The 56,497-nt window shown below is 66.0% G+C and carries 53 protein-coding genes (2 of these 53 only partly in view); 22 read left to right on the top strand and 31 right to left on the bottom strand.

The annotated features are described in order from the left end of the window. Both YH64_RS17285 and YH64_RS17280 read right to left on the bottom strand, forming a co-directional pair. Positions 1-140 carry the 5' portion of a hypothetical protein gene (locus YH64_RS17285; RefSeq protein ID WP_052946030.1) on the bottom strand. 241 nt of this gene lie to the left of the window's left edge, so 140 of the gene's 381 nt are visible here — the first part of the coding sequence; the start codon lies at positions 138-140; the stop codon falls past the left edge of the window. A 180-nt stretch (positions 141-320) separates the two neighbouring features. Further along, positions 321-677, bottom strand: coding sequence for a DUF4148 domain-containing protein (locus YH64_RS17280; RefSeq protein WP_046805157.1), 357 nt, complete (start codon positions 675-677; stop codon positions 321-323). Between the two features lie 223 nt (positions 678-900). Here YH64_RS17280 and YH64_RS17275 point away from each other — a divergent pair, with 223 nt between their 5' ends. Then, the gene (locus YH64_RS17275) at positions 901-1,716 is read left to right on the top strand and encodes a class I SAM-dependent methyltransferase (protein WP_046805158.1); all 816 of its coding nucleotides are present in this window, start codon (positions 901-903) and stop codon (positions 1,714-1,716) included. 74 nt (positions 1,717-1,790) lie between these two features. Here the strand turns inward: YH64_RS17275 and YH64_RS17270 are convergent, their stop codons facing one another. After that, a complete protein-coding gene (locus YH64_RS17270; RefSeq protein ID WP_046805159.1) occupies positions 1,791-2,006 on the bottom strand; it encodes a SlyX family protein in 216 nt (71 codons plus the stop codon). 199 nt (positions 2,007-2,205) lie between these two features. Between YH64_RS17270 and YH64_RS17265 the strand changes: the two genes are divergently transcribed. Then, entirely contained in the window at positions 2,206-4,281 is a 2,076-nt protein-coding gene (locus tag YH64_RS17265) for a TonB-dependent receptor (protein WP_255444545.1), read from the top strand. 26 nt (positions 4,282-4,307) lie between these two features. Here YH64_RS17265 and YH64_RS17260 read toward each other — a convergent pair whose 3' ends face one another. Continuing rightward, positions 4,308-4,937: a nitrogen fixation protein NifQ gene (locus YH64_RS17260; RefSeq protein ID WP_046805160.1), complete on the bottom strand. Its 630-nt coding sequence runs from the start codon at positions 4,935-4,937 to the stop codon at positions 4,308-4,310. Positions 4,938-5,165: 228 nt separating this feature from the next. On the opposite strand from YH64_RS17260, the gene YH64_RS17255 reads away from it, so the two are divergent. Then, positions 5,166-7,688, top strand: a complete 2,523-nt coding sequence (locus YH64_RS17255; protein WP_255444543.1) for an ankyrin repeat domain-containing protein — start codon at positions 5,166-5,168, stop codon at positions 7,686-7,688. Between the two features lie 145 nt (positions 7,689-7,833). Here YH64_RS17255 and cyoD read toward each other — a convergent pair whose 3' ends face one another. From cyoD to YH64_RS17210, 9 genes are all read right to left on the bottom strand, one after another. Next, positions 7,834-8,184, bottom strand: coding sequence for a cytochrome o ubiquinol oxidase subunit IV (gene cyoD / locus YH64_RS17250; protein WP_046805162.1), 351 nt, complete (start codon positions 8,182-8,184; stop codon positions 7,834-7,836). Next, positions 8,184-8,798, bottom strand: coding sequence for a cytochrome o ubiquinol oxidase subunit III (cyoC, locus tag YH64_RS17245; protein ID WP_006222595.1), 615 nt, complete (start codon positions 8,796-8,798; stop codon positions 8,184-8,186). Before cyoC ends, cyoD begins: the two co-directional genes overlap by 1 nt. A gap of 3 nt (positions 8,799-8,801) precedes the next feature. Beyond that, positions 8,802-10,778, bottom strand: coding sequence for a cytochrome o ubiquinol oxidase subunit I (gene cyoB, locus YH64_RS17240; RefSeq protein WP_046805163.1), 1,977 nt, complete (start codon positions 10,776-10,778; stop codon positions 8,802-8,804). A 2-nt stretch (positions 10,779-10,780) separates the two neighbouring features. Further along, entirely contained in the window at positions 10,781-11,689 is a 909-nt protein-coding gene (gene cyoA / locus YH64_RS17235; RefSeq protein WP_046805243.1) for a ubiquinol oxidase subunit II, read from the bottom strand. Between the two features lie 258 nt (positions 11,690-11,947). After that, a complete protein-coding gene (locus YH64_RS17230; protein WP_046805244.1) occupies positions 11,948-12,499 on the bottom strand; it encodes a response regulator transcription factor in 552 nt (183 codons plus the stop codon). Between the two features lie 4 nt (positions 12,500-12,503). Next, positions 12,504-13,706 (bottom strand): ATP-binding protein, encoded by a 1,203-nt coding sequence (locus YH64_RS17225; RefSeq protein ID WP_046805164.1) that lies wholly within the window; start codon positions 13,704-13,706, stop codon positions 12,504-12,506. A 252-nt stretch (positions 13,707-13,958) separates the two neighbouring features. Then, positions 13,959-14,510, bottom strand: coding sequence for a copper chaperone PCu(A)C (locus YH64_RS17220; protein WP_046805165.1), 552 nt, complete (start codon positions 14,508-14,510; stop codon positions 13,959-13,961). 75 nt (positions 14,511-14,585) lie between these two features. After that, positions 14,586-15,287: an SCO family protein gene (locus YH64_RS17215; protein ID WP_082134499.1), complete on the bottom strand. Its 702-nt coding sequence runs from the start codon at positions 15,285-15,287 to the stop codon at positions 14,586-14,588. Between the two features lie 64 nt (positions 15,288-15,351). After that, on the bottom strand, positions 15,352-15,780 hold the full coding sequence (locus YH64_RS17210) for a DUF2946 family protein (protein WP_046805166.1): 429 nt from the start codon (positions 15,778-15,780) through the stop codon (positions 15,352-15,354). A 321-nt stretch (positions 15,781-16,101) separates the two neighbouring features. On the opposite strand from YH64_RS17210, the gene YH64_RS17205 reads away from it, so the two are divergent. Further along, positions 16,102-16,782: a peptidoglycan DD-metalloendopeptidase family protein gene (locus YH64_RS17205; protein WP_046805167.1), complete on the top strand. Its 681-nt coding sequence runs from the start codon at positions 16,102-16,104 to the stop codon at positions 16,780-16,782. A 136-nt stretch (positions 16,783-16,918) separates the two neighbouring features. On the opposite strand, the gene YH64_RS17200 is transcribed toward YH64_RS17205, so the two are convergent. From YH64_RS17200 to YH64_RS17190, 3 genes are all read right to left on the bottom strand, one after another. Continuing rightward, the gene (locus YH64_RS17200) at positions 16,919-17,674 is read right to left on the bottom strand and encodes an amino acid ABC transporter ATP-binding protein (RefSeq protein ID WP_046805168.1); all 756 of its coding nucleotides are present in this window, start codon (positions 17,672-17,674) and stop codon (positions 16,919-16,921) included. Next, the gene (locus YH64_RS17195; protein ID WP_039884473.1) at positions 17,671-18,351 is read right to left on the bottom strand and encodes an ABC transporter permease subunit; all 681 of its coding nucleotides are present in this window, start codon (positions 18,349-18,351) and stop codon (positions 17,671-17,673) included. Before YH64_RS17195 ends, YH64_RS17200 begins: the two co-directional genes overlap by 4 nt. A gap of 84 nt (positions 18,352-18,435) precedes the next feature. Next, positions 18,436-19,218 carry an amino acid ABC transporter substrate-binding protein gene (locus YH64_RS17190; protein ID WP_046805169.1) on the bottom strand — a complete coding sequence of 261 codons (783 nt, stop codon included), beginning with the start codon at positions 19,216-19,218 and terminating at the stop codon, positions 18,436-18,438. Positions 19,219-19,421: 203 nt separating this feature from the next. Here YH64_RS17190 and YH64_RS17185 point away from each other — a divergent pair, with 203 nt between their 5' ends. Both YH64_RS17185 and YH64_RS17180 read left to right on the top strand, forming a co-directional pair. Continuing rightward, positions 19,422-20,498 (top strand): P1 family peptidase, encoded by a 1,077-nt coding sequence (locus YH64_RS17185; protein WP_255444542.1) that lies wholly within the window; start codon positions 19,422-19,424, stop codon positions 20,496-20,498. Between the two features lie 187 nt (positions 20,499-20,685). Beyond that, positions 20,686-21,315 carry a hemolysin III family protein gene (locus YH64_RS17180; protein ID WP_143215420.1) on the top strand — a complete coding sequence of 210 codons (630 nt, stop codon included), beginning with the start codon at positions 20,686-20,688 and terminating at the stop codon, positions 21,313-21,315. On the opposite strand, the gene YH64_RS17175 is transcribed toward YH64_RS17180, so the two are convergent. Further along, complete coding sequence (locus tag YH64_RS17175; protein WP_046805172.1) at positions 21,312-21,785, bottom strand: Lrp/AsnC family transcriptional regulator; 474 nt, start codon at positions 21,783-21,785, stop codon at positions 21,312-21,314. The genes YH64_RS17180 and YH64_RS17175 overlap by 4 nt on opposite strands. 138 nt (positions 21,786-21,923) lie before the next feature. Between YH64_RS17175 and kynU the strand changes: the two genes are divergently transcribed. Both kynU and YH64_RS17165 read left to right on the top strand, forming a co-directional pair. Further along, a complete protein-coding gene (kynU, locus tag YH64_RS17170; protein WP_046805173.1) occupies positions 21,924-23,174 on the top strand; it encodes a kynureninase in 1,251 nt (416 codons plus the stop codon). A gap of 96 nt (positions 23,175-23,270) precedes the next feature. After that, positions 23,271-24,677 carry an amino acid permease gene (locus tag YH64_RS17165; protein ID WP_046805174.1) on the top strand — a complete coding sequence of 469 codons (1,407 nt, stop codon included), beginning with the start codon at positions 23,271-23,273 and terminating at the stop codon, positions 24,675-24,677. A 33-nt stretch (positions 24,678-24,710) separates the two neighbouring features. Here the strand turns inward: YH64_RS17165 and YH64_RS17160 are convergent, their stop codons facing one another. From YH64_RS17160 to YH64_RS17145, 4 genes are all read right to left on the bottom strand, one after another. Next, positions 24,711-25,133 (bottom strand): VOC family protein, encoded by a 423-nt coding sequence (locus YH64_RS17160; protein ID WP_046805175.1) that lies wholly within the window; start codon positions 25,131-25,133, stop codon positions 24,711-24,713. A gap of 69 nt (positions 25,134-25,202) precedes the next feature. Further along, entirely contained in the window at positions 25,203-25,892 is a 690-nt protein-coding gene (locus tag YH64_RS17155) for a YafY family protein (protein ID WP_046805246.1), read from the bottom strand. A gap of 125 nt (positions 25,893-26,017) precedes the next feature. Continuing rightward, positions 26,018-26,890, bottom strand: coding sequence for a hypothetical protein (locus tag YH64_RS17150; RefSeq protein WP_046805176.1), 873 nt, complete (start codon positions 26,888-26,890; stop codon positions 26,018-26,020). A gap of 140 nt (positions 26,891-27,030) precedes the next feature. Continuing rightward, entirely contained in the window at positions 27,031-27,498 is a 468-nt protein-coding gene (locus tag YH64_RS17145; protein ID WP_046805177.1) for a CopD family protein, read from the bottom strand. Positions 27,499-27,654: 156 nt separating this feature from the next. Between YH64_RS17145 and YH64_RS17140 the strand changes: the two genes are divergently transcribed. From YH64_RS17140 to YH64_RS17100, 9 genes are all read left to right on the top strand, one after another. After that, positions 27,655-28,164: a sigma-70 family RNA polymerase sigma factor gene (locus tag YH64_RS17140; protein WP_046805178.1), complete on the top strand. Its 510-nt coding sequence runs from the start codon at positions 27,655-27,657 to the stop codon at positions 28,162-28,164. Further along, the gene (locus YH64_RS17135) at positions 28,143-29,135 is read left to right on the top strand and encodes a FecR domain-containing protein (RefSeq protein ID WP_046805179.1); all 993 of its coding nucleotides are present in this window, start codon (positions 28,143-28,145) and stop codon (positions 29,133-29,135) included. Before YH64_RS17140 ends, YH64_RS17135 begins: the two co-directional genes overlap by 22 nt. Positions 29,136-29,246: 111 nt before the next feature. Further along, entirely contained in the window at positions 29,247-31,895 is a 2,649-nt protein-coding gene (locus tag YH64_RS17130; protein ID WP_082134500.1) for a TonB-dependent receptor, read from the top strand. 74 nt (positions 31,896-31,969) lie between these two features. Further along, positions 31,970-33,016 carry a hemin-degrading factor gene (locus YH64_RS17125; RefSeq protein WP_046805181.1) on the top strand — a complete coding sequence of 349 codons (1,047 nt, stop codon included), beginning with the start codon at positions 31,970-31,972 and terminating at the stop codon, positions 33,014-33,016. A 123-nt stretch (positions 33,017-33,139) separates the two neighbouring features. Further along, positions 33,140-33,955, top strand: a complete 816-nt coding sequence (locus YH64_RS17120) for a hemin ABC transporter substrate-binding protein (protein ID WP_046805247.1) — start codon at positions 33,140-33,142, stop codon at positions 33,953-33,955. Then, entirely contained in the window at positions 33,939-34,937 is a 999-nt protein-coding gene (locus YH64_RS17115; protein WP_046805182.1) for an iron ABC transporter permease, read from the top strand. The genes YH64_RS17120 and YH64_RS17115 overlap by 17 nt, the downstream gene beginning before the upstream one ends. A 177-nt stretch (positions 34,938-35,114) precedes the next feature. Beyond that, a complete protein-coding gene (locus tag YH64_RS17110; protein ID WP_046805183.1) occupies positions 35,115-35,945 on the top strand; it encodes a heme ABC transporter ATP-binding protein in 831 nt (276 codons plus the stop codon). A gap of 336 nt (positions 35,946-36,281) precedes the next feature. Beyond that, a complete protein-coding gene (locus YH64_RS17105; RefSeq protein WP_046805184.1) occupies positions 36,282-36,764 on the top strand; it encodes a YajQ family cyclic di-GMP-binding protein in 483 nt (160 codons plus the stop codon). Between the two features lie 18 nt (positions 36,765-36,782). Then, entirely contained in the window at positions 36,783-37,688 is a 906-nt protein-coding gene (locus YH64_RS17100; RefSeq protein WP_046805185.1) for a LysR family transcriptional regulator, read from the top strand. A gap of 185 nt (positions 37,689-37,873) precedes the next feature. Here YH64_RS17100 and YH64_RS17095 read toward each other — a convergent pair whose 3' ends face one another. Beyond that, positions 37,874-39,322 carry an AlkA N-terminal domain-containing protein gene (locus tag YH64_RS17095; protein WP_143215419.1) on the bottom strand — a complete coding sequence of 483 codons (1,449 nt, stop codon included), beginning with the start codon at positions 39,320-39,322 and terminating at the stop codon, positions 37,874-37,876. Between the two features lie 276 nt (positions 39,323-39,598). Here YH64_RS17095 and YH64_RS17090 point away from each other — a divergent pair, with 276 nt between their 5' ends. From YH64_RS17090 to YH64_RS17080, 3 genes are all read left to right on the top strand, one after another. After that, complete coding sequence (locus YH64_RS17090; RefSeq protein ID WP_255444541.1) at positions 39,599-40,540, top strand: DUF3829 domain-containing protein; 942 nt, start codon at positions 39,599-39,601, stop codon at positions 40,538-40,540. 131 nt (positions 40,541-40,671) lie between these two features. After that, positions 40,672-41,757 carry a tartrate dehydrogenase gene (locus YH64_RS17085; protein ID WP_046805188.1) on the top strand — a complete coding sequence of 362 codons (1,086 nt, stop codon included), beginning with the start codon at positions 40,672-40,674 and terminating at the stop codon, positions 41,755-41,757. 129 nt (positions 41,758-41,886) lie between these two features. Further along, entirely contained in the window at positions 41,887-42,870 is a 984-nt protein-coding gene (locus YH64_RS17080) for a tripartite tricarboxylate transporter substrate binding protein (protein ID WP_046805189.1), read from the top strand. 75 nt (positions 42,871-42,945) lie between these two features. On the opposite strand, the gene YH64_RS17075 is transcribed toward YH64_RS17080, so the two are convergent. From YH64_RS17075 to urtA, 9 genes are all read right to left on the bottom strand, one after another. Next, positions 42,946-43,551 (bottom strand): phosphatase PAP2 family protein, encoded by a 606-nt coding sequence (locus tag YH64_RS17075; protein WP_046805190.1) that lies wholly within the window; start codon positions 43,549-43,551, stop codon positions 42,946-42,948. A gap of 137 nt (positions 43,552-43,688) precedes the next feature. Next, entirely contained in the window at positions 43,689-45,221 is a 1,533-nt protein-coding gene (locus YH64_RS17070; RefSeq protein ID WP_046805191.1) for a PepSY domain-containing protein, read from the bottom strand. Positions 45,222-45,245: 24 nt separating this feature from the next. Beyond that, on the bottom strand, positions 45,246-47,447 hold the full coding sequence (locus YH64_RS17065) for a TonB-dependent siderophore receptor (protein WP_046805192.1): 2,202 nt from the start codon (positions 47,445-47,447) through the stop codon (positions 45,246-45,248). A 266-nt stretch (positions 47,448-47,713) separates the two neighbouring features. Further along, positions 47,714-48,142 carry a DUF2946 family protein gene (locus YH64_RS17060; RefSeq protein ID WP_046805193.1) on the bottom strand — a complete coding sequence of 143 codons (429 nt, stop codon included), beginning with the start codon at positions 48,140-48,142 and terminating at the stop codon, positions 47,714-47,716. A gap of 146 nt (positions 48,143-48,288) precedes the next feature. Further along, entirely contained in the window at positions 48,289-48,987 is a 699-nt protein-coding gene (urtE, locus tag YH64_RS17055) for an urea ABC transporter ATP-binding subunit UrtE (protein WP_046805194.1), read from the bottom strand. Positions 48,988-48,989: 2 nt separating this feature from the next. Next, positions 48,990-49,829 carry an urea ABC transporter ATP-binding protein UrtD gene (gene urtD / locus YH64_RS17050; protein WP_046805195.1) on the bottom strand — a complete coding sequence of 280 codons (840 nt, stop codon included), beginning with the start codon at positions 49,827-49,829 and terminating at the stop codon, positions 48,990-48,992. Next, entirely contained in the window at positions 49,826-50,953 is a 1,128-nt protein-coding gene (gene urtC, locus YH64_RS17045) for an urea ABC transporter permease subunit UrtC (RefSeq protein WP_046805196.1), read from the bottom strand. The genes urtD and urtC overlap by 4 nt, the downstream gene beginning before the upstream one ends. Further along, the gene (gene urtB, locus YH64_RS17040; RefSeq protein WP_046805197.1) at positions 50,950-52,581 is read right to left on the bottom strand and encodes an urea ABC transporter permease subunit UrtB; all 1,632 of its coding nucleotides are present in this window, start codon (positions 52,579-52,581) and stop codon (positions 50,950-50,952) included. The genes urtC and urtB overlap by 4 nt, the downstream gene beginning before the upstream one ends. Positions 52,582-52,595: 14 nt before the next feature. After that, entirely contained in the window at positions 52,596-53,849 is a 1,254-nt protein-coding gene (urtA, locus tag YH64_RS17035) for an urea ABC transporter substrate-binding protein (RefSeq protein WP_046805198.1), read from the bottom strand. A gap of 372 nt (positions 53,850-54,221) precedes the next feature. Between urtA and atzF the strand changes: the two genes are divergently transcribed. Both atzF and uca read left to right on the top strand, forming a co-directional pair. Next, positions 54,222-56,066 (top strand): allophanate hydrolase, encoded by a 1,845-nt coding sequence (gene atzF, locus YH64_RS17030; protein ID WP_046805199.1) that lies wholly within the window; start codon positions 54,222-54,224, stop codon positions 56,064-56,066. Between the two features lie 27 nt (positions 56,067-56,093). Next, positions 56,094-56,497, top strand: partial view of an urea carboxylase gene (gene uca, locus YH64_RS17025; protein WP_046805200.1) — the beginning only. It continues 3,238 nt past the right edge of the window; only the first 404 of its 3,642 coding nucleotides appear in the window; it begins with the start codon at positions 56,094-56,096; its stop codon lies off the right edge, out of view.

Genomic DNA, 56,497 nt, shown 5'->3' with positions numbered 1-56,497 from the left:
GCTTCGTGGAACGAGGTGCGGTCGCCGTTGGGAATCTGCGTGATGAGAGAATTATTCAGCATCACCGGCGGTGCGGCGACGGCCGCTGCCGACATGCCGCTTGCGATGAGCAAGGCGGCGAGAACGCGGGTGTATCTCAAGATAGGCTCCCTGTCTGATGAGTCAGATTTTCTTGCTGGCACTGGAGCCGATAGTACGCGAACGCGTTGCGTTTGCCACGCACGTTGCCGCGCAAAAAAAGGCCGCCTGGTTCAAGGCGGCCAAGGTACAACAGGGAGGGGGTAATCGTGGTCAGGCGTGGTCAGGCGTTGTCAGCCAGATCAGTTGCCGTGGTAGACGCCGGCGAAGGGCATGTCGTTGGGCTCAACGTTGGAGACCAGGCCGGCAGCCTTGGCGGTAGCCAGTTCGGCTTGGACGTCGGCGCGGGTCTTGCCCGATTGCGGGGCACCGTAAACGCCCTGGAAGGGCACGTTGTTCGGTTCCACGTTGGTCACCAGGCCAGCGGACTTGGCGGCGGCCAGTTCGGCCTGCACTTGCGCGCGGGTCGGGCCTTCGTACTGCGTGCCGTAAACGCCTTGGAACGGCACGTTGTTGGGTTCGATGTTTTGCGATGCGTAGGCGCCGGCGCTCAGGGCGGCAAAGGACAACATCAATGCGGTAGCTAGGGTCTTCTTCATGGTAAATCTCCGATTTCAAGAGCCTTGGGTGCGAATCAGGCGGCCTATCCGTCGTGGTTCGTTGCTGTTTCCCGATGACTGAATTCTGCGCCGATCCCGGGTAGGGATAAACCCGGATATCCGTAAAAGATATTTCCATCAATGGAAGAATATCGTTCGATTTTCCGATTTATTCCATTTATGGAAGCCATAGCATCCCCCCAGGCGTCTTAGAGGAGCCCGCATGGAACAGGTCCGGCTTACCGGTGTACGAGCCACGCTCTTGATCACGCTGTACGCCAAGGCAGCGGAAAGCCGCCTGCCTGGATCGTTGTTGCAGGATCGGTACGCGGCCGAGGCCGTGGCGCGTATCGACCATGATTTCGCCGCGCTGCGCATGAGCCGCGACGCCATGATCGGGCTGTCCATGCGCGCGTACACGCTGGATGCCTGGGTGCGGGAATTCCTGGCCGCGCACCCCGACGCCACGGTGCTGCATCTGGGATGCGGGCTGGACAGCCGGGTATTTCGGGTGGACCCGTCACCCGGCGTGGGGTGGTTCGATGTGGACTACCCCGATGTGATCGCGCTGCGGCGCGCCGTCTATCCCGACCGGCCAGGCTGCGAATTGCTGGGTACGTCGTTGGCCGAACTGGACTGGCTGGCGTGCATTCCCACGGACAAGCCGACGCTGGTGGTGGCCGAAGGGCTGCTGCTGTATTTGCACGAAGCGCAGGTACTGAACTTGCTGCGGGTGATCACCACGCAGTTTCCCTCGGGCGAGATCGTGTTCGACGCTTACTCGCGGCTGGGGCTGGCGCTGGCCTCGCGCAACCCCATGTTCCGCGCGACCGGCGCGCCGATGCGGTGGAACCTGGAGGACGCGCAGGTGCTCGAAGCGCAGGTGCCGGGTCTGCGATTGCGCACCGAACAGTGGGTGTACGAAGAGGCCGGCGCGCAATGGGCGCGGTTCAGTGGGCCTGCACGCGTGGGCGTGTGGCTGATGCGGCGCGTGCCGCTGCTGCGCAAGCTGGGCAGGTTGCTGCGTTACGGTTACTGAGGCGTGCAGGGGCGTGCAGGGGGTGCAGGGCGTGCAGGGGCGCGAAGGCGCGCAAAGGCGTCCAGCAGTACCGGTCAGTAGTGCGGCGGTAGCTCGTCGCGCAGGCTGCGAAAGGGCGCGGCGCCTTCAGGGGCTTGTTGGCGCAGGTCGGCCACCTCGCGCTGCAGGCGGTCTATTTGCTGTTGTTGGCGGACGATAATCTGGTTCAGTTGTTCCAACAGATCATCCGCAAAGCTGGACTTGATTTCCAGCTCTTGCAGGCGGCGTTCTATGTCTTGCATGGGTTCCATGGCGGCTATTAGACCCTTTCCTGCCGCGGATTTCCAACGGAACACGGGATCTTTCAGGCTTTTATACAGGGAGACATCGGTGACGGACCAGGCGGGGCGTTGCACATGGCGGCAAGCAAAAGGAGCTACGCGCGGGCACGGGCAGCGCGGGCTGCGGCGGGGCTTGCAGTGGCTGATGCAGGGCTCGCTGGTGGCGGGCATGGTCAACACCGCGTGGGGACAGACGGTGGACGTGACCCTGGCGCCGGTGGTCGTGACAGGCACACGCCTGGGCACGTCCGTGCTGGACACGCCGGCGTCGGTGGATGTGGTCGACGGCGCGGTGATGCGCCAGCGCCAACCCGGCATCAACCTGTCGGAAGGGCTGGCGGGCGTGCCCGGTCTGCAAATCCAGAACCGCCAGAATTATGCCCAGGACTTGCAGATATCCAGTCGAGGCTTCGGCGCGCGGTCCACGTTTGGCGTGCGCGGCGTGCGCCTTTACGTAGACGGGATCCCGGCCACGATGCCCGATGGCCAAGGGCAGACGTCCAACATCGACATCGCGTCGCTGGCCCGTGTTGAAGTCATGCGCGGGCCGTTCTCGGCGTTGTACGGCAATTCGTCGGGCGGGGTGATCCAGGCGTACACCGAAGATGGCGCGGCGCCGCCGTCCCTGTCGGCCAATGGGTGGGGGGCCAGCTTTGGCACATGGCGTTATGGCGCATTGGCCAGCGGGGTCACTGGCGGGGGCGAGGGCGAGGGCGACGGCGTGGGCGCCGTGGACTACGTGGTGAGCGTCAGCCGCTTCACCACCGATGGCTATCGCGACCACAGCGCGGCGCGGAAAAACCTGGCCAACGCCAAGCTGGGCTTGCAGCTGGACGACGCCAGCCGGCTGACCATCGTGCTGAACAGCGTCGACCTGAAAGCACAGGACCCCTTGGGCCTGACCTGGCAGCAGTTTCAGGATGACCCGCGCGCCGCGCCCTTGGCCGAGCAGTACGACACCCGGAAAACGGTGCGCCAGACCCAGGGCGGCGTGGTCTACGAGCGGCAGGTGGATGGACGCAATACGTTGCGCGTGATGGCGTATTACGGCCAACGCGACACGAGGCAGTACCAGTCAATTCCCCCCGCCGTACAACTGGCGCCCACGCAGGCGGGCGGCGTCATCGACCTGGCTCGCGAATACGGCGGCGCGGACGTGCGCTGGACGTCCGAGCTTGATGTCGGCGGCCGGGCGCTGACCTTGGTTGGCGGCTTTGCCTACGATGCCATGCAGGAAGACCGCAAGGGCTATCAGAACTTCACTGGCTCGGTGGCCAACCCGACCCTGGGCGTGCAAGGCGCGTTGCGGCGCAACGAAACCAACACCGTGTACAACGCCGACCCCTATGTGCAGGCGTCGTGGAAGGTGGCGCCGCGCTGGACCTTGGACGCGGGCCTGCGCTACAGCACTGTCAGCTTCGACTCCAACGACCACTACCTTGCCCCCGGCAATGGCGACGACAGCGGCGACGCGCGCTATCGCAAGGCCCTGCCCATGGCGGCGGTGCGTTATGCAGCCAGTGACGATGTCAGCCTGTACGCGTCTTACGGGCGCGGATTTGAAACGCCCACGCTGAACGAAATCTCGTACCGCCCCGGTGGCCAGCCCGGCTTGAACTTCGGCTTGGCGCCGTCGCTTAGCACCAACCTGGAGGCGGGCGTGAAGGCGCGCGTGGCAGGCGGCCTGGCGACCGCCGCGGTGTTTCACACGGGCACGGAAGACGAGATCGTGTCCGCCGGCAGCAGCGGCGGGCGCACCAGCTATCAGAATGCCGGCCGCACACGGCGCGACGGCGTGGAACTGGGTTGGTCCGGCGAACATGCGCCGCACTGGCGCACGCAGCTAGCCTATACCTGGCTGAACGCGCGCTACGCCGACGACGGCACGGGCGGCATCCGCGCGGGCAACAAGATACCGGGCATCGCGCGGCAAGCCTTGTTTGCGTCCTTGGCGTGGGCGCCGCCGCAAGGCTGGCAGGCGTCGGTGGAAGGGCGCGTGTTAAGCAAGATCTACGTGAACGACGCCAATGATCAGGATGCGCCAGGCTATTTCGTTGCCGCCATCAGCGCGGGCTACGTGAAGAAAATCAACGCCTGGGAACTGAATGCCTACGCGCGTGTGGACAACCTGTTCGACAAAAAGTACGTCGGGTCGGTGATCGTCAACGAAAGCAATGGCCGCTATTACGAGCCGGCCGCCGGGCGCAGCGTGGGCATGGGGCTCGGCGCAACGTATCGCTTCTGACGATGCCGCGCAGCCTCGGCGCGGCGTCAGTCAGGCGCGCTTGAATAGCAGATGCCGTGGTCTTCACATTGCGGGCAGCCGGGCGCGGCCGACGGCGGCAGGCCCGCATGCTCGCAGGCCGAATAGGCCAGGAATTTTTTCCAGCGCAGGTTGCGCGTATTGCGCATCACCAGGCCCGGGTAATGGCGTGCCAGCAGAAAGGTGACATCTTCGCGGCCGGCCAGACCCAGGTCGCGCCACAGGTGGTCGGGCCGCAGGCAGGCGTGCGCCAGCACGCCGGTGACCCAGGCCGTGGTGCCCAGGTCGGGGGCGCGATAGGCCTCAAGCAACACGCGCATCAGCAGGGTGAAGCCGGGTTGCGGATCGCCCCGGCCGTGGACCGCGTACACGGCGTATTGCTCGACAAACGCGGCCAGCCGGGCGTCTTCGGATTGCAGCGCGCCCGGAAAAAGATGGTCCGTCAGGTCCGCGATCTCGTCCGGGCTCAGGCCGCTGCGCGCCAGATCTTGGTGCGCCAGGCTGGTACCGATGACGGTGGCGAAAAAGCCGGCGTCGGGATGGCCGGGTGGCGCGTGATGCAGGAGGGCGCGCGCGAACCGCTGCACCGACACGGAAATGTCGGCCTGGGCGGGGGAAGAAGTCAGCACAGCGTCCATGGCGGGGGTAGCGGTAATCGCTAAAGTAATTCTGATGTTAATGAAGTCGTTATGTTGCGAAATATATATCGAAAGCCATGACAGCCCGGCGATATTGTGGACAAAATGGTCTCAGGACATACCCGAACGGTGCAGACGCCAAGTGATCAATAAGACGCACTTGCCCAGAGGCAAAGTGGCACTCGCGAGTATCATCGGCGTCCTTGCACTTTCCGGGTTTCCCCTAGCATGCCGAGCCGCTTCCGTCCCGCTGTTTCCCGATTGTTTGGCGCCGTCCTGATCGCGCTGGCGGGCCTGTCGGCAGCGCCGCCACCGGCCGCCGCCTACGACATCGGCGCGGTCATCGACGCCGTGCGCCTGTCGCGCTATCCGCTGCGCGACCCGGAACGCCGCGTCTGGGGAACAGAAAACGTAAAGGACGCGGTACTGGTCGGGCAGATGGAAAACCGGCTCTATCTGTATCGGTATTTGCGGCCGGACGCCAAGACATTCAGCCTGGAATTTCGGTCCCAGCCGCTGGTGATCGATCCTTCCAGATGGAGCGCATCGCGACAGGAAAACGTGGTGGTCCGGTCACCGCGCAACGCGGAAACCCTGTACTGGGTAGGCGTGTCCTATAAGGGTGATGACGACTCGCAAGCCCAGGGCTTCCTGGTCGATGCAAGCGGCGTGGCCGCGTCGGTGCAGGCCGATGCCAGGCTGGCTGTGGTAACGGCCGACCGCCCCTGGACAGACGAACGCCGCGCCCAGGCCCTGGCCACGCTGCGGCCCGCCCTGACCGACTATCCCGTACGCATGAAGGCGTTTCCGGCCGACCTGCGGTTTGAATACCGCGCGCCGGTGGACGTGACCGCTACCTTCCGCACGCTGCATCAAGTGGCGCGCGCGATCCCGCGCGCCAAGACGGCGGAGTTCAACCGCGCGTTGGCCGACCTGCGCCGTTTTGTCATGGAACAGGACCCCCGCGAAATCGACCCCAACAATGAAGACGCCGAGATGCTGACGGCGCTGAACGACTACGGGTTCTGGCTGGCCGAATCCGGCGACACCGAACAGGCCGATCGCATTTTGTCCGAGGTCTTGCGGCGTGATCCGGCGCGCACGGCAGCCTATCTGAACCGTGCCGATGCGCGCTGGAAACAAAGCACCAAAGCGCGCGACAGGCGCGACTATTTCGAAGCGCTTGCGCGCGAGGACTACCGCCTGTATTGCTCGCGCCGGCTGGCGGCCAACGACGCCATTCCCGCCAACATCGCCACCCGCATCAGCGCGGCGCTGAAGGAAACGGCGCCGCTTGACGCAAAGAGCTGCCGGCCCCGCCTGGCGATCTTCAAGGCGATCCAGGCCGAAGATCTGGACGCGGTGCGCGCCGAATTGGCGGCCGGCCAGGACCCGAACGGCGAGAACGAACACGGCAGGACCGCGCTGGCGGTGGCCGTCTCGCAAAAGCAGCTGGACATTGTGCGGGCGCTGTTGGCGGCGGGGGCGCGTGCCGATGGGCCGAACAATGGCTATGTGCTGCTGGCGTCCGCGTTGCCCGACGCCCGCGACACCCGCCCGGCCGAGCAGCGCTATGCGCTGGCCGACGCGCTGATCGCGGCGGGCGCGCCGCTGGATGTGCCCGACTCCAGCGGCATGCCATTGCTGATGCGCCGTGTGTCGTATTCCAGCGAAGACAAGGAAACGCTTAGCTACCTGCTGGCCAAGGGCGCCAACCCGAACGCGCACGACAAAAGCGGCCGGTCGGTGCTGCACGCCGCGATGCAAAGCCCCAAGACCTTGTGGTTTGCGGAGGCGCTGCTGGCCAAGGGCGCCGACATCAACGCGGCCTATGTGCGCATGTACTACGGCAATCGCGGTATGTGGGAAACGCCCTTGCTGGAAGCGCTGCGCGACGCTATCAGCGGCGAGTTCACCCCGACGGTGGTGTATCCGATTCCTGAACGGTTGCGCTTTGCGCTGGCGCACGGGGCGGACCCGGCCGTGGGCGGCTACAGCGCCAACAAGACGCCGGATCGCAACGGCATGGACGAGGCGCTGGCGCTGGCCGCGCGCACGATGCAGCCGACGCTGGTCGACCAGCTGGCGCAAGCGGCCAAGCCGCCGTATCAAGCACTGACGCCGGAGCCGCTGTCGCGCCTGTTGGGCGTGTGGAATCAACTGGAGATCCGCGCGGCCATCAAGCAGAACAGCCCCGACTGGGACGGCCAGCGCGCCAAGCTGCGCGCCACCGCTGACCGCTTGCTGGCCGCCGGCGTGCCGTTGACGCGCCCCGATGACGCCACGGGCATCGCCAACAACAACATCGCGCCGCTTGGGCTGCCCTGGCTGCCTGACGACCTGTATCAACAATGGCTGGAAAAGGGCGCCAACGCGTCGGACAGAAGCGACCCGAACACGCGCATCGATGGCGTTGCGGATGCCGATGCGCTGCCGCTGGTCATCATGCTGCGCGCGGGCAACGAGGCCAAGGCGAGGATGCTGATGGACCACGACGCCGGCCTGTATCGCACCCAGTGGCGCTGCGGCATGGCGGTGGCCGATGTGCTGGCGTGGCAGCTGGGCAATAGCGGCCCGATCAGCCCGACGGGTGCACGCGCGGTGCGGCAGGTCTTGGAAGGGGCGCAAGGCGCGGCCAGTTGCGACTTGAACCAGACGTCGCGCGTACAGCCGTTCGTGGGAATCAGCGCCCGCGACCTGGCCGCGCGCGCCAACGTGACGCTGGCGGTAAAGGCGCCCCAACCCCGGTAGCCAGGGCGCCCGAGCCTCGGTAGCCAGGGCGCTGCCGCCGCCGGTCTGCATTTTCCACACCGCACTTTCAAAACAAAACAGGCGCCCGAAGGCGCCTGCTTTTTTTGCGTGAACGCTGACGGGCAGCGTCATCGGCAAACCGTCCTTACATGGCGTGGCCCATGTTGACGTTCATGTTGTACAGCACCCATGCCGACCCGCCGACGATGATGGCGATGATCATCACGGTGAAGACGAACGCGGCCAGGTTGTCGCGTGCCGACTTCGACGCGCCCATGTGCAGGAAGTACACCAGTTGCACCAGCAACTGGAGCACGCACAGGGCAACGACGCCGACGATGGTGATGGTGTGCGACAGCGCGCCGTGCATCACCAGGCCGAACGAGCCGAAGGTGAGCAGCAACGAAAGCACGAAACCGATGATGTAGGACTTCAGGCTGCCGTGGTCGGCGGCGTGATCGTCGTGGCCGTGTGCGGCCGCAGCGGAGTGCGACATCAGATGGCTCCCATGAGATAGACGAAGGTGAAGACGCAGATCCAGACGATGTCCAGGAAGTGCCAGAACAAGCTCAGGCACGCCAGACGACGCTTGTTGATCGAGTCCAGGCCATGGCGGCGGATCATGTCCAGCAGGACGATGATCCAGATCAGGCCGAAGGTGACGTGCAGGCCGTGCGTACCGATCAGCGTGAAGAACGCCGACAGGTAAGCGCTGCGGCCCGGGCCGGCGCCTTCCGTGATCAGGTGATGGAATTCCCAGACTTCCATCGCGATAAAGCCCGCGCCGAACAGGAACGTGACCATCAACCAGCCCATTGCGCGGGACTTGTTGTTGGCGTGCACGTTCAGGTTGGCCATGCCGAAGGTGAAGCTGGAGAACAACAGCAACAGCGTTTCGACCAGCACGAACTTCAGGTCGAACAATTCCTTGCCCGTGGGGCCGCCCGCGGTGGCGTTGGACAACACCGCGAACGTGGCGAACAGCACCGAAAAGATCAGCAAGTCGCTCATCAGATAGACCCAGAAACCGAAAACGGTCTTGGATCCATCGTCATGATGCGCGTGATCGTCGTGACCCGCGTGGGGGTGAGTGGCTACGGCTTGAATCATGGCTCAGGCGGCCTTTTGCATTTTGTCAAAGTGAGCGTTTTCGATGCGTTCGACTTCCGCGGCCGGGACCCAGTAATCGACGTCGCGGTCGTAGGCACGGGCGATGAACGAACCGATCATGCCGACGAAACCAGCGGCGGCGAGCCACCAGATGTGCCAGATCAGCGCAAAGCACATGACCAGACCGAACAAGCCGATGTAGACGCCAGCGCCGGTGTTCTTCGGCATGTGGATGTCTTCGTACTTGGCCGGGCGCTTGTAGGCCTTGCCGCTTTGCTTGTCTTCCCAGAACTGGTCCAGCTCATCAACGTGAGGAACGTGGGCAAAGTTGTAGAAAGGAGCGGGCGACGAAATCGACCATTCCAGGGTGCGGCCATCCCAGGGATCGCCAGTGACGTCCTGGTTTTGCTTGCGTTGACGTACCGACACGAACACTTGCTGCAACAGGAACCAGATGCCCAGCATGATCAGCGCGGCGCCAGCCAGCGCGACCAGCAGGTACGGCTGCCATTCCGGGTTGTCGTAGTGGTTCAGGCGACGCGTCATGCCCTTGAAGCCCAGGATGTACAGGGGCATGAAGGCCATGAAGAAACCGACGAACCAGCAGTAGAACGAGTAGCGGCCCAGGCGCTCGTTCAGCGTGAAGCCGAACGCCTTCGGGAACCAGTACGTCATGCCCGCGATACAACCGAACACCACGCCACCGATGATGGTGTTGTGGAAGTGGGCGATCAGGAACAAGCTGTTGTGCAGCACGAAGGACACGCCGGGGATGGCCAGCATCACGCCGGTCATGCCGCCGATGACGAAGACGATCATGAAGCCCAGCGTCCACAGCACCGGCGTCGTGATGCGCAGGCGGCCGCGGTAGATGGTGAACAGCCAGTTGAAAATCTTCGCGCCCGTCGGGATCGAGATAATCATTGTCGCAATGCCGAAGAAGGCATTGACGTTGGCCCCCGCACCCATGGTGAAGAAGTGGTGCAGCCAGACCAGGAACGACAGCACGCCGATGGCGGCCGTGGCGTAGACCATGGACTTGTAGCCGAACAGCGTCTTGCGGGCAAAGGTGGCAACCACTTCCGAATACACGCCAAACGCCGGCAGCACCAGGATGTAGACCTCGGGGTGACCCCAGATCCAGATCAGGTTCACGTACATCATGACGTTGCCGCCCATGTCGTTCGTGAAGAAGTGCGTGCCCAGGTAGCGGTCCATCGTCAAGAGCGCCAGCGTGGCGGCCAGGACGGGGAAGGCGGCGACGATCAGCACGTTGGTGACCAGCGAGGTCCACGTGAAAATCGGCATCTTCATCAGGCTCATGCCCGGTGCGCGCATGCGCAGGATGGTCACGATGAAGTTGATACCGCTAAGCGTGGTGCCCAACCCGGATATCTGGAGCGCCCAGATGTAGTAGTCCACCCCGACGCTTGGGCTGTAATCCAGCCCTGACAGCGGCGGATACGCAAGCCAGCCGGTCGCGGCGAATTCGCCCACGAACAGCGAGATCATCATCAGCGCGACGCCGGCGCCGAACAGCCAGAAGCTCAGCGAGTTCAGGAACGGGTAGGCCACGTCGCGGGCGCCGATCTGCAACGGCACCACGATGTTCATCAGCCCGGTAATGAAGGGCATCGCCATGAAGAAAATCATGATGACGCCGTGGGCGGTGAAAATCTGGTCGTAGTGGTGCGGTGGCAGGAAGCCGGCCGAGTCGGCGGAGGCTACCGCCAGCTGCGTACGCATCATGATGGCGTCGGCAAAGCCGCGCAACAACATGATCAGCGCGACGATGATGTACATCACGCCGATGCGCTTGTGGTCGACGGAGGTCAACCATTCCGTCCAGAGGTACTTCCACTTGCCGAAGTAAGTGATGGCGCCGAAGACCGCTAGGCCTCCCAGGCACACGGCGGCCAGCGTAACCATGACGATAGGTTCATGGTACGGAATGGCCTCGAGGGTGAGTTTCCCGAGCATTGTTAGTTAATTCCTGCGATCAGATTGTTCGACGTGGACGTGCACGTGGCGGAGTCCACACCGGCCATCTTGGACATCGTGCTGCCCAAGACGAAATCAAACATGGCGGGAGGCGCCGACGAATACTTGACCACCGGGTTGCGTTCGCTGCGCTTGGTCAGCTCTGCGTAGACCTCGGGGGTCAGGGCCGTGGGCGAAGCCTTGGCTTCCTTGACCCAGTTGTCGAACCCTTCTTGCGACGTGGCGATGGCCTTGAAGCGCATGCCGGAGAAACCGGCGCCGCTGTAGTTGGCCGAGATGCCGGCGTACGTACCGGCTTCGCGCGCGTTCAGGTGCAACTTCGTTTCCATGCCGGCCATCGAGTAGATCTGGCTACCCAGCTGGGGAATGAAGAACGAATTCATCACCGAGGCCGACGTGATGCGGAAGTTGACCGGAACGTCCACGGGGAACGCGATCTCGTTGACCGTGGCGATGTCGTAGTCGGGGTAGATGAACAGCCACTTCCAATCCAGCGACACCACCTCGATGGTGACGGGCTTGTGTTCGGATACGAGCGGCTTGTAAGGGTCCAGCGCGTGCGTGGAGCGCCAGGTGATCACGGCAAGAATCGCCACGATGATACAAGGAACGGTCCAGACTACGACTTCAATCGCCGTGGAATGGGCCCACTTGGGCTGGTAGTCGGCTTTGGTATTGGATGCGCGGTATTTCCAGGCAAAAGCCACAATCATGAACAGTACTGGAATCACAACGATGAGCATCAGCCCGGTCGCCGTGAACAGCAAAGTCTTTTCTTGGGCGCCAATATCTCCCTTGGGGGAGAGGATTTCCATGTTGCAGCCGCCAAGCAGCATGACCGCGCCGACGCCAAAAATGCGCGTAAGGGTCGCAAGGAGGGGGTGTTTCACGTACAGCCTTGGATGGAAGGTGGGAAATGCTGCAAAGCAGCAGACTGGAATGCTGCCAAGCAGCAACGTCCATCCTATCGGCTTGATATCCATCAAGCATGCGACACATGGTCGCATTGCCTGGGAGGAATCTGTCCTGAAGGGGCCAGATTCAGGGTTTTCCTAGGGGCGCAGTCGTCCCGGAGGAGATGCAGGGGGTGCGACGATATGTCGCACCCGCACATGAGGTGTTGTAAAGATGTGTCGCACTCGCACAAATCAGTCGACGGGGACTTCGCGTTCCGGCCCCGGTTTTTTTGCCAGCTTGCGCTGGAGCGATCGGCGGTGCATGCCCAAGAGGCGCGCCGCCGCCGAAACATTACCGCCGGTTTCGTGCAGGGCCTGATGGATGTGCTCCCATTCTAGGCGGTGCAACGGTGTCATGGTCGTTTCGATCGTAACGGATTCTGGCTTCACCAAACCCAGCGTGCGCAGGATCATCGGCGCGGTGGCGGGCTTGGGCAGGTAGTCGTCCGCGCCGCGCTTGATGGCCTCGACGGCGGTGGCCACGCTGGCGTAACCGGTGACCAGCAGGATGCGCATGTCGGGCCGCAGCGCGCGCAAGGGGCGGATCAGCGTCAGGCCGGAGTCCTCGCCCAGGCGCAGGTCCACCAGCGCGAAGGCCGGGCGGATTTCCTCGGCCACGCGCAGGGCTTCGGCGATGCCGGTGGCGGTTCGGGTTTCCAGGCCGCGACGCGACAGGCTGCGCTGCAAGGTGCGCACGTACAACTCGTCGTCGTCGATCAGAAGGCCAAGGTCGGTAGGGTTCATCACTTCAAGTTCCGGGGTTGCCCAGGGGCAGGTAAAAGCGGATGCGGGTGCCTCCCCCAACGGCGGCGGTCATGGTCATTTCGCCACCCAACTGTTCCACGGTGGCATGCGACAGGGCCAGGCCGACGCCCAACCCTCCCGGCTTGCCGCTGTTGAACAGGCTGGTTGCGGGCAGCAGGGTCTGGTCGGGGTCGAAGCCCCGGCCGTAATCCCGCACTTCGCCACGCAGGGCGCCATAGCCATATTCCAGATGCAAATCCACGCGCGGCGTGTCGGCCGCCTCGCCGGCGTCCGCCGCGTTGTTCAACAGCGCCTGCAACAGGTGCGCAATCGCCGGGTCCACCCGCAGGCTGCGGGGCAACGAGCCCGAACGGTTCAGGTCGATCGTCGGGCGGATCAGCCGCCATTGACCTACCACGCGCACCAGGTCCACGGCGGTTGGGACAGCCAGATTGCGGATGCGTTCCCGGCAAAGGGCCAGTAATTGACTCAGGGTGGACACGTCTTCGCGCAGGTCGTCGTCCTTGACCTCGGCGGCGATTTCGTCGGCCAGCAGGGTCATGGTGGCCAGCGGAGTGTTCAGTTCGTGGGCCATGGCGGCGGCGTGGGTGGCCAGGGCCACAATGCCTTCGTTGCGCGTGAAGCGTTCACGCAGGCGGGCCAGCTCGCGCTCGCGGGCGCGCAGGTCGGAAGCCAGGCGGGTGGAAAACACCAGCACGACCACCACCGAAATCAGGAAGTTGGCGCCCAGGCCCCACAGCAGCAGGGTGTGCGTATCGACGTCGCCGCGCAGGGGCTGGCCGAAGATGGCCGCCGCCGCATAGCCTGAAATACCCGCCAGCGCCGCGGCCAATGCCCAGTTGCGCGGCAGCGCCAGGGCCGCCAGCGCGGTCAGGATCAGGAACATCATGCCGAACGGATTGCTGATGCCGCCGCTCCAGCCGATCATCCAGGACAGCGCGGCCATGTCCACCAGCAAATGGCCGAACGCCGTGGCGTGGGACAGGTCGCGGGGATGGCGCAGCCGCAGGCTGGCGTAGGCGTTAAAGCCGATCAGGACACCGACGCCGATCCACAGGGGCTCCAGCGGCAGGGCAAGGCCCAGCACGCTGCTGGCCAGCAGGATGGTGGCGGCTTGGCCGGCGATGGCGAGCCAGCGCAGGCTGCAAAGGGTACGCAGGAATGAAAAGGCGGAACTACCGGGCATATCCAGACACAGAGTTGCCGGCGGGCCCGCCGGCGGGTCAAGCGCCCGGCGGCGCGGAACGCAGGCATCCGGCGCGCGGCGTAGAAAGCCGGCTGCCGCCGGCCCTGGAGACAGGCGCCGACGGTGGATGTGCTGGCATTGTATGGCGATTCAGCGGCCGACGCTGACGGCGGGGTGGCATGTGCGTCCCCAATAAAGCCGGGCGTCGTCCGTACCGCTATATATAGAGCGTCAATCGCCGTGCATCGCGCCTCAGTGGCCGTGCTTGGCGGGCGCCTCGCCGGCCTTCGCGTTCAGCGCGCGGGCCTCAACCGACACCGGCACGCGGTGTTGTTGCTGCTTGGCGTCTTCCACGATCAGGGTCACGTCGATGTGGTCGCCGGGGGTGATCTGGCGGGCCAGGTCGATGAGCATGACGTGATAGCCGCCGGGCTTCAGGTCCACCGGCTGGCCGGCGGGCAAGGCGATGGCGGGGACCTGGCGCATTTTCATGACGTCGTCCTGCATTGCCATTTCGTGCACTTCCACGTGCTTGGCGGCGTCCGACTCCACGGCGATCAGGCGGCCGGCCTCGGGCGAGGTCAGGCGCATGAAGACGCCCGTGGCGTGCTGGTTGGGCACGGTGGCGCGCACCCAGGCGTCTTCGACTTTTACGGTGGCGTTGTTTGTCGCGTTGCTGGCATTGCTGGCGTTGGTGGCGCCGGTCGCCTTGCTGGCGTCGGCGGCATGGGCGGTGGCGGCAACGCCGGCCAGCACGGATAGGGACAGGGCGGTGGCAAACGTGCGAAGCGAAAAGTTTTTCATGATGGGGTCTCTTCTTTTAAGAATTTATATAGATTTCCCGGCTTTCCAACCGGGGTCGTCTTGCAAAGCGCGGCCTTACAGCACCGTGCGCAGGTCTTGCACGCATTCGGCGGCGGACTGCGCATGGCGCAGGGCGATACGCAGCTTGCCCTTGGCGTCAATCACATAGGTCAGCGCGGTGTGGTCCATGGTGTAGGACGAGCCGGTCGGCACCTTCTGATAGAACACCTTGAAGGACTGGGCGGCGGCGCGCGTCTGTTCGGGGGTGCCGCGCAGGCCCACAAAGCCGGGGTCGAAGGCGCTGGTGTATGCGCCCAGGATTTCCGGCGTGTCGCGTTCCGGGTCCACGGTGATGAACAGCACGCGCAGCTTGTCGGCGTCGGCGCCCAGCAGTTCCTTGATCTCCAGGGCGCGGGTCAGCGCCGTGGGGCAGATGTCGGGGCATTGGGTAAAGCCGAAGAACAGCAGGATGGGGTGGCCACGGTAGTCGGCCAGGGTGCGCGATTGGCCGTTGACGTCCTGCAATTGGAAGTCGCCCGTTGGCATGCCGGACAGGTCCATGCCCAGCAGCTTGGGGGCGTCCGGCCCGCAGCCGGCCAAGGTCAACGCCGCAAGGGGCAGGCAAGACAGCAGCAGGCGACGGCGGGAGTCGGGGGCCAGGCCGAGGTGGCGAGAGGACGCGTCGGCGGCCGCGAGGCCGGATGTGCCGGGAGATGCAACGGAGAGCGCAACAGAAGGCGCCGCGCCATGGGGCGCGCGCAAGAAGGGGAAACGCATGTAAACCTCGAAGATGGTCGTGTCGGCGGGGCGCGCGGCAATTAGCCGCGCGAACCAGGCGGGATCAGACCAGCGAGGGTGGGGCGCGCGACCCTAGCGGCGGGCCGTGCGCGGCCAGCGGGGGCAGCGCCCGGTACGCAATCGCGGGCGGGGCCGGGCGGCCCGTGGGCACGACGATTGGGGATACGGTGGGCGTGGGCGCGGGCGCCACGTGCGCCAGCAGGCCGAAGGGACATTGCGCGCCGGTCTCAGTGGCGTCGTGCCGCGCCGAGCCGTCGTTGCCCGGCGATTCCAGTTTGACGTCCAGCGTGGACAGCTCGCCGGCCGCCGAGCAGAACGTGACTTCGAAGCGGCCTTCGTGCAAGGCGCGCGTGTCCGGCATGTACCCGGTGGGCACCAACGCGCGCAGCGTCAGCGCCAAAAGCGCCAGCCACAACACAACCCGGGCGCGCGTGGCGCCCGAGAAGCGTAAGAGGCGGGACATTTCGGACATAGCGGGCATTCTAGTCGATGGCTGCGCGGACCATCGGGCGTGGCGGGGGGGGCTGGCCGAGCGCCCCAGGGCATGGGCATGTGCCCGCCCGCGACCACGGTGCCCTCTGCACCATCGCGCCGCCACCGGCCGTTTAAAAATCTTGGTACCCTTGAACGCAGTTGCGCCATCCCGACCCTCAAACCCTGTTGAACCCCTACCTCAGTGCCCCAGGTTTCAGTGCTTTCCTTGTCCGCCCCGACTCTGTCCGTGCCCGTTCTTGCGACCGCCTCGCCGCCCTCTGCGCGCGCCACGCGAACGTGGTCGCGCAACCGTATATGGATGGGCCTGTGTGTTGTGCTGCTGGCTGCGCTGTTGTCGGCCTGCGGCACCACCAAGGTCCAGCCGGGCTACTACCGCGTGCAATCGGGCGACACGCTGACGCAGATCGCGCGCAAGCAGGGCACCTCCGTCAGCAATCTGGTGCGCTGGAACAGCCTGTCCAATTCCAACAACATCGAAGTCGGACAAGTGCTGCGCGTCGAGCCTCCGGCCGGGCAGGCGCGCACGTCCACGCCCAGCAAGTCGGCATCGAAGCCGGCGTCCACGTCGCGGTCTTCCCCATCGGGCGGCAAACGCCGCACGGCGCCACCGGGGGCAATTTCGCTGGTGTGGCCGGCGCAGGGCAAGGTCACGCGCGGCTATGACGGCGGCGGCTCGAACGGCATCGTGATTTCAAATTCCTCGGGTACGCCGGTGGTGGCGGCGGCGGGTGGCACCGTTGCGTATTCGGGCAGCGGCTTGCGGGGCTACGGGCATCTGGTGATCGTCAAGCACAACGCCAGCTTCCTGAGTATCTACGCGCACAACAGCAAGCTGCTGGTCAAGGAAGGGCAAAGCGTGAAGCAGGGGCAGAAGATTGCCGAAATGGGCAATAGCGACAGCAAGCAGGTCGGGCTGTACTTTGAACTGCGCTACGACGGCCAGGCGGTGGACCCGGCGGGGAATCTGCCTCCGCGATAGTGGACCAGGGCGACGGCGGAAGGGCGGGACCCGCCCGTATTTCGGGCGGCCTTGCGTCTGATCGCCGCAACTCTGCCAGGCGTGCACCTGCTAGCCGTCCGCCGCTAGCCGCGCGCCGCTGGCCGAGCGCCGCCTTCTACGCGCCGGCGTCCTGTGTCAGCGTGGAAATGAACGTGGCGGTGCGCGGGTCTTCGGGGCGCGAGAAGATCGTGCGGGATTCGCCTGCTTCAACCACCACGCCATCCAGCAGAAACACCACCTCGCGCGACACGCTGGCCGCCAGGCGCAGGTCGTGCGTGGCCATCAACATCGTCATGCCCTCGGCAGCCAGCTGCCGCAACACGTCCACGACTTCGGCCGCCAGGCCCGGGTCCAGCGCGGATGTGGGCTCGTCGCACAGCAACACGCGCGGCGCTGGCGCCAGGGCGCGTGCAATCGCTACGCGTTGCTGTTGCCCACCCGATAAATTGGCCGGCCACGCGTCGGCCTTTTCGGCCATGCCCACCTTTTTCAGCAGTTCCTCGGCGCGGGCGCGGGCCTTGTCCAGCGGCCACTTCTGTACTGTCAGCAGACCTTCCATCACATTGCCGATCACCGTCTGGTGCGGAAACAGCTGAAAGTTCTGGAACACCATGCCGGTCTGCTTGCGCACGCGTTGCACCTGGTCGCGCGCCAGCTTCACGCCCGGCTCGAACTGCACCGTTTCCGGCCCCAGGGTGAGCGTGCCTCGGTCCGGCACTTCCAGCAGATTCACGCAGCGCAGCAGCGTGCTCTTGCCGCTGCCGGACGGGCCGATCAGCGCGGTCACGCTGCCTTCGGCGATGGACACGTCCACCGCTTTGAGCACCGGATTGCCGCCAAATGCTTTTTCGATCTTTTGCAGCCGTATCATCGCGTCTTCTCGGAAAACACCGCATGCTGGCCGAAGCGCCGCTCCAGCCGAACCTGCGCGGCCGACAACACGGAACTGAACACCAGGTAGATCAGCGCGGCTTCGGTGTACAGGATCAACGGTTCATAGGTGACCGCCGCGATGCGCTGCGCTGCCTGAAAAATCTCGGGCACGGTCAGCACCGCCGCCAGCGACGTGTCCTTGACCAGCGCAATGAACGAGTTCGACAGCGGCGGCACCGCCACGCGCGCGGCCTGCGGCAGGATCGTGCGGCGCAGCGCCTGGCCGCGCGTCATGCTTAGCGAATAGGCGGCTTCCCATTGGCCCTTGGTGATGGATTCAATAGCGCCGCGTATCACTTCGGAGTTGTACGCGCCCACGTTCAGCGTGAAGCCGATCAGCGCGGCGGGCAAGGGGTCCAGCACGATGCCCACGCTGGGCAGGCCGTAGAAGATGACGAACAACTGCACCAGCAGCGGCGTGCCCCGGATCAGCCAGACATAAAAGCGCACCAGCGCCACCAGCGGCGCGGGCCCGAACAGGCGGATCAACGCCACCACGAAGGCCAGCGCCAGGCCCAGCGCGAACGACATCAAGGTCAGCGGAACGGTGAACACCAGCCCGGCATGCAGCAACGGCCAGAACGAATCGGCCATCAGCTGCACCCAGGCGGGCACGGTCCAGGATCCGATCTGCGCCAGCAGCCAATCCGGCATCACCGCCTGTAGCCAGGTAGGTAGCGTCATGAGCGTGCGCGCGGCTTACTGCGCCGACAGGTCCGTGCCGAAGTATTTGACCGAAATGGTCTTGTAGGTGCCGTCGGCCTTGATGTCCGCCAGCGCCTTGTTGATGGCGGCTTGCAGCTCGGGGTTGCCCTTGCGGATCAGCACGCCTGAATTGCTGAATTCAGCGGTCTTGTCGGTGGCCGCGATCTTGACCTTGGCGTTCGGCTTTTGCTTCTTGAAGTCCAGGAACGACAGGTTGTCGTTAACGGTGGCTTCCACGCGGCCCGAGGTCAACAGGTCGATGGCTTCGTTAAAGCCTTGCACCGCCACCACTTGCGCGCCATGGCTTTGCGCCAGCTTGCCGAAATTGCTGGTCAGCGTGTTGGCGGACTTCTTGCCCTTCAGGTCGTCGAACGACTTGATGGTGGTGTTGTCGTCGCGCACGATCAGCACGGCGGCCGACGAGATGTACGGATCGGAAAAGTCGTATTTTGCTTTGCGCGCATCGGTGATGCCCACCTGGTTGATCACCGCGTCATAGCGCTTGGCGTCCAGGCCCGCGATCAGACCGTCCCATTTGCCTTCCACAAACTGCGCCTTCACGCCCAGGCGTTCGGCGATGGCGCGCCCAATGTCCACGTCAAAACCGGTAAGCTGCCCCGATGCATCGTGGAAGGTGAACGGGGCGTAGGTGCCTTCGGTGCCAATCTTGAACGTGCCCGCGGACTTGATCTGGTCCAGGCCGGATTGGGCGTGGGCGGGGGCCAAGGCGGCGGCCTGGATAAGGCCGGCGATGAACAGTGAGCGGAAGAGTTTCATGGCAATGCTCCGGAAGATCGGTGTCATTGGGGAGGGCACCGCAAGTTGTATGCCCTCCGTCGTAGCCGCACTCTAGCAACGCGTCTATTTTTCCACAAAGCATAAGGAATAGTAAAAATATAGCCACGAGTCATTAACAGGTGTCCGATCGCCCGTCAGCGGTCGGCATTTTTCCAGCTATCGGTATCTGAACGGAGATCGGCGTGCAACAGCGATGGAACAGGCGGGCATTCATGGCGGCGGCCGCGGGCGCGGCGGCATTTGCCGGGGGCGTGCAGGCGCAGGGCGCGAAGACTTCGGCGCGGATGCCCGGGTCGGGCAGCATCACCGACGTCGCGGGCCTGCGCGTGGGTCACTACACCGACACGCGCCGCCCCACCGGCTGCACGGTCATCATTGCCGAGGCGGGCGCCACGGGCGGGGTCGATGTGCGGGGCGCCGCGCCGGGTACTCGCGAAACCGACCTGCTCAATCCCGTCAACATGGTGGAAAAAGTACATGCCATCGTGCTGTCCGGCGGCAGCGCCTTCGGCCTGGATGCGGCCTCCGGCGTGATGCGCTATCTGGAAGAAAAGAAGATCGGCTTCGACGTGGGCGTGGCCCATGTGCCGATTGTGCCGTCGGCCATTCTGTTTGACCTGGGCGTGGGCGACGCCTCGATACGGCCGGATGCGGCGGCGGGCTACCAGGCGTGCAAATCGGCGTCCACCGAGGCGCCCGAAGAAGGCAACGTCGGCGCGGGCGCGGGCGCCACCGTCGGCAAGTTGTACGGGCCGCAGCGCGCCATGAAGGGCGGGCTGGGCAGCGCGTCGCTGACGGTAGCGGGCGTGACCGTGGGCGCCATCGTGGCGGTCAATGCGGTGGGCGACGTGCTGGACCCGGCCACCGGCCGCATCCTGGCGGGTGCGCGCACGGCCGACGGCAAACAGCTGCTGGATACGCGGGCGGCCATCCTGGCCGGCGACTTGCCGCGATCCATGCGCCCCGGCACGGCCACCACCATCGGCGTGGTGGCCACCGACGCCACGCTGACCAAGGCGCAGGCGCAGAAAATCGCGGGCATGGCGCATGACGGCCTGGCCCGCAGCATCAACCCGATCCACACCATGCTGGATGGCGACACGATCTTCGCACTGGGCACCGGCACGTCCGGCAAGCCCGGCAACGTGATGCTGCTGGGCGTCATGGCCGCCGAGGCCATGGCCATCGCCGTGCAGCGCGCCATCCTGGCGGCGCGTGCCGTTGAAGGGTTTCCCGCCGCCGTGGACTTCGTCGCTTGATGGTTGCCTGCATGGCGCCGGCCGGCGTGGCCGGCCCGGCCGCTGTCCGTGGCCTGCTGTCCGCTGTTCGCTGTCCGTGGCCGGCTACTCGCTGTCCGCTGCCCGACCCCGGTGACGTCAATCTGTCACATCGCGGGTCGATCATGACGGGGCGCCGATGCGGCTTCGGCGTTGCGAGAGGACACCCATGTACAAAGGCGAACGATTCAATGGCGCCACGCATCTGGCGGGCCTGGCGCTGGCGGTGGCGGCATCCGGCGCGCTGATTTCGCGCGCCGCCGAATTGAAGGTGGACGCGCGGCAGGTCATCAGCAGCGCGGTATTCGCGGCGTCCATGATCGCGGTCTATGCGTCGTCGGTGCTGTATCACTGCACGCGCGGCCGCTACAAGGCGCGCTGGGCCAAGGCCGATCATTGCGCCATCTATCTGTTGATTGCCGGCACTTACACGCCGCTGGCGTTCGGGCCGGTGCAGCATGCCTGGGGCGCGGCCATGGGCGTGGCGATCTGGCTGCTGGCCGCCGTGGGCATCAGCCGCGAGCTATGGTGGGCGCGCGCGGCGGCGCCGGCCTTGCCGCTATACCTGGCCATGGGCTGGCTGGGCGTGATGTTTGCCGCGCCCATCGCGGGCGCCTTGTCGTCAGCGGGCCTGGCCTGGTTGCTGGCGGGGGCGGCTGCTTACACCGTCGGTACGCTGTTCTACGTCAATGACAAGCGCTGGCGCCATGCCCACGGCATCTGGCACTTGTTCGTCATGGGCGGCTCGGCCTGCCATTTCGTTACGGTATTCGGCTTTCTGAAGTTTGGTGCGGCCTAGCGCCACGCCGCCAGCGGCAGCATGCCGCCCCGGTCTTTGACCTTGCGCATGACGATATGCGAACACAGGTCGCGCACCCCGGCGATCTTGCTCAGCTTGTCTTCCACAAACTGCGAAAACGCCGCCAGATTGCGCGTGCGCACCGACAAGATGTAGTTGGACGCGCCTGTCACGATGCTGGCTTCCGTGATCTCGTCATGCGCCGCGATGCCGGCCAGAAAGGCCTCGTGCCACCCGGGGCGCGACTGGTCCAGCGACACATGGACAATGGCTTCAAGCTCGAACCCCAGCTTGTCGGCATCCAGCACCGCACGGTAGTTGCGGATAAAACCGCCTTCTTCCAGCGCGCGCACGCGGCGCAGGCAGGCCGACGGCGACAGCGCCACCTGCTCGGCCAGGTCCTGGTTGCTGAGCTGGCCGTTCTCTTGCAAACGGTACAGGATGCGCTGGTCAATGGCGTCTAGGTGCATGGTGCAATCCAATTCTAAAAACGGGCTATGCGTGCAATTTAATGCGGAATTCTAGGGTAAGCCACGCCCGGGTTTGCAATTTTTCGGCACCACCGCGCTGCTATCCTGTTCCCAGCATATTGCCCGAAGGAGCATCGCATGACGACTCGCGAAGACTGCGTCGCCGCAGACCGGAAAGACCCCCTGGCCCCCCTGAAAGTCCGCTTCGAGCTGCCGCCCGGTGTGCTCTACATGGACGGCAACTCGCTGGGCGTCATGCCCAAGGGCGCTGCCGCCCGCGCCGCCGGCGTCATCACCCAGGAATGGGGCAAAGACCTGATCCGCAGCTGGAACACCGCCGGCTGGTTTGAACTGCCCGTGCGCCTGGGCGACAAGCTGGGCAGCCTGCTGGGCGCGCGCGAAGGCGAACTGGTCGTTACCGACACCACCTCGCTGAACATCTTCAAGGCGCTGGCCGCCGCGCTGCGCATCCAGCAGCAAAAGCAGCCGTCGCGCCGCGTCATCCTGTCCGAGCGCGACAATTTCCCCACCGACCTGTACATGATCCAAGGCATGATCGACCTGCTTGAGCAGGGCTATGAAATGCGCCTGATCGACGCCGACCTGCCGCTGGACAAGGCGCTGGACGACTCGGTTGCCGTGATGCTGCTGTCGCACGTGAACTACCGCAGCGGCCAGATGCACGACATGGCCAGCGTGACCGCGCTGGCGCACCAGCGCGGCGCGCTGACCATCTGGGACCTGGCCCATGCCGCGGGCGCGGTGCCGGTGGACCTGAACGGCGCCAATGCCGACTTCGCCGTGGGCTGCACTTATAAGTACCTGAACGGCGGCCCGGGTTCTCCGGCCTTCATCTGGGTGGCGCCGCGCCACACCCAGGACTTCTGGCAGCCGCTGTCCGGCTGGTGGGGCCACACGCGCCCGTTCGACATGGCCGTGGCCTACGAACCGGCCGGCGGCATCCGCCGCTACCTGTGCGGCACGCAGCCGATCGTGTCGCTGTCCCTGGTGGAATGCGGCCTGGACGTGGCCAAGGCGGCCGACATGGCGCAGGTGCGCGAAAAGTCGCTGGCATTGGGCGACCTGTTCATCAAGCTGGTCGAAGAACGCTGCGCCGCCCATCCGCTCAAGCTCGTCACCCCGCGCGATCACGCGCTGCGCGGCAGCCACGTCAGCTTCCTGCATCCCAACGGCTACGAAGTCATGCAGGCGCTGATCGCGCGCGGCCTGATCGGCGATTACCGCGAACCCGAGGTCCTGCGTTTCGGCCTGACGCCGCTGTACTTCGGCTATGCCGACGTGTGGGACGCCGTGGACATCCTGACAGACGTGCTCGACACCCGCGCCTGGGACAAGCCGGAATACCAGCAACGTTCGACCGTGACCTGAACGCCATAGAGCGTGCCCGACCTTGCGGGGCCGGCCCAACGCCGGCCCCGCCGATAAAGCAAGGCGGCAACGGACAAGACAACAAGGCAGGAGACAATGAAAAAACCACAAGGATTCGGCCAGATCGCCGAACGCGAACAAGGCCTCAAGCGGCGCTTGACCTCGGGCCAGATGAGCATGATCGCCATCGGTGGGGCCGTGGGCACGGGCCTGTTTCTGGGCAGTAAATTCGCCATTGGTTTCGCCGGGCCCAGCGTCATCATCAGCTACGCCATCGGCGGGCTGATCACGTTGCTGCTGATGGGTTGCCTGGCCGAAATGACGGTGGCGCATTCCACCTCGGGGTCGTTCGGCGCCTACGCCGAGCACTACATCGGCCCGTTGGCCGGCTTCCTGGTGCGCTACGCGTACTGGTCCTGCGTCGTGCTGGCGGTGGGCACCGAGGTCACGGCGGTGGCCGAATACATGCACTTCTGGTTTCCCGATGTGCCCGGGTGGCTGTGGGTGTGCGTGTTTTCCGGGGCGCTGATCCTGGTCAACGCCATGAGCGTCAAGGCGTTCGGCACCATTGAATATTGGTTTTCCACCATCAAGATCACGGCCATCGTGGCCTTCATCATCCTGGGCGCGTACGTGGTGTGGGGCAACCCGCAGTACGGCGTGGCGCAATACACGGCGCACGGCGGCTTCTTTCCCAACGGGCTGTGGGGCATGTGGGTCGCGGTGGTGATTTCGATCTTCAGCTACCTGAGCGTCGAAATGATCGCCGTGGCGGCCGGCGAGGCCGAAGACCCCGAGCGCGCCGTGAAGAAGGCGTTTCGCGCCACTATCGTGCGGCTGGTGGTGTTCTACCTGCTGACGCTGGCGCTGATCCTGGCCATCGTGCCCTGGAACGAAGCCGGCAAGGCAGGCAGCCCGTTTGTGAAGGTGATGCTGGCGCTGGACATCCCCGGCGCCGCGGGCGTCATCAACTTCATCGTGCTGGTGGCGGCGTTATCGGCCATGAACAGCCAGCTGTACATCACCACGCGCATGATGTTCAGCCTGTCGCGCGCCGGTCACGCGCCGTCGTTGTTCGGCCGGCTTACGCGTAGCGGCACGCCGCTGAACGCGCTGCTGCTGTCCACCAGCGGCATCGCCATTGCCGTGGTGCTCAAGGTCATGGTCCCCGACACGGCCTTTACCTTGATGATGGCCATTTCGATGTTCGGCGCGCTGTTCACCTGGATGATGATCTTCATCACGCACTACTTCTTTCGCCGCCGCTGGGCCAGGGAAGGGGGCGGTGCGCTGTCGTTCCGCATGCCCGGCTTTCCGGTGCTGACGTTGTTGGGCGCGGTGGCGATGCTGGCCATCCTGGTCACCACTTACTACACGAACGTCTTCAAGATGACGCTGGTGTTCGGCGTGCCGTTCCTGGTGATCCTGGCCGTGTTGTACGGGGTGCTGTTCAAGAAGCGCGCCGAATCGGTCGCGCTTCAAGCTGGCGAGCAGCGCGGCTGAACCCGGGCCGGCCCGGCAGCCGGCCTTGCGGGTTCAGCCGCCGGTGGGGGCCTCGGCCACCTGCGCGGCTTGTGCCGGGGCCGCCGTTTGCGCCAAGGGTGAAAACACGCGCAGGCGGTGGCCGTCGGGGTCCAGCGCCACGAAGGTGCGGCCAAAATCCATGTCGGTGGGCGCTTGCAGAATGGGCAGGCCGCGCAGGCTCCATTCACGATGGCGCTGGTTAAGCGCGTCGGCGTCGGCCACGCAAAAAGCCAGTTCAGACGCGCCGCCGCGTCCGGCGGCGGCGGGCTCGACGGTGTAGCGCGACCACAGGCCCAGCTTCAAGCCGGAGTCCAGCACGAACAGGGCAAAGGTGGGCGAATTTTCGACGGGCTGGCGTTGCAGCAGCGCGCTGTAGAACGCGGCGCTGGCCTGGGGTTTTTCGACGTAGAAAAGGACGTAGTTGCTGTCGGTCATGAGGCGCTCCTTGGGGTTGATGCGCTCATGGTAGGCAGGGGTACTGTCAGATTTTGGCAGTAGTGTGCATCAGCAGTCTTGTGACCCATGCGCAATTGCGCGCCACTCTTTCAACAGGACGTGGCGACGACGCGGATAGCGTTCGCCCGGGGTCAGCGTGGCGATGCGGTCGGTGCGGAAATGGCGGAAGTCCTGGCGCAGTTCGCACCAGGCCATGACGATGCGCACGCTATCGAAAAACCCCAGCGCGAATGGCCAGATCACGCGCGCGGAATCCAGGCCCTTGTCGTCGCGATAGGTGATGTGCAGCCGGTGTTCGGCGCGTATCGCCTGACGGATCAGCGCCACGTCGACCCGGTCGACCACCGTAGCGGCGCTGGGGCCGACCAAGAGCGGAATGGCATCCAGTTCGTCACGCAGTTCCTGCGGCAGCACGGCGCCGATCTTGGCCAGCGCGTTGCGCGCCGCCAAGACCAGCCGTTCGTCGGATCGGCCCGCCACCCAGCGCGTGCCCAGCACCAGTGCTTCGATCTCTTCGGTGCTGAACATCAGCGGCGGCAGCATGAAGCCGGGCCGCAGGACATAGCCCACGCCGGGCTCGCCTTCAATTTCCGCGCCCTGGCATTGCAGCGTGGCAATGTCGCGATACAGCGTGCGCAGGCTGATGCCCATTTCGCTGGCCAGGCGTTGGCCGCTGACCGGCAGACGGTGGCGGCGCAGGGTCTGAAGCAGGTCCAGAAGGCGTTCGGTGCGGGACATGAAAAGGGCGCGTGGCGGTAACGGCGTAATGCTGCCATGAAATGGCAGCGGCGGGCGCATGTTGCCCGCGCCGCCCGCACCGGTCGGCGCCGGTCCGCGCCCGCCCGCGCGCGATCAGCCGGCGATCAGCTGCCGATCTTCTTGCCGGTGGCTACGTCGATGACCGAACCGTCTTCCAGGCTGACGCGATAGATCTCGCGCACCACGTTGCCGGCGAAGCCGATTTCCACGATCGACACGTCCTTGAACGTGGTGGCGATGCCGTCGGGCAGCACGGCGTTGAACTTGTCCGATTCCTGCTTCATGGCGTCTTGCAGGCGGGTGTCGTAGCGCGCCATGCTGTAGACCAGCGTGGTGTGCGGGTTGTGAGCGCGCACTTCCTTGCCGTCCTGCATGCTGTTGACGCCGCTGACGCCCAGCGTCTTGACCAGCTCGCGGCCGGCCTCGCTCATCTTGGCGTAGACGGGGCCGGTCACGCGCGGCAGCGGGCCGTCGCGCAGCGGGGCCAGGGCGGCGGTGGCCACGGTGTTGTAGCGCATCATGTCTTCAAAACCCTGGCCGCTTTTGACCACGCCCAGGTCCAGCCACCACGGATGCCCGGCGCCCTTGGCGGCTTCGGTCGGGTAGAACGTTTTCAACGTCACGGCCAGCGGCGCGGGCGGCTTGGGCAAGGCTTTGAGCATGCGGGCCGGGGTGGCCGGGTCGGCACTATGGATGTGCACAACCGTCACGTGCGGCAGGTTGGGCGTGTCGGCCTCGGTCTTCAGGCCCAGCGCCAGCAGGTCTTGCTTGAGCACGCCATTGACCTTGGCGTCCAGCACGGCATTGACCGCTTGCGGCAGGCGGTAGACCACGCCGTAGGTGGCCTTGTGGTCGCGAAATTCCGGCTTGTCCAGCGCGCTGTTGTCGATGTTGTCGGCGGCATGCGCGGAAAAGGCGGCGGCCAGCGAGGTGGCGAACAGGCCGGCGGCGGCCAGGTGCAATGCACGTTTGATCATGGGGTTTCCCTATCGTTGTTGACGTGACCCGCGAGAGTCTTCCGGCAGTGTGGCCCTCGGTGATGTACGGGGTATTGCACCAAGCGAAAGAATCCCGATAGCGGGTGCGGCCGTTTCGATAGGTTCGAGTTGCCCGCTTATCAAGCCAGGAAAGCGGTGCCCACCACAACGATGCCCAACACCAGGTTCACGCCCACCCAGCGGCGGATGGCGGCCATGGCCTGGCCGCCGCGCGGCCAGTCGGACGCGGCCACGGCGCCGGCCAGCCGTTTGTACAGCACAAAGCGGATGTGGCCGAAGATGGCCATCATCACCAGGCCACCGGTTGCCATCAGCGTCCAGTTCAGCGGCATGAAGAACTTGCCGCCGGTCTGGGCGGCCTGGCTGGCCGCCTGTCCGATCATCGACATCCCGGTCAGCAAGATCAACACGATGGCCACCAGCACGGTATTCAGGAACGGTCCCAGCACCGAGGCCATCAGCGGCAGGCGCGCGTTGGGTTCCCACTTCGCGGCCGCCGGCCGCAGAAAACAGTGTGCGAACAACATGCCGCCTACCCACAGGATCACGGCCATCACGTGGATGAATGTCAAGACGCTATAGAACATGGAGTCAGCCCGAGTCGTTATGCGGCCGCGGGGCGCGGCAGAGGTGTGCCGATGATATCTCCCCGCCCGCGTTTCACCCTACTTGACGGAAACGCAGTCTTTGCAATTAGAATGAGATTGATTTGTATTTGTAATTTAGCGTTCTGGGAGCCCCTCGTGCCTAACCCCGTGCTCGCCTCTGGCGACACCGTCCAATGCTTGTACCGCAGCCACCATGGGTGGCTGCAAAATTGGCTGCGCGCGAAGCTGGGCAACGCCTTCGACGCGGCCGACCTGGCGCAGGACACGTTTGTCCGCGTGCTGCGCCACCGCCACGAACTGGACGCGCTGCGTGAACCGCGTGCGTATCTGACGACCATCGCCAAGCGCCTGATGCTGAATCACCATCGGCGCCGTTGCATCGAAGCCGCCTACCTGGAAGCCCTGGCGTTGATGCCCGAACGGCTGGCGCCGCCGGCCGAACAGCGCCTGATCATCCTGGAAACCCTGCAAGACATCGACGAAATGCTGGCCGGCCTGCCGCTGCGTGCGCGGCAGGCTTTTCTGATGGCGCAGCTGGAAGAACTTAGCCATGCCGACATCGCGCAGCGCCTGAATGTGTCGCTGCGATCGGTGCACCGCTATATCGCCCGGGGGTTCGAGCAATGCATCATGGCGGTCAGTTGAACAGCGCGGGCGGCGAGCTGCCCGCCGTCGAACGCCAGGTGGCGCGCGAGGCCGCGCGCTGGCTGCTGCGCCTGGGTTCGGGCCGCGCCACCGACGCCGACGTGCGCGCCTGCGATCAATGGCGCGCCAGCAAGGCGGAACACGAACACGCCTGGCAGCGCGCACAGCGCGTCAACGAACGTTTTGGCCTGATCCCGTCCGCGTTGGGCATGGCCACCTTGAATCGACCCGAGCTCAAGCCGCGCCGCGCGGCACTGAAAACGCTGGTGGCGTTGATCGTGGCTGGCCCGGTGGGTTGGGCCGCATGGCGCGCCGACCCGCTGAACTGGACGGCCGACTACCGCAGCGGCGCGGGGCAGCGGCGCGACATCACGCTGGCCGATGGGTCCACGCTGCAACTGAATACGGCCAGCGCGGTAGACGTGGCTTTCGACGCCTCCACCCGCTTGGTGAGATTGCGAGCGGGTGAAATGGCCGTGCACGCGGTGGCCGATGCGCAGCCCGGCGCGCGCCCGTTCGTCGTGCGCACGGCGCTGGGCGATATCGAGGCGCCGCCGTCGCGCTTTTGCGTCCGCCAGGATGGCGTGCAATGCCAGATCAGCGTGCAGGAAGGCCGGGTACGTGCGGGCCGGGCCGGCCGCATGGTCGATATCGCGGCGGGCCAGCAGGGCACCCTGACCCCGACCGGCGCGCTTGGCCCCGCGCCCGCCGATCCGCATGCCGGCGACTGGACCCGCGGCGTGCTGCATGCCGGCCAGATGCGCCTGGACGCCTTCGCGCGCGAGCTGGGCCGCTATCGGCAGGGCGTGTTGCGCTGCGACCCCGATGTGGCCCATTTGCGAATCTCGGGCGCGTTCCAGCTGGCCGATACCGACGCCGTGCTGGCCGCCTTGCCCGCTACCTTGCCGGTGCAAGTGCGCTACCGCACGCCCTATTGGGTGACCATCGGGCCGCGCGATTCGGCGGCATGATCGCCACCGTTACAAATTACCCGCGGATGCGCTGTCCGGTTCACCGATCACTCGGGTCATGGTCTGTATAGGCAAACGAATGCCGATACCCGTTGGATCGAAAGGACGACCATGGCTTATCTTCCCGCCGGCCGCGCAAGCGGCTCCCGAACCTTAGCGGACGCGCCGCCTCGCCAGATGCGACAGACGCGCCTGCGCCACGCCGTGCGCGCCGCGCTGGCGCTGGCCGCCGCTGCCGCCGCGCTGCCGCCCCAGGCCGCCGCGCAGGGCCTTGCCGCGTCGGCCAGCGCGCCCACGGCCGCCGCCGCACGCGATGCACGCGCCTATCGCATCGCCGCCGGCACGCTGGCCGACGCGCTGCCGCGCTTTGCCGACAGCGCGGGTGTGACGGTGCTGTTCGATGCCGCGCTGGTGGGGCAACGCCGCACGCCCGGGCTGACGGGGACCTACACCGTGGCGGACGGCTTTGCGCGCCTGCTGGACGGCAGCGGCCTGGCCGTACAGGAACGCAGCCGCAACGTGTTCGTGCTGCAAGCGGCCATGCCCGGCATCACACAGCTGGCGCCCGTCAAGGTAGAAGGCGAGGGCGCGGTCGCCACGCCCGCCTGGGAAACCAGCACCGACCGCAAGCGCATGGACGAGCTGCAAATCAAAAACTGGAGCGACCTGGGCAAGCGCGCCGAACCGGGCGTGAGCTTTAACCGGTCCAACAACAGCATCAACATTCGCGGCCTGGATCAAGACCGCGTGCTGACCCGCGTGGACGGCATCCGGCTGCCCTGGCTGGATGACGGCGCGCGCGGCGTGAAGGGCGGGCTGGAAGCGGTGGACTTCAACAGCCTGTCGCGCCTGGATATCGTGCGCGGCGCGGACGCCAGCGCGGGCGGCTCCGGCGCCATCTCGGGCATTGCCGATCTGCGCACGCTGGACCCGTCCGACCTGTTGACGGACGGCAAGACCTTTGGCGCACTGGCCAAGACCGACTACGACTCCGCCGATTCCAGCTGGGGCGCCAACGCCGCGCTGGCCGGCCAGATCCACAGCAACACGTTCTGGCTGGTGCAGGCCGGCGTGCGCAACGGCCATGCCTTGGACAACCGGGGCGACGTGGGCGGCTACGGCCCCAAGCGCAGCGAACCCAGCCCTGAAGACTACGACCAGCGCAGCTTCCTCTTGAAGCTGCAACAACGCGTCGAAGGCGGCCACCGCTTCGGCCTGACCGGCGAAACCTTCAAGCGCAAGGCCGACATCGACAACATGTTCGAACAGGGGGCGGGCACCAGCTATCTGTACGGCGAGAACAGCACAAAGAAAGAGACCGAGCGCGAGCGCGTGTCGTTCGACTATTCGTACCAGGCGCCCGGCGCCGGCGGCCTGATCGATTCGGCCACCGCCGTCGTCTACTGGCAGCGCGTGCGGCTGGACAATTCGCTGGACGGCATGCGCAGCGTGGATTCCCGCGCGCGCATCATCCCGGGCGACCCGTTCCGTTACGGCTTTCCCAGCGGCCCATACGGGCGCAGCAATTCCATCCAGCAAACGCTCTTTGGCGTGAACGGCGAATTGACCAAGCGGCTGGCCGGCACGTCCGTGTCGCAGCTATGGACCCTGGGCGGCGAGTGGTACGGCAACAAGACCGAGCAGAATTCCAGCGGCTACGACAATTGCCCGGCCATACGCCCCGGGTTGCCCGCGCCGTTCGGCCCGCGTTCGTGCGACATGCTGCACACCAACCAGGCCGACGTGCCGCAGTCCAAGGGCAACCAATGGGCGCTGTGGGTGCAGGATGAATTCAGCTTTGCCGACGGCCGCTACACCGTCATGCCGGCCCTGCGCTACGACCACTACGAACAAAAGCCGCAATCCACCGACAGCTACGCCAGCAACCCGAACGCGGCCGCGCTGCCGCCGTCCAACAGCGGCAGCCGCTTCTCGCCCAAGCTGCTGGGCACATGGAAGGCCCGGGACGACCTGAGCCTGTACGCGCAGTACGCCTACGGCTTCAAGGCGCCCAGCGCCAGCCAGCTCTATACCAACTACGGCGGCCCCGGCACCTACTTGCGCGTGGGCAATCCGTACCTGAAACCCGAAACCAGCAAGGGCTGGGAACTGGGCGCCAAGATCGGTTCCGACGACCTGGGCGGTGCGGTATCGTTCTTTGATAATCGTTATCAGAACTTCATCGATACCAATCAGCCGGTGGACGCCAGCTCGCCGCAATGGCAAACCGGTTGGGCAGGGCAGTATCCGCTGGGCGTGACCGGCAACGTCAACCGGGGCAAGGTGCGCATCTATGGCGCCGAAGCCAGCGCGCACTGGAAGTTTTCGCCGGGCTGGCGCACCTGGGGCTCGCTGGCCTGGGCCGTGGGCAAGGACGAAGGCACGGGCCAGTACCTGAACTCGGTCGCGCCGTTAAAGGCCATTCTGGGTGTGGGCTACGGACGCGACGTATGGGGCGTGGACGCCATGCTGACTACCGCGCTCAAGCGCGACAAGGTCGAATACCCCGAGGCATCGGCCACCACCCCCAACGCCGACTTCCAGGCGCCGGGCTATGGTGTGGTGGACTTGATGGGTTACTGGCGGCCCACCGCCGTGAAGGGATTGCAGGTGCAGGCTGGCGTGTTCAACCTGTTCGACAAGAAGTACTGGGAAGCCATCAACGTGCCGACCGCCGGGTCGCTGGCCTTGCCGCGCACGGTGGACTGGTACACCGAACCCGGACGCAGCGTGCGCGTGTCCCTGACGTACCAGTATTGATATTGATCACGCGTCGCCGCCGGGCATCCGCCGGGCGGCGGCGCTAAACGGAACCCTTGGGCTGGAGGCCTACGATGACGAATCAAGATTTCACGACCCGCGCCAACGAACTGCGCGCCCGCAACGAAGCCCTGTCCGCCACGCAACCGAAGCTGCGCGCGCGCAATCTGGCACAGGCGCTGAATGTGTCCGAGGCCGAATGGATTGCCGCCGGCTGTGGCGGCGTTCAATCCACCGCGCTGCATGGTTCGCCGCAAGAGATCTTTCGCGAACTGGGCACGCTGGGCGAAGTGATGGCATTGACGCGCAACGACTGGTGCGTGCACGAACGCCACGGAGAATACCTGGACATTCAGGCCGACGGCCCGGTGGGTCTGGTGTTGGGGCCCGACATCGACTTGCGCGTGTTCTTTACCGCCTGGAAATCGGCCTGGGCCGTTCAGCAGGATGGCCGCCACAGCCTGCAATTCTTCGACGGCGCGGGCGTGGCGGTGCACAAGGTGTATCGCACCGACGCCACCAACGCCGCCGCCTATGACGCGCTGGTCGCCAAGTTCGCGGGCCAGGCGCAATGGCCCGACACGCAAGCCTATGCGCCCGCCACCGACGCCGCTCAGGTCGACGACGCTGCCGCCTTCCGGCAAGCCTGGCTGGCCATGCAGGACACGCACGAATTCTTCCCCTTGCTGCGCAAGTTCAAGGTGACGCGGCTGGCGGCGTTGGCGGCGGTGGGTGAAGACCTGGCGCAGCCGGTACCGGCCGAATCCGTGGAACGCATGTTGCAGTCGGCGGCGGCGTCGGCGCTGCCCATCATGTGCTTTGTGGGCAACCGCGGCATGATCCAGATCCATACCGGCCCGGTGCGGGAATTGCGCCGCACGGGCCCTTGGTACAACGTGCTGGATCCGAAGTTCAACCTGCACCTGGACACCACCGCCATCGCCTCGGCATGGGTGGTGAACAAGCCGACCTCCGACGGGTGGGTCACGTCGCTGGAGGTCTATGCCGACACGGGCGACCTGATCGTGCAGTTCTTCGGTGAACGCAAGCCCGGCAAGCCGGAGCTGGCCGGCTGGCGCGAGTTGCTGGTCGGCCTGTGCGATGCGCCGCTGGCGGTCTGAGGACGTGCGATGAAAAAATGGTCGGCAATCGCCATGCCAAAGGCAAAGGCAAAGGCATTGGCAAAAGCAAAGGCATTGGCAAAGGCGGTGGCAAAGGCGGTGGCAAAGGCTGTGGCGGTGGCGATGGCATTGGGCTGCGGCGCAGCGGCCGGCGTGCACGCCGCTGAACCCAGCCGCGTGGTAAGCCTGGGCGGCAGCGTCACCGAAATCGTCTATGGCCTGGGCGAGGGCGACCGGCTGGTGGGGGACGACCTGTCCAGCCTGTACCCCGAAGCCGCCACGCGCCTGCCGCGCGTGGGCTATTACCGCGCCGTGCCGGTGGAAGGCGTGCTGTCGCTCAAACCCGACCTGGTGCTGGCCTCGGAACAGGCCGGGCCGCCCGACGCGCTCAAGCGTCTGGCGGGCGTGGGGGTGCGCGTCGTTACGGTGCCGGATGCGCCCTCGGTGGATTCACTGAAGGCGCGCATCCGCGCCGTGGCCGACGCGCTGGGCGTGGCGCCGGCCGGCGAACGCATGGTGGACAAGGTCACGCAGGAACTCGCGCGTGCCCAGGCCATTGCCCCCACGCGGGCGCGCGCGCTGTTGCTGATGAACCGCACGGGCACGCCGCAGGGCGCGGGCCGCGACACCGCTGCCAATGAAGTCATGCAGCTGGCCGGCCTGACCAATGTGCTGCATGACCAGCAGGGCTACAAGCCCCTGTCGGCCGAGGCCATCGGCGCGTTGGCGCCTGACCTCATCGTGGTGACGCAAGCGTCGCTGGAGGCCACCGGCGGCATGGACAAGTTCCTGACGCAGCCGGGCGTTGCCGGCTCGCCGGCGGCCGCCAAGCGTCGCGTGGTGGTCATGGACGACCTGCTGATCCTGGGCATGGGGCCACGCTTGCCGCTGGCGTTGACCCAGCTTAAACAAGAGGTGGCCGATGTCATGGCACGTTAGCGCGCCGACGGCCTTGGCGCTGCTGGCCTTGGCCTTGCTGCTGGCCGTGCTGGGCGCGACGGCGCACGGCGCCGTGACGATTCCGCTACGCGAATTGCCCGCGCTGCTGTGGGGCACACCCACGCCCGAGAATGCCCTGTGGCGCAATGTGCTGATCGACATCCGCTTGCCGCGCGTGCTGTTCGCGGTGGTGACGGGGGCGGGGCTGGCGATAGCGGGTGCGGCCATGCAGGCCTTGTTTCGCAACCCCTTGGCGGAACCGGGCCTGATCGGTATTTCGGCGGGCGGCGCGCTAGGCGCCGTTGCCGCCATCGTGCTGACCTCGGGCGGCTTCTGGGTCACCGCGCCGTCCGCCTTCGTGGGCAGCCTGCTGGCGACGATGTGCGCGTATGCCGTCGGCCGGCGCGTGCCCGGCGTGGCGGGCCTGCTGCTGGCCGGCGTGGCCATCACGGCGATGTCGTTCAGTGTGATCGGCCTGTTCACCTTCGTGGCCACCGACGCGCAGTTGCGCGACTTGACCTTCTGGAACATGGGCAGCCTGGGCGGCGCCAACTGGCACGTGCTGGCCTTCCTGGCGCCGTGGGTGCTGCTGATGAGCGCGTGGTTGATTTCCCAGTGGCGCGTGATGAACGCCTTGCTGCTGGGCGAGCGCGAGGCCCAGCATCTGGGCTACGCGCTCAAGCGGGTGCGCGCGCAACTGGTGCTGGCCAGCGCGCTGATCGTCGGTCCGCTGGTGGCGGCTACCGGCACCATCGTCTTCGTCGGGCTGGTGGTGCCGCATCTGGTGCGCATGACGCTGGGCGCCAATCACCGCTGGCTGCTGCCGGCCACCGTGCTGGCCGGTGGCCTGGCCCTGGTGCTGGCCGACTGGATGGCGCGCACCGTCGTCGTGCCGGCCGAACTGCCGATCGGCCTGGTCACGGGCCTGGTCGGCGGCCCGTTCTTCCTGTGGCTGCTGGCGCGCGGCCGGAGGCTGGCATGACATCGCGCACGCAGGTTCCGGTCGGACAGGCGCAGGCCACGCCGACGCCACTCGCCCAGGCGCCGCTCGCACAGGAGCAGGCTGCACAGACGCCGCTCGCACAGACGCAGGCGGAACCGATGCAGACCACAGGCGCGGACTGTAAAGGCGCAGGCTGCACAGACGCAGACTGCACAGATGCAATCCGCCCCACGCACGGCCGGGCACGCCGCGGGCGGACAAGCCCTGGCGGCCCACACGCTTACCTTGTCTCGCGGCGGCGCACGCATCCTGACCGACGTGTCACTGGAGGTGCGCCCCGGCGAGGTCGTGGGCTTGCTGGGCGCCAACGGCGCGGGCAAATCCACCTTGCTCGGTGCGCTGGCGGCCGAGCTATCGGCCGATGCCGGCCAGATAACGCTGGACGGCGCGCCGCTTGCCGGCATGGCGCTGCGCCAGCAGGCGCGACGCCGCGCGGTGCTGCCGCAAAAGCCCGGCCTGACCTTCGACCTGGGCGTGCGTGAGGTGGTGGCAATGGGCGCCTACCCGTTCGCTGAACTGGCGCCTGCACAGGTCGATGCGCTGGTGGCCCACGCGCTGGGCCTTGCCGATGTGGCGCATCTGGCCGGCCGCCGCTACCCGGAACTGTCGGGCGGTGAACAGCAGCGCGTGCAATTCGCGCGTGTGCTGGTGCAGTGCCACGCCTCCCGCGCACCCGGCGAGGCACGTTACCTGTTGCTGGACGAACCCACCGCCAGCCTGGACCCGAAGCACCAGGGCGATCTGCTGCGCCGCGCCTGGGAACTGGCGCATGAGGGCAATACAGGCGTCCTGGTGATTCTGCACGACATGAATCTGGCCGCGCGCTGGTGCGACCGCCTGTTGCTGCTTAACGCCGGCCGTGCCATCGCGCAAGGCACCCCCGCCCAGGTGCTGACGGCGGCCAACCTGCACCTGGCCTACGGCATCGACGCCCAGGTGATCGCCCACCCGTTGCAGCCTGACCGACTGCTGGTCCTGACGAGGTAACGGGCAGGGCGGCGCGCGCCGTTCGGTGCGGTGGCGCGCGGCGGCGCGGGGCCGGTAAAATGGCGGCCGAGGTACACCGCGTCATACACTGCGGGCGTAGACAGCAGTGATAAGCGGCCGTCGTACGCGGCAGTGGCAAGCGGCAGTGGTAAGCGGCCGTCGTACGCGCCGTCGTACGCGGCCGTCGCACGTGGCAGTCGCACGCGGCAGTCGCACGCGGCAGTCGCACGCGGCAGTCGTGCGCGGCAGTCATACCCAGCGTTAACCAAAGCGCCGCCTGATGCAGGCGGCTCTGACGTTCATCCCTATTTTTCATCATCCAACAGGACCCGTGTCATGCCTACTTTTGACGTCGTCTCCGAAGTCGACAAACACGAACTCACCAACGCCATCGATCAGGCCAACCGCGAACTGTCCACCCGCTTCGACTTCAAGGGCAGCGACGCCAAGTTCGAACTGGAAGGCTTTGTCGTCACCCAGGTGGCCTCCAGCGCGTTCCAGCTCAAGCAAATGCTCGACATCCTGCGCGGCCGCCTGTCGGCGCGTGGCATCGACGTGCGCTGCCTGGACGTGGCCGACCCCCTGGAAAACCTGGGAGGCGCCCGCCAGAAGGTCACCATCAAGCAGGGTATCGAACAGCCCGTGGCCAAGAAGCTGATCGCCGCCATCAAGAACGCCAAGCTCAAGGTGGAATCGCAGATCAACGGTGACAAGCTGCGTATCACCGGTAAAAAGCGCGACGACCTGCAATCGGCCATCGCACTGTTGAAAAAGACCGACGTCGACCTGCCCTTGCAGTTCGAAAACTTCCGCGACTAAGCGCCCCGGCCCGCCGCCATGGGGCATTCCAGCGAACTGCAATTGGTGGTTGAGCTGGCCCGTGCCGGCGGCATGTCGGCGGCTGCCCGCCAACTGGATGTGACGCCGGCTGCTGTCAGCAAACGGCTGGCGCAGATCGAAGCGCGGCTGGGCGTGCGCCTGTTCAACCGCAGCACGCGGCGCCTGAGCCTGACGGCCGAAGGCGAGGTCTACCTGGAAAGCGCCCGCCGCATCCTGGGCGACATCGAAGACCTGGACGCGCTGATCGCCAGCCGCCAGGACACCCCGCGCGGCCGTTTGAAAGTCAACGCGCCGCTGGGCTTTGGCCGCAGCTACATTGCGCCGGCCATCGCGGAATTTTCCAGGCAGTATCCCGACGTGATGTTGCAATTGCAGCTGACCGACAGCCCCGCCGACTTCGTGCAGGACGCGTTCGATGTGGCGGTGCGCTTCGGCGACCTGCCCGACACGCGCTTGATCGCCCGCAAGATCGCGCCCAATCGGCGGCTGGTGTGCGCATCGCCGGCTTACCTGAAAGCGCATGGCGTGCCGCTGACCCCGCACGACCTGACGCGGCACCAGTGCATCGTGCTGCGCCAGAACGAAGACGCCTACAGCCTGTGGCGCTTCACCAAGGGCCGGCGCAGCGAAACCGTGAAGGTGCGGGGCACGTTAAGCAGCAACGATGGGGAAGTCACGCTGACCTGGGGGCTTGCCGGCCTGGGCATCTTGCAGCGCGCCGAATGGGATCTGGCGCGCTACCTGCGCAGCGGCCGGCTGGTGCACGTGCTGGAAGACTACGCGTTGCCGCAAGCCGATATCTACGCCGTGTTCCCCGAACGCCACCACCTGTCCGCCAAGGTTCGCGTCTTTGTGGATTTTTTGGTGGGCTATTTTCAGCGCGATAAACAGGCAGCCTGGTAGGGAAGGATGCGCGGCCCTGCGCAGAAGCCGCCAGGTGAGTGGCAAGCGGCAGACTGGACCGACAGCACGCAGCACGCAGCAGACAGCACGCAGCACGCAGCAGACAGCCGGCAGCAGACAGCAGACAGCAGACAGCAGACAGCAGACACCAGACAGCAGGCCGCCCCGTCCTCAATCCGCCGCGCTCAACCCGCCGACCACAGATGCTGCGCGGCATACGCGCGCCATGGCCGCCATGAGTCGGACCGCGCCAGCAACTGCGCGGGCGTGTAGGGCCGCGCTTCCAATTTCTCCAACGCACGGATCAAGCCGATGTCCGCGCTGGGAAACGCATCCGGTTCGCGCAACTGGCGCAACGCAATGTACTGCGCCGTCCACTCTCCGATGCCGCGTATTGCGCGCAGCCGCTTGACCGCGTCTTCCAGACTGCTGCCCGGATCGAACAAACGTGGGTCCGCCACCGCCGCAGCCGCCACCGCCGACAGCGTGGCCGCGCGGCTGCGCGGCATGCCCAGACCGGCAAGCTCCGCGTGGGCCAACGCAGGCGGCTCGGGAAAACAGTGGGTCAGGCCGTCCTCGGGCTGCGTCAGCCATGCGCCATGCGCGGCAACCAGCTTGCCCGCCAGCCGGATAGCCGCCGACACGGTGATCTGCTGGCCCAGCACCGCGCGCATCGCCAATTCAAATCCGTCCCAGGCGCCCGGCACGCGCAAGCCCGGGCGCGCCGCGGTCAACGCCGCCATCACCGGGTCATGCGCGAACTGCGCCGCCAGCGCAACGGGGTCGCTGCCCAGGTCGAACAGCCGCCGGATCCGCGCAATGATCGTCGGCAATGCATTCACGCGTGCCACACGCACCGTGGCCTGCAACGCGTTGCCCGTGCCCGGCCGCACGCTGATCGTGCCCTGCATGCCATCCACGCTGACCGTGCGCGCATAGCCATCGCCATCCACGCGCTCCATGCCGGGTATGGCCCGCATCCGCAGAAAATCGAGCATGGCCGCCCAGTCGTAAGGCGGCCGGTAGCGCAGCAACAGCTTGATTTCGCCTTGCGCGGCGTAGGGCACATCGGGCCGGGCCGAACGCCGCAGCGCGCCGGGCGCGCGGCCGAACAGCGCCAGGAAGGTTTCGTTAAAGCGGCGAATGCTGCCAAAGCCGGAAGCGAAGGCAATGTCGGCCATGGGCAGCTGGGTTTCGTGGATCAGTTGCTTGGCCAGCAGCACACGCCGGGTTTGCGCCACGGCCACCGCCGACGCACCCAGATGCTGGCGAAACAGCCGGCGTAGTTGCCGGTCGCCCACGCCCAGCCTGGCGGCCAGCGCGTCCACGCCGGCATCGTCCAAGGCGCCCGCCTCGATCAGCGCCAGCGCGCGCGCCACGCTGTCCGGTAGTTCACGCGGGGGGCCAAGGTCGGGCGCGGTTTCCGGGCGGCAGCGCAGGCAAGGGTGAAACCCCGCTTCTTGCGCGGCGGCGGCGCTGCTAAAAAACGTGACGTTGCGAGATAGCGGCGTGCGCGCCGGGCACACCGGGCGGCAATAAATGCGCGTGGTCTTCACCGCCGTGAAGAAGCGCCCGTCGTAACGGGCGTCGCGCACGCTGATGGCGCGGTAGCAGGCGTCGTGGTCCAGGTTCATGCCGCCATGCTAGCGCCGCCGGCAGGCGGGCATCTAGCGGTTTTCGGACAGTGTTGTGCTGATGATATTGCTGTCCGAAAACCGCCGGCACATCCACCGCGCGGCACGCCTGCGCTTGGCCAAAAGCGCGGGCAGGGGCGCGCATGTAAAGAAGTCGTCGCGCTTTGCAAACCCTTGTGACAGCTCTGAATGACTTTGTAGCGTGTTAAGCAACACGACGGCATATGATGCGTTCCCTTTTTCGGAGAACAGATTTTTATGTCGCGCCCCTTGTGCATGTCCGCTATTTTGGCCGCCACGTTGATGCTCGCCGCGTGCGGTGACGACAACGCCAAGCCGCAAGCAAAAGCCCCTGAAGCCAGCACCGCCCAGGCCGAGATCGTCAAGTACAACCAGTACGTTGACGCGGCCAACAGCATCAGCCAGTCGTTTGATGAAACGCTGGACCAGTACAACAAGTACATGGTGCCCAAGATGGCCGACAAGAAGCCCGTGAAGGACTACGTCATCGGCAACGACATCATGGTGCTGCGCACCAAGGAAAAGCTGGAAAAGGCGCTGGCCATGAAGCCGGCCATCCCCGAGATCGACGCGCCCGCCAAGAACTTTGCCGACGCGCTGGGCAAGCTGGCCCCGCTGTCCACCGAACTGCAAAACTACGCCGCCGCCAAGACCTTCCTGTCGGATAACGGCGCGCTGGCACGCGAGAAAAGCCCGGCCTACGTGGCCGCGCTGACCGACGTGGCCAAGGCCGAAAGCGCCTTCTACCATGGCATTTCCGTAAAGGACACGGCCAACACCAAGGAAGCGTTCGAGAAGGCCAAGAAGGACACCGTGGCCTACTACCGCGCGGGCATGGTCTATTACGGCAAGTCCACGCTGGACCAGGCCACCGGCATTTTCGAAGGCACCGGCCTGGGCGACAAGAAGGACGCGTTCAAGCAGCAGCTGGACAAGCTGAATGAGATGACGCTGGGCTTTGACAAGAAGACCCGCGAGGCCGATCCCAAGGGCTGCGCCAGCACGATGATGCAGGCCAACGCCTTCCTGGCCGCCGGCCGCAAGGTGCTGGAAAACACGGACAGCGGCCGCTACAAGCAGGACGCCGAACGCACCGGCGCCTTCAAGATGATGCGCCCCACCATCGTGGACGACGCCTACAGCCTGCGCCAGACGTTCAACAACCTGATCAACAACCTGAACGTCAACCGCTGCTGATCATCGCTGCGGATCACCGCCGCGCCATCTTCAACTTCAGGTTGAAGATGTTGTGAACGGCGCTGCGCGCACGGCGCGCAGCGCTCGGTACATTGCCGACAGACCCTTACCCGCAAGGAGCCTGTCGGCTTATGAAGACCTACCGCATCGCAACCATCCCCGGCGACGGCATCGGCAAGGAAGTGATTCCGGCCGGCCAGCGCGTCATGCAGGCCATTGCCGGCGAAGGCGGCCTGCAATTCGAATTCCAGAACTTCGATTGGGGCGGCGACTATTACCGCCAGCACGGCGTGATGATGCCCGCCGATGGCCTGGACGCCTTGCGCGACAAGGACGCCATCCTGTTCGGCTCGGCCGGTGACCCCGACATTGCCGACCACATCACCCTGTGGGGCCTGCGCCTGAAGATCTGCCAGGGCTTTGACCAGTACGCCAACGTGCGTCCCACGCGCATCCTGCCCGGCATCGACGCGCCGCTAAAGCGCTGCACGCCCGAGCAACTGAACTGGGTCATCGTGCGCGAAAATTCCGAAGGCGAATATTCCGGCGTGGGGGGGCGCGTGCATCAGGGCCATCCCATCGAGGCCGCTACCGACGTGTCCATCATGACGCGGGCCGGCGTTGAACGCATCCTGCGCTTTGCCTTCAAGCTGGCGCAATCGCGCCCGCGCAAGCTGTTGACCGTCATCACCAAATCCAACGCGCAGCGCCACGCCATGGTCATGTGGGACGAGATCGCGCTGCAAGTCAGCCGCGAATTTCCCGACGTCACGTGGGACAAGGAACTGGTCGACGCCGCCACCGCGCGCATGGTCAACCGGCCCGCGTCGCTGGACACCATCGTGGCCACCAACCTGCACGCCGACATCCTCAGCGACCTGGCCGCCGCGCTGGCCGGCAGCCTGGGCATCGCGCCCACCGGCAACATCGACCCGGAACGCCGCTACCCCTCCATGTTTGAACCCATCCACGGTTCGGCCTTCGACATCATGGGGCAAGGCCTGGCCAACCCGGTGGGCACGTTCTGGTCGGTGGTCATGCTGCTGGAACACCTGGGCGAGACGGACGCGGCGGCGCGTTTGATGCAAGCCATCGAACGCGTCACGGCCACCCCGGCGCTGCATACTCGCGACCTGGGCGGACAGGCGCGCACCGATGACGTCACCGAGGCCGTCTGCGCGCAGCTGGCGCAGGGCAGGCAGGTCAAGGCGGCGTAGCGGCACGCGCCGCCCGCGGCGATACCCGGACACCGCGACAGGGCGCAAGACCCCGAGGCAGCAAGCTTCACGCGGTGACCCGGCAATACAACAAGAAGCGAAGTCCATTCGTATTCCAAGGAGACGAGCATGTTCAAGCAACGATTCCGCGTGCGCGCGTTGGCGCTCGCCTGCGCGATGGGCCTGCCCTTGATGGGCGGGGCCGCCATGGCGCAGACGTATCCGGCCCGGCCGATCAGCCTGGTGGTGCCATTTCCGGCGGGCGGCACCACCGACGTGTTGGCGCGCGCCCTGGGGCAGGAACTGTCCAAGAGCCTGGGCCAGCCCGTGGTGGTGGAAAACAAGCCGGGCGCGGGCTCGACGCTGGGCGCCGACTACGTGGCCAAGGCAGCGCCCGACGGCTACACGCTGCTGATGGGCGCGGTGCATCACACCATCGCCACCAGCGTCTACAAGAGCCTGCACTACGACTTTCAGAAGGACTTCGCGCCGGTGACGACGGTGGCGCTGGTGCCCAACGTGCTGGTCGTCAACCCCAAGCTGGACGCCACCACCGTGCAAGGCCTGCTCAAGCTGGCGCAGGCTGCGCCGGGCAAGCTGACGTATGGGTCCAACGGCATGGGCACGGGGCAACACCTGATCGGTGCGCAGTTCGAGCAGCAGGGCCACGTCAAGCTGCTGCACGTGCCGTACAAGGGCAGCGGGCCGTTGACCACCGATTTGCTGGGCGGCCAGATCGATATGTCGTTCGACACCATCACGCCCGTGCTCGCGCACATCCAAAGCGGCAAGCTGCGCGCGCTGGCCGTCACCACCGATCAGCGTTCGGCCGCGTTGCCCAATGTGCCGACGATGCAAGAGGCGGGCATCAAGCCCTTCAACATGGGGACGTGGTTTGGCGTGTTGGCGCCGGCCGCCGCGCCCGCCGAGGTGGTGACGCGGCTGAACGCCGAGATGGTGAAGATCATCCATTCGCCCGACTTCTCGCGCCGGATGGCCGAGATCGGGGCGGTGCCGATTGGCGACACGCCCGAGCAGATGCGCGCCCGTATCGGCGCGGACACCACCAACTACGCCAAGCTGGTCAAAGACGCGAACGTTGCGATCAACTGAGCGATCCGCCTTGCGCGGGCGCCAGGGGAAGCGGACCCCGGCAAGCGCGCTGCGCCGGGTTGATCCGCCGACCGCCTACGCGCGGAACCAGCCGCGTGCAATCGGCAAGGCCAGCAGCTTGCGGTAAATGCCTTGCGTGGCCAGCGTCAGCGGTGCGCCGACGCGATTCCACACCGCCGCGGTAATCGCCGCGGCGATGGGCGCCAGCACCAGGCCGCCCGCGATGTCCAAGGGGAAATGCACGCCCAGATAGACGCGCGCCGTACCGACGACGGCGGCGCCCAGCAACGCAAGCCCGCCCCAGGCCGCCCAGCGCCGGTCCAGGATCAACGCGAACGCAAAGGTGGCAATGATGATGGTGTGGTTGCTGGGAAAGGACGAGGTCGCCTTGTGCGGAAAGAACGCATGGCCCAGCCCCAGCACGAACGGACGCGGCTGCGGCCACAGCGCCCCGCACAGATAGCTGATGAACAGCGCGGCGCCGATGCTGGCCAGCACCTTCAGCGCCAGGCTGCGTTGCGGCTGTCCGCCCCACAACCACAGCGCGGCCAGCGCGCCGGGCACCAGCAGGATCAGCCGGTTGGCGATCAGCATGGCGGCGTGGATGCGCCAGGCGGGCGAAGCCGGGTCGGCGTTGATCGAAAGAAACAGGGAATGGTTCAGGCTGTCCAGGAAATCCATGACACGTCATCGCAGCGTAATAAACAATAGCCGCGATGGTAATGGGGTTTCCCGTCAGTCCGCTTACAAAGTGCGGCGCCGTGCTGGGTTTTACTTCTGGACACGCGAGGCCGGCCGCAGCCTGATTCGGCCAAACCTCATCCTTTCAGCTTCTTGCCCAAGCGCCGCCAACCGATTACCACGCCGGTCAGGCTCAACGCCGCGCCGCCCAGGCTCAACACAATCAGCAGCACGTCCCACACCGGCCGGCGCGACAACAGGCCGGTCCAGTCCCAGCTATGCAAGAAGGCGAACAGCCAGCGGCTGACGCGATTGCTGCGGTCTTGCCGGCCCACGATCTGGCTGGTGGCCGGATCCAGATACACCCACGTCGCCTGCGGGTTGTCATAGACGACGCGCCACATCGGCAGCGGCTTTTCCACGTGGCCCAGCATCGCGTGCGCGTCTCGCGCGTAGTAGTAGAAATCGTAGTCGTGCAGGACCTGAACCTCGCGTATCGCCGCGTCGGGCAGCAGGCGCGCGGCCGACTCGCGCAGGTCTGCTTCGGCAAACGCGGTGGGCGTGGCGGCCGTGGCCGACAGCACGCGCGGCGCGCTCACGCTGCTGCGGGCCAACGCCACGTCCTGGCCGGCGGCGCGCGTCCAGGTCAGTTCGCGCGGGGCGGCAGGCAGCGCGGCAATCAGCGCGCGCGGCGAGGCCAGCGGCGTCTCGGCGGCGGGGCCGGCGTACGCGCTGTGCGCCAGCGGCGCGGCCGTGCTGGTAAACAACTTCCACGGGTTCATCGACATCAGGCCGCTGAAGATCCATGTGATGGTGATGGCGGCAAACAGCAGCCCGCTGATGTGATGCCATCGCATCATGCGTTCGCGGTAGGGCGAACGGCTGCCCGTGGCGTACGGGCGCGAAAAGCGCCAGCGCAGGATGCCCACCACCGTGCCCGTCAGCGCCACCAGCACACCCGCCACCGACAGCCACACCACCACGTCATGCCACCAGCGGTCCAGCACGTTGCCGCGCAGCGGGTACAGCCAGTGGATCCACGCGCCCGCGTAGTTCCAGGCGCGCTCGTTGCGCGTGGCGTCCAGCACCACCGCGCCCGTGGCCGACGACACGTACAAGCGCGTGCGCGCCGGGTCGTCCATGTCCACCCGATGCAGCGGACGGTGCACGTCCAGCGAACCCGAATGCGTGTAGACGTCTTCGTCCACGGTTTCCTGATGGCGCGCGGCGTACTGCCCGCCGAACCATGCCAGCGCCGATGCCCTCGCCACCGACGCATCGGCGGGCGGCAGCAGGGCGCCGGTGGCCGCATCCACCACCTTGGGCGGCTTGCGCGGCGCGCCGGGCACCAGATAGACCGGCGCGCCGGCGCGCGTGGCGGCCAGGCTCAGGCCGATGGCATCGCTTGCCCCGGCCGCCGCCAGCGCCTGGGCGGGCGTGACGGCAAGCGTGGCCGCGTCCAGCGGGGCCAGATGCGTCAGCCGCTCGTGCGGCGTCAGCTTGGGGTAGCCCACGTACATCATCACCACGCCGGAAATAAACCACATGGCGAAGAACAGGCACAGCACAATGCCGGCCCAGCGATGGATCAGGTACAGCCAACGCTTGGCGCGCGTGGACAGTGGCGGCCCGGCGTGGCGCGCGGGCGCGCGGCTGGATGTGGTGCTCATGGCATCCCCCTTGGTCGCGGTTTGTCAGAACCGCATTTGCAGCGTCAGTTCCACCGAACGCGGCGCGCCCAGGTAGAACATGGTCGGGCTGGCGTTGGCGGCGTAGACCTTGTCGGTCAGGTTGCGCACGCGCACGGTGGCGTTCACGTTGCGGTTGATCCGGTGCGACAGGGCCGCATCGAACACGGTGTAGGACGGCGCCCACACGGTGTTGGCCGCGTCCGCGTAGGAACGGCCCACGTAGCGCGCGGCGACGCTGGCATTCCAGTCGGGCACGAAGGCGTAATCGACCCATACGTTGGCCAACCGGCGTGGCGTGTTGGTCGGCACGTTGCCATTGCGCGATACCGGCACGCCACCCACGGATTGCGAGAAGTCGTCGTAACGCGGGTCGACAAAGGCCACGTTGCCTTGCACGGACACCTTGGGCGTCAATTGCAGGCCGCCCGCCAGTTCCACGCCGCGCGCGGACTGCGCGCCCACCGGCACGCTGACGCCGGGATTGTCCGGGTCGGACGTGGCCATGTTCTTGCGCTTGATCTCGTAGACCGCCACGGTGGCCGCGCCGCGCCCGTCCCAGAAGTTGAACTTGCCGCCCACTTCGGCCTGCGTGCCGGTGGTGAGCTTGTCGTTGTTCAGCACGTCGGCGAAGGATGCGGTGGCCAGCAAGCCGGAAGGGGGGTCGGCCGCCGTCGCGTACTGCGCGTACAACGCGGCTTCGGGGCTGACTTCCCAGTTCACGCCCAAGCGCCCGGTCAAGGGCGAATAGCTGCGCTGCGCGCTGGCCGGCGACGTGGCGGTCACCGCGCGGCGGTTGGTCAGGTCCAGGTCGATAAAGTCCTTGCGCAGCGCCGACACAATGGCCACGCCGGGCAGCACCTGCGTGCGGTTTTCCACCGTCAGGGCAAAGGTGCGGATGCGGTTCTCGCGATCGGGTTTGTGGCCGCGCGTCATGCCGGGAATATCGTAGAAGTCGCCAGGCGAAAAGTCGTACGGGTCCACGGCGTCGACCTGGCCGTTGATGCTGGTTGGAAAGCGCGTGACCTTGTTCTGGCTGATGTCGGCGCCAAACGACCAGTCGCTGGGCAGCCCGGCAAGCGTCGAGCGGTACAGCCCTTCGATGCGGTTGCCGGTCAGCGTCTGCTCGTGCCGTTGCAGCAACGCGCCCGAGCGCAGCACCAAGCTGTTGCCGGCATTGAAGCGATAGCTTTCCAGGTTACGAAAATCGCGTTCAGCACGATAGTGATACAGCGTGTTCTTCAGCGTCAGGTTCGAGCCCGCGCGCCATTCGGTGATCGACCGCGCCCAAAGAATGGATTGCTCGTACAGGCCGTCGTTGACGTTGTAGTTCTTGAAACGCGTGCCATCCATGATCTGGCCTTCGCCTTGCACCACGCCGTTGGCGTTGGTTTTTAGCGGCGTGCCCCAGTAGGGGCGGTCGACCTGTTCGCGCTGGTATTCAAAGGCGAAGGTCTGGGTCAGGTCCGCGCCCAGGTCGGACAGCAGCGATGCCGCCACTTGCGTGGCGCGGCTATGGTTGCCGTCCACCCAACCGTGGCTGGAGCCGGTGTTGGCGTCGATGCGCAGGTAATGGCCCTGGCCGCCGGCGTCACCCGCCAACTGCTGGTTCAGGCCGATGGAATATTGGCGGCTGTCGAACGAGCCCAGGCGGAATTGGCTGTCGTAGAAGGTGTCGCGTTCGGGCAGCTTGGTGACGACGTTGATGGCGCCGCCGACCGCGCCCGCGCCGAACAGAAACGTGGACGGGCCGCCGATGGCTTCGACGCGGTCGTAGATCCAGCTGTCCACCGGGCGCCCGGCAATGGCGTCGTACTGCACCGAGATGCCGTTGAACAATTGCGATACCTGGCCACCGGCGAAGCCGCGATAGCTGACCGCGCCGGCATTGCCGGGGGGCGAGGCGTTGTCCACGCCCGGAATGCCGCGCGCGATGTCCTGCGTGTTGAGCGAGCCACGCGCTTCGATCTGCTCGCGCGTGATGACGGTGACGCTGGCCGGTGTTTCGCGCAGGGTCAGCCCCAGGCGGCTGCCGGTGCTGTCCTTGATGTCCAGGTCGATGGGGCCATTGGGTGCCGGCTCAACATGGCCGGCGCCGTAAATGGTGGTGGGCGCCAGGGTCGTGACGGCGGGTTCGGCGGCCAGGGACAGGGCGGGAGCGCTGGCCATGACGCCCAGCAGCAAGGTGTACAGAGAAGTGTGTTTCATGAAGCATGCCTGCATACGGGCGAGCGCGTCCGGCACGCCGCCGGAATGCAGGCGGTGCGCGGGGAAGGCTCAAGGTCTGGATGACGACGTCGCCATGCCTCGCGCATCAAGGCGCGAAGACGGTGGGTCAGCTAAAGACGGCAAGCTGGGCGATGGGTCGTGCTGCGCACACAGCGGGCCACGAGGGGCTACGACGGGACACCAAGGGGCCAAGAAGGGACCACCAAGGAAGCCGCGAACGTGTGGGCGGTTGACTCAGCGCCAGCTTAGTTGGCGGGCGGTGCGCGCGGCTGAACCGCGCTCCAGGCATGAAGGGGGTTTGCCGCCAGGAAGAACAGCGGCGGGTAGGTCGTGGCGCGGCCCACGGGAACGGGCAGCACCGGCACGGGCGTGGGCAGGATGCCGACGTCGGCATGGGGGTTACGGCACAGCGGACAATGGTGGTTGTCACCATGGCCGTCGCCGGCATGACCGTCTTGCGAGGCGTCGTGCGGGCCATCGTGCACGACGTCCAGCGTCATCGTGGCGCTGTCATCCGCGCCAGCGGCGCAGACATCGACCTGGATGCGATGGATGTGATGGCCGTCGGGAGACAGGCTCAGGGCATGGGCTAGCGACGGCGCCAACGACGCCCACAGGATCGCGGCAAGCGCGATCCACACGGTGGGGCGGGTCAGGAAAGTAGCGAAGCACATGGAGCCGGATTATATCGGAGCAGTTTTCCGATGCGCGCGCAAAATCAAAAGAATCTCAACACGCTTTGCTCCGGCGCTTTGCCTGCGGCGCGGCCAGGTGCATGGCCCGGAGGATGGCCCGCCGCATGGCCCGGCGCGGGGCCGGTTCAGACCGACAGATGCCGCCGCACGTCCTCGCCGTCGATGGCGCTACGGTCGCCGCTGGCCACCACTTCGCCGCGCGACAGCACCACGAATTGATCCGCCAGCTCGCGCGCGAAATCGAAGTACTGCTCGCATAACAGGATGGCGATGTCGCCGCGCTGGCGCAGCATGTGGATCACCCGCGCGATGTCCTTGATGATGGAGGGCTGGATGCCTTCGGTGGGCTCGTCCAGGATGATGAGCTTGGGCTCGGCCACCAGCGCGCGCGCAATGGCCAGCTGTTGCTGCTGGCCGCCCGAAAGGTCGCCACCGCGCCGCGACAGCATGCTTTTGAGCACGGGAAAAAGTTCAAACACTTCTTCCTTGATGCGACGCGCGCGCGCGGCGGGCTTGGTGGCCATGCCCATCAGGATGTTCTCTTCCACCGTCAGCCGCGCAAAGATGTCGCGGCCCTGCGGCACATAGGCCATGCCGCGCGCGGCGCGCTGGTGCGGCGCCAGCCGTGTGATGTCCGCTCCGTCGAAAGCGATGTTGCCGCTGGCCACGGGCAGCACGCCCATCACGCATTTCAGCAAGGTGGTCTTGCCCACGCCGTTGCGGCCCAGCAGCGCCAGGCATTCGCCCTGGCGCACCGACATCGATACGCCGCGCAGCGTGTGGCTGCCGCCGTAGTATTGGTTGATCGTGCTTACGTCCAGCATCTTTAGCGCCCCAGGTAGACTTCGATCACGCGCGGGTCGGCCTGCACCTTGCTCATCGGCCCTTCGGCCAGCACCGAGCCTTCGTGCAGCACCGTCACCTTGCCCGTGCCCGCGATCTGGTTGACGAAGTCCATGTCGTGTTCCACCACCATCAATGAATGGCGGCCCCGCAGCTCGTTCAGCAGTTCGCCGGTGCGTTCGGTTTCGGCATCGGTCATGCCCGCCACGGGTTCATCCAGCAACAGCAGCTGCGGCTCTTGCATCAGCAGCATGCCGATTTCCAGCCACTGCTTCTGCCCGTGCGACAGCAGGCCGGCCGGGCGCCGCACTTCCGTGCGCAGGCGGATCAGGTCCAGCGTTTCGCCGATCTTGTCGGCCTGCTCGCTGCTCAGGCGCGAGAACAGCGTGGGCCGCACGCGCTTGTCCGTCTTCATCGCCAGCTCCAGGTTTTCAAACACGCTGTGCTGCTCGAAGACCGTGGGGCGCTGGAACTTGCGGCCGATGCCCGCGTGCGCAATCTGCGCTTCGTTCAAGGTTGTCAGGTCTATGCTCTGGCCAAAAAACGCGGTGCCCGCCGTGGGCCGCGTCTTGCCGGTGATGACGTCCATCATCGTGGTCTTGCCCGCGCCGTTGGGGCCGATGATGCAGCGCAGTTCGCCCACGCCGATGTCCAGCGTCAGGTCGTTCAGCGCCTTGAAGCCGTCGAAACTGACGGTGATGCCTTCCAGGTACAGGATGGCGCCGTGGCTGGTGTCCAGGCCCTTGGGGCTGACGCGGCCGTAGCCAGCATCGCCGCTGGGGCCGCCGTCCAGCATGGCCTGTTCGGTGTGCGTGCTGGTCATGCCTTCTTCTCCTGCAAGCGTGCCATGATGCGGCGGGCCAGGCCCACGATGCCGGTGGGCAGGAATAGCGTCACCAGCACGAAGATCAGGCCCAGCGCATACAGCCAGAATTCCGGCAGCACGCTGGTGAACCAGGTCTTCAAGCCATTGACCGCGCCCGCGCCGATGATGGGGCCGATCAAGGTGCCGCGCCCGCCGGTGGCCACCCAGATCACCATTTCAATCGAGGTCTCGGTCGACATTTCGCTGGGGTTGATGATGCCCACCTGCGGCACGTACAGCGCGCCGGCGATGCCGCACAACACGGCCGACAAGGTCCACACGAACAGCTTGAATCCCAAGGGGTCGTAGCCGATGAAACGCAGCCGGCTTTCGGCATCGCGCACGGCGGTCAGCACGCGGCCCAGCTTGGATTGCGTGACCACTCGTGCCAGGATCAACGCGCCCGCCAACGCGGCCAGCGTGATCCAGTACAACGCGGCGCGCGTGCCCGGCGCGGTGATGTCAAAACCCAGGATGCGCTTGAAATCGGTAAAGCCGTTATTGCCGCCAAAGCCCGTGTCGTTGCGAAAGAACAGCAGCATGGCGGCGAACGTCAGCGCCTGCGTGATGATGGAAAAGTACACGCCCTTGATGCGTGAGCGGAAGGCGAAGTAGCCGAACACAAAGGCCAGCACGCCGGGCACCAGCACCACCAGCAGCATCGCGTACCAGAAGTGCTCGGTGAAGGACCAGTACCAGGGGTAGCTCTTCCAATCCAGGAACACCATGAAGTCGGGCAGGTTGCTTTGGTAGACGCCGTCTCGGCCGATGGCGCGCATCAAATACATGCCGTGCGCGTAGCCGCCCAGTGCAAAGAACAGGCCGTGGCCCAGCGACAGGATGCCGGCGTAGCCCCACACCAGGTCCAGCGCCAGCGCCGCCATCGCGTAGCACATGAATTTGCCCAGCAGCGCCACGGCATACGCGGACACGTGCAACGCATGGCCGGGCGGAAACACCAGGTTCAGCAGCGGCAGCAGCGCCAGCAGTGCGGCCGCCACGGCCAGGGCCGTCCACGCGCGGCCCGAGAACAGGGGGCGGCGGGTCAGCAGGGTCAGATCGGTCAGCGCGGTCTGTTTCATTCAACGCTCCGGCCGCGAGGGGCGAACAGGCCTTGCGGCCGCTTTTGGACAAACAGCACGATGAGCACCAGGATGGTGATCTTGGCCATGACGGCGCCCGCATAGGGCTCCAGGAATTTGTTGACGCCGCCCAGCCCCATGGCCGCGATGACGGTGCCGGCCAACTGGCCCACGCCGCCCAGCACCACCACCATGAAAGAGTCGACGATGTAGCCGCGCCCCAGGTCGGGTCCCACGTTGCCCAGCTGCGACAAGGCCACGCCGGCAAGGCCCGCAATGCCCGAGCCCAGGCCGAAGGCCAGCATGTCCACGCGTCCGGTCGGCACGCCCACGCAATCGGCCATGCGCCGGTTCTGCGTGATGGCGCGCACGAACAGCCCCAGGCGCGTGTGGTTCAGCAGCACCCACACCAGGAACACCACAAAGAAGGCAAAGCCGATGATGACCAGCCGGTTGTAGGTCAGCACCAGGCCGCCCAGCACCGTGATGCCGCCGGACATCCAGCTGGGGTTGCCCACTTCCACGTTCTGCGCGCCGAACAGCGTGCGCACGCCTTGCATCAGCATCAGGCTGATGCCCCACGTGGCCAGCAGCGTTTCCAGCGGCCGGCCGTACAGCCAGCGGATCACGGTGCGTTCCAGCGCCATCCCGACCAGCGCCGTCACGACGAAAGCCAGCGGCAGCGCCGCCACCACGTACCAGTCCAGCCAGCCGGGCAACCAGGCACGAAACAGCGACTGCACCACGTAGGTCACATACGCGCCGATCATCAGCAATTCGCCGTGCGCCATGTTGATGACGCCCATCAGACCGAAGGTGATGGCAAGCCCCAACGCCGCCAGCAGCAACACGCTGCCCAGGCTGATGCCGTAGAACAGGTTGCCCGCCCATTCAATCGTGGCCAGGTGGCGGTCGATCTGTTTAAGCGCGGTGGCCGCGGCCTCGCGCACGCCGGCATCCGGCTCGGTGTATGCGCCGTCGCGCTCTTGCATCAGCGCGGCAAGCGTCTGGCGGAACGCGGCGTTGCGCGTGTTGCCCAGCAGTTCCACGGCATGGCGGCGCTTGGCCGGGTCGGCGCTTTTCAATTCCAGGTTGGCCTGCGCGATCAGCAGCGCGTCGCGCACGGCGTCGTTCTTTTCGGAGGCCAGCGCCTTTTCAAGCATGGGCAGGCGGGCGGGGTCGCCGGTCTGCTGCAAGCGGCGCGCGGCGTCCAGCCGTTCATCGGGCTTGTCCGAAAACAAGCGGGAACCCGCCAGCGCGGCCTCGATGGCGCGGCGCAGGCGGTTGTTGATGCTGACGGTGCCAGAACCCGAAGGCAGGTCCACGGCCGCGCCGGTCGTCGGATCGGTGGCGCGCGCGCTGTCGATGCCGATCAGCACGCGTCCATCCGGCGTGGCATAAAGCTGGTCACTGCCCAGCGCCTGCAAGACGGCCGCGGCGCCGGGTTCAGGCAGCTGGCCCAGCGCGGCAATCGCTTGCAGCTTGGCGTCCGTGTCGTCGCCGGCCAGCGGCGCAAGCAGGGCCGGGTCCACGCCCGCTGCCGCCGCGGGGGCGGCCAGCAGCGGCATGGCAAGCAGCCACGCAAGAAGAAGACGACGCAAAACGTGTGCGATTGCCGCGATGTGCATGGCTGCTGTTTCCCTTAGAGGCCTTGCTTGCCTTCGTTACCCGGGATGTACGGGCTCCAGGGTTGAGCGCGGATCGGACCCTTGCTCTTCCACACCACGTTGAACTGGCCGTCCGCCTTGATCTCGCCGATGTAGACGGGCTTGTGCAGGTGGTGGTTGGTCTTGTCCATTTCGATGGTGTAGCCGTCGGGCGCGTTGAACTTCTGGCCGCCCATTGCCGCAATCACCTTGTCCACATCGGTGGTCTTGGCCTGTTCCACGGCCTGCTTCCACATGTGGATGCCGACGTAGGTGGCTTCCATCGGGTCATTGGTCACGACCGTGCTGGCGTTGGGCAGGTTCTTGGCCTTGGCGTAGGCCTTCCACTTCTTGATGAATTCCTCGTTGACCGGGTTCTTTACCGATTGGAAGTAGTTCCAGGCGGCCAGGTGGCCGACCAGCGGCTTGGTGTCCACACCGCGCAGTTCTTCTTCACCCACCGAGAACGCCACGACCGGCACGTCGGTAGCCTTCAGGCCGGCGTTGCCAAGCTCCTTGTAGAAGGGCACGTTGGAATCGCCGTTGATGGTCGAGATAACGGCCGTCTTGCCGCCGGTGGCGAACTTCTTGATGTTGGCCACGATGGTCTGGTAGTCGGAATGGCCGAACGGCGTGTAGACCTCGTCGATGTCGCTGTCCTTGACGCCCTTGGAATGCAGGAAGGCGCGCAGGATTTTGTTGGTGGTGCGCGGATAGACGTAGTCGGTGCCCAGCAGCACGAAGCGCTTGGCGCCGCCGCCGTCTTCGCTCATCAGGTATTCCACGGCCGGAATCGCTTGCTGGTTGGGCGCGGCGCCGGTGTAGAACACGTTCTTCTCAAGCTCTTCGCCTTCGTACTGCACCGGGTAGAACAACAGGCCGTTCAATTCCTTGAAGACCGGCAGCACCGACTTGCGCGACACCGACGTCCAGCAGCCAAACACCACTGCCACCTTGTCCTGCGACAGCAGTTGGCGCGACTTCTCGGCGAACAGCGGCCAGTTCGACGCGGGGTCCACCACCACGGCTTCCAGCTTCTTGCCCATCACGCCGCCGTTGGCATTGATTTCGTCGATAGTCATCAGCGCGACGTCTTTGAGCGACGTCTCCGAGATGGCCATGGTGCCCGACAGGGAATGCAAGATGCCGACCTTGATGGTGTCTTCGGCGGCGAATACCTGCGGCATCCAACCGGACATGGCCAACAGGCTCATGGCGGTCAGTTGCTTCAAGGCTAGTCTGCGTTTCATGGTGACTCCTGGATGGAATGTGCCGGACGCACCGGCAGGAACGATCTCTAACAACACCTGACAACAAGGACCTCAAAGCAAAAGGCATGCCAAGTGCGTGGCGCGCGTCGGGCCGCTGTATGAAGAGGGGGTGTTTACGCGAATGCCGGCGTGCGTGGCTCGGCGGTCGTGGCCGGATCAAAACAGTGCCGCGTGCACAAAACAGGTGCGTGTCCTGCCCGCTTGCGGTGCGCGTGATGCGAGCGCGGTGGGCGCGCGACGGCCATTGCATGGGGCCATGCGCCGCGCGCCAGAGGGAAACGCCGCCAGTCCGCCAACATGGCACGGCTATTGCTTGGGAATCCGTACTTGTATACAAGAAAGGATTCCAGCATGAATGCCGCAGCAACCCAGACGAGCCCCATTGGTTGGACCATCGCGCAATGGCAGGCCGCCTACCGCGACACCGGCGCGCAGCCCGACGTGCTGCTGGCCGATTACGCCGCGCCGCAAGACGGGCCTGTGGACAATGCCTGGATCTGCCGCGTGGACCGCGCCACGCTGGATGAGCAGCTGGATGGCCTGCGCCTGATGCTGGCCGCCGTGGGCGGCGACATGACGCGACTGCCGCTGTACGGTGTGCCGTTCGCCATCAAGGACAACATCGATGCGGCGGGTTGGCCCACGACGGCGGCCTGCCCGGAATTTGCCTACACCGCACAGGAAGACGCGACCGTGGTGCAGCGCCTGCGCGCGGCCGGCGCCATCCTGATCGGCAAGACGAATCTGGATCAGTTCGCCACCGGCCTGGTGGGCACGCGCTCGCCGCATGGCGCGGTGGCCAACACGTTCAACCCCGACTATGTCAGCGGCGGTTCCAGCTCGGGGTCCGCCTCGGTGGTGGCGCGCGGCATTGCCGCGTTTTCGCTGGGCACCGACACCGCCGGCTCGGGCCGCGTGCCGGCCGGGTTCAACAACATCGTGGGCCTCAAGCCCACCAAGGGCTGGCTCAGCACGGCGGGCGTGGTGCCGGCGTGCCGCACGCTGGATTGCGTGTCGATCTTTGCACTGACCGTGGCCGACGCCGAACTTGTTGCCGAGGTTGCGGGCGGCTACGACGAACGGGATCCGTATTCGCGCCAGATGCCGGCCGGCGCCTCGCTGCCGTGGCCGCGCGCGCCCAAGCTGGCGGTGCCCGCCACCTTGGAGTTCTTTGGCGATGCGCAGGCCGCCGCCGTGTTCGAGGACGCCGTACGCGCCTTGAAGGACACGGGCGCGCAAGTGCAGGCCATTGACTTTGCCCCCTTCACTGAGCTGGCCGCGCTGCTGTATCAAGGGCCGTGGGTGGCGGAACGTTTCGCGGCCGTGGAAGACTTGTGGCAAACGCAGCCCGACGCGATCAACCCCGTCGTGCGCGGCATTGTCGAGCAGGCCGCGAACTACACCGCGCTGGATGCGTTCAAGGCGGAATACCGCCGCGCGGAATTGACGCGGCAGATTCATCAGGCACTGGCCGGGTTCGACGCGCTGGTCGTGCCGACCTCGCCGTCGATCTACACCATTGCCCAGTTGCAGGCCGACCCCGTCACGCTGAATTCGCGTCTGGGCGTGTACACCAACTTTGCCAACCTGGCCGACCTGTCGGCGCTGGCCTTGCCCGCCGGCATGCGCGCCGACGGCTTGCCGTCGGGCATTACCGTGATCGGCCTGGCCTGGCAGGACCGCGCGCTGGCGCAGTTTGGCCGCTTGTGGCAAGCGCAACGCGGGCTGCCCCTGGGCGCTACCGGCGCACCGCTGCCCGCCGGCATCGACGCCGCGCGCGCGCCCGTCGATACGGTACGCGTGGCGGTCGTGGGCGCACACCTGACCGGCATGCCGCTGAACCATCAGCTGACCTCGCGCCACGCGGTGCTGGTGGAAAAGACGCGCACCGCAAGCGACTACCGCCTGTATGCACTGGCCAACACCACGCCGCCCAAGCCCGGGCTGGTGAAGTCCGAGTCCGGTGCCCCCATCGAGGTGGAACTGTGGGACGTGCCGGTGACGGCGTTCGGCGCCTTCGTGGCCGAGATCCCCGCGCCCCTGGGCATCGGCACGCTGGAGCTGGAAGACGGCCGGCTGGTCAAGGGCTTTATCTGCGAACCGCGCGGCCTGGACGGCGCGCGTGACATCACCGCGTTTGGCGGTTGGCGCGCGTATCTGGCCAGCCTGTCCGCCAACGCCGCCACCCCCCGCTAACCCCATCAAGCCACTGGGAGCCGAACCGTGTTCGATACCGTTCTGATTGCCAACCGAGGCGAAATCGCCGTCCGCGCCATCCGCACCCTGAAGCGCCTGGGCATCCGCAGCGTGGCCGTGTATTCCGACCCTGACCGCAACGCCGCGCACGTGCGCGAAGCCGACGTGGCCGTGGCCCTGGGCGGCGAAAAAGCCGCCGACAGCTACCTGCGCATGGACCTGCTGCTGGCCGCCGCGCGCGAGCACGGCGCACAAGCCATCTACCCCGGCTATGGCTTCTTGTCGGAAAGCGCTGAATTCGCCGAGGCCTGCGAGGCGGCCGGTATCGCGTTCGTGGGCCCCACGCCCTTGCAGATTCGCGAGTTCGGCTTGAAGCACCGCTCGCGCGAACTGGCCGCCGAAGCGGGCGTGCCGATGACGCCGGGCACGGG

Origin of the sequence: Achromobacter sp. LC458 (assembly GCF_001005835.2) — a bacterium.
In the GTDB taxonomy this organism is placed as follows: domain Bacteria; phylum Pseudomonadota; class Gammaproteobacteria; order Burkholderiales; family Burkholderiaceae_B; genus Achromobacter; species Achromobacter spanius_B.
Note: the sequence above shows the minus strand (reverse complement) of the source record. Positions and strands in the feature narration are given on the sequence as shown.

What these genes read in the sequence shown, in the direction of transcription:
- YH64_RS17280 (WP_046805157.1), bottom strand. Translation starts at nt 677, where the DNA reads ATGAAGAAGACCCTAGCTACCGCATTGATGTTGTCCTTTGCCGCCCTG.
- YH64_RS17275 (WP_046805158.1), top strand. Translation starts at nt 901, where the DNA reads ATGGAACAGGTCCGGCTTACCGGTGTACGAGCCACGCTCTTGATCACG.
- YH64_RS17270 (WP_046805159.1), bottom strand. Translation starts at nt 2,006, where the DNA reads ATGGAACCCATGCAAGACATAGAACGCCGCCTGCAAGAGCTGGAAATC.
- YH64_RS17265 (WP_255444545.1), top strand. Translation starts at nt 2,206, where the DNA reads ATGGTCAACACCGCGTGGGGACAGACGGTGGACGTGACCCTGGCGCCG.
- YH64_RS17260 (WP_046805160.1), bottom strand. Translation starts at nt 4,937, where the DNA reads ATGGACGCTGTGCTGACTTCTTCCCCCGCCCAGGCCGACATTTCCGTG.
- YH64_RS17255 (WP_255444543.1), top strand. Translation starts at nt 5,166, where the DNA reads ATGCCGAGCCGCTTCCGTCCCGCTGTTTCCCGATTGTTTGGCGCCGTC.
- cyoD (WP_046805162.1), bottom strand. Translation starts at nt 8,184, where the DNA reads ATGTCGCACTCCGCTGCGGCCGCACACGGCCACGACGATCACGCCGCC.
- cyoC (WP_006222595.1), bottom strand. Translation starts at nt 8,798, where the DNA reads ATGATTCAAGCCGTAGCCACTCACCCCCACGCGGGTCACGACGATCAC.
- cyoB (WP_046805163.1), bottom strand. Translation starts at nt 10,778, where the DNA reads ATGCTCGGGAAACTCACCCTCGAGGCCATTCCGTACCATGAACCTATC.
- YH64_RS17230 (WP_046805244.1), bottom strand. Translation starts at nt 12,499, where the DNA reads ATGAACCCTACCGACCTTGGCCTTCTGATCGACGACGACGAGTTGTAC.
- YH64_RS17225 (WP_046805164.1), bottom strand. Translation starts at nt 13,706, where the DNA reads ATGCCCGGTAGTTCCGCCTTTTCATTCCTGCGTACCCTTTGCAGCCTG.
- YH64_RS17220 (WP_046805165.1), bottom strand. Translation starts at nt 14,510, where the DNA reads ATGAAAAACTTTTCGCTTCGCACGTTTGCCACCGCCCTGTCCCTATCC.
- YH64_RS17215 (WP_082134499.1), bottom strand. Translation starts at nt 15,287, where the DNA reads ATGCGTTTCCCCTTCTTGCGCGCGCCCCATGGCGCGGCGCCTTCTGTT.
- YH64_RS17210 (WP_046805166.1), bottom strand. Translation starts at nt 15,780, where the DNA reads ATGTCCGAAATGTCCCGCCTCTTACGCTTCTCGGGCGCCACGCGCGCC.
- YH64_RS17205 (WP_046805167.1), top strand. Translation starts at nt 16,102, where the DNA reads ATGGGCCTGTGTGTTGTGCTGCTGGCTGCGCTGTTGTCGGCCTGCGGC.
- YH64_RS17200 (WP_046805168.1), bottom strand. Translation starts at nt 17,674, where the DNA reads ATGATACGGCTGCAAAAGATCGAAAAAGCATTTGGCGGCAATCCGGTG.
- YH64_RS17190 (WP_046805169.1), bottom strand. Translation starts at nt 19,218, where the DNA reads ATGAAACTCTTCCGCTCACTGTTCATCGCCGGCCTTATCCAGGCCGCC.
- YH64_RS17180 (WP_143215420.1), top strand. Translation starts at nt 20,686, where the DNA reads ATGTACAAAGGCGAACGATTCAATGGCGCCACGCATCTGGCGGGCCTG.
- YH64_RS17175 (WP_046805172.1), bottom strand. Translation starts at nt 21,785, where the DNA reads ATGCACCTAGACGCCATTGACCAGCGCATCCTGTACCGTTTGCAAGAG.
- kynU (WP_046805173.1), top strand. Translation starts at nt 21,924, where the DNA reads ATGACGACTCGCGAAGACTGCGTCGCCGCAGACCGGAAAGACCCCCTG.
- YH64_RS17165 (WP_046805174.1), top strand. Translation starts at nt 23,271, where the DNA reads ATGAAAAAACCACAAGGATTCGGCCAGATCGCCGAACGCGAACAAGGC.
- YH64_RS17160 (WP_046805175.1), bottom strand. Translation starts at nt 25,133, where the DNA reads ATGACCGACAGCAACTACGTCCTTTTCTACGTCGAAAAACCCCAGGCC.
- YH64_RS17155 (WP_046805246.1), bottom strand. Translation starts at nt 25,892, where the DNA reads ATGTCCCGCACCGAACGCCTTCTGGACCTGCTTCAGACCCTGCGCCGC.
- YH64_RS17150 (WP_046805176.1), bottom strand. Translation starts at nt 26,890, where the DNA reads ATGATCAAACGTGCATTGCACCTGGCCGCCGCCGGCCTGTTCGCCACC.
- YH64_RS17145 (WP_046805177.1), bottom strand. Translation starts at nt 27,498, where the DNA reads ATGTTCTATAGCGTCTTGACATTCATCCACGTGATGGCCGTGATCCTG.
- YH64_RS17135 (WP_046805179.1), top strand. Translation starts at nt 28,143, where the DNA reads ATGCATCATGGCGGTCAGTTGAACAGCGCGGGCGGCGAGCTGCCCGCC.
- YH64_RS17130 (WP_082134500.1), top strand. Translation starts at nt 29,247, where the DNA reads ATGGCTTATCTTCCCGCCGGCCGCGCAAGCGGCTCCCGAACCTTAGCG.
- YH64_RS17125 (WP_046805181.1), top strand. Translation starts at nt 31,970, where the DNA reads ATGACGAATCAAGATTTCACGACCCGCGCCAACGAACTGCGCGCCCGC.
- YH64_RS17120 (WP_046805247.1), top strand. Translation starts at nt 33,140, where the DNA reads ATGGCATTGGGCTGCGGCGCAGCGGCCGGCGTGCACGCCGCTGAACCC.
- YH64_RS17115 (WP_046805182.1), top strand. Translation starts at nt 33,939, where the DNA reads ATGTCATGGCACGTTAGCGCGCCGACGGCCTTGGCGCTGCTGGCCTTG.
- YH64_RS17110 (WP_046805183.1), top strand. Translation starts at nt 35,115, where the DNA reads ATGCAATCCGCCCCACGCACGGCCGGGCACGCCGCGGGCGGACAAGCC.
- YH64_RS17105 (WP_046805184.1), top strand. Translation starts at nt 36,282, where the DNA reads ATGCCTACTTTTGACGTCGTCTCCGAAGTCGACAAACACGAACTCACC.
- YH64_RS17100 (WP_046805185.1), top strand. Translation starts at nt 36,783, where the DNA reads ATGGGGCATTCCAGCGAACTGCAATTGGTGGTTGAGCTGGCCCGTGCC.
- YH64_RS17095 (WP_143215419.1), bottom strand. Translation starts at nt 39,322, where the DNA reads ATGAACCTGGACCACGACGCCTGCTACCGCGCCATCAGCGTGCGCGAC.
- YH64_RS17090 (WP_255444541.1), top strand. Translation starts at nt 39,599, where the DNA reads ATGTCCGCTATTTTGGCCGCCACGTTGATGCTCGCCGCGTGCGGTGAC.
- YH64_RS17085 (WP_046805188.1), top strand. Translation starts at nt 40,672, where the DNA reads ATGAAGACCTACCGCATCGCAACCATCCCCGGCGACGGCATCGGCAAG.
- YH64_RS17080 (WP_046805189.1), top strand. Translation starts at nt 41,887, where the DNA reads ATGTTCAAGCAACGATTCCGCGTGCGCGCGTTGGCGCTCGCCTGCGCG.
- YH64_RS17075 (WP_046805190.1), bottom strand. Translation starts at nt 43,551, where the DNA reads ATGGATTTCCTGGACAGCCTGAACCATTCCCTGTTTCTTTCGATCAAC.
- YH64_RS17070 (WP_046805191.1), bottom strand. Translation starts at nt 45,221, where the DNA reads ATGAGCACCACATCCAGCCGCGCGCCCGCGCGCCACGCCGGGCCGCCA.
- YH64_RS17065 (WP_046805192.1), bottom strand. Translation starts at nt 47,447, where the DNA reads ATGAAACACACTTCTCTGTACACCTTGCTGCTGGGCGTCATGGCCAGC.
- YH64_RS17060 (WP_046805193.1), bottom strand. Translation starts at nt 48,142, where the DNA reads ATGTGCTTCGCTACTTTCCTGACCCGCCCCACCGTGTGGATCGCGCTT.
- urtE (WP_046805194.1), bottom strand. Translation starts at nt 48,987, where the DNA reads ATGCTGGACGTAAGCACGATCAACCAATACTACGGCGGCAGCCACACG.
- urtD (WP_046805195.1), bottom strand. Translation starts at nt 49,829, where the DNA reads ATGACCAGCACGCACACCGAACAGGCCATGCTGGACGGCGGCCCCAGC.
- urtC (WP_046805196.1), bottom strand. Translation starts at nt 50,953, where the DNA reads ATGAAACAGACCGCGCTGACCGATCTGACCCTGCTGACCCGCCGCCCC.
- urtB (WP_046805197.1), bottom strand. Translation starts at nt 52,581, where the DNA reads ATGCACATCGCGGCAATCGCACACGTTTTGCGTCGTCTTCTTCTTGCG.
- urtA (WP_046805198.1), bottom strand. Translation starts at nt 53,849, where the DNA reads ATGAAACGCAGACTAGCCTTGAAGCAACTGACCGCCATGAGCCTGTTG.
- atzF (WP_046805199.1), top strand. Translation starts at nt 54,222, where the DNA reads ATGAATGCCGCAGCAACCCAGACGAGCCCCATTGGTTGGACCATCGCG.